55 protein-coding genes are annotated in these 54217 nt (G+C 41.6%); 17 read left to right on the top strand and 38 right to left on the bottom strand.

Features of this window, described 5'->3' with window-relative positions; translation table 11 throughout:
• Positions 1-283: 283 nt before the first annotated feature.
• Positions 284-823 (top strand): gamma carbonic anhydrase family protein, encoded by a 540-nt coding sequence (locus AC4E96_RS01370; RefSeq protein ID WP_490254674.1) that lies wholly within the window; start codon positions 284-286, stop codon positions 821-823.
• A gap of 31 nt (positions 824-854) precedes the next feature.
• Here the strand turns inward: AC4E96_RS01370 and aroE are convergent, their stop codons facing one another.
• Positions 855-1676 (bottom strand): shikimate dehydrogenase, encoded by an 822-nt coding sequence (gene aroE / locus AC4E96_RS01365; RefSeq protein ID WP_490254673.1) that lies wholly within the window; start codon positions 1674-1676, stop codon positions 855-857.
• Positions 1677-1693: 17 nt separating this feature from the next.
• Here aroE and AC4E96_RS01360 point away from each other — a divergent pair, with 17 nt between their 5' ends.
• Positions 1694-2155 (top strand): group II truncated hemoglobin, encoded by a 462-nt coding sequence (locus tag AC4E96_RS01360; protein ID WP_490254672.1) that lies wholly within the window; start codon positions 1694-1696, stop codon positions 2153-2155.
• Here AC4E96_RS01360 and hemF read toward each other — a convergent pair whose 3' ends face one another.
• From hemF to AC4E96_RS01330, 6 genes are all read right to left on the bottom strand, one after another.
• The gene (gene hemF, locus AC4E96_RS01355) at positions 2156-3079 is read right to left on the bottom strand and encodes an oxygen-dependent coproporphyrinogen oxidase (RefSeq protein WP_490254671.1); all 924 of its coding nucleotides are present in this window, start codon (positions 3077-3079) and stop codon (positions 2156-2158) included.
• Complete coding sequence (gene tsaC / locus AC4E96_RS01350; protein WP_490254670.1) at positions 3079-3681, bottom strand: L-threonylcarbamoyladenylate synthase type 1 TsaC; 603 nt, start codon at positions 3679-3681, stop codon at positions 3079-3081. The genes hemF and tsaC overlap by 1 nt, the downstream gene beginning before the upstream one ends.
• Before the next feature lie 62 nt (positions 3682-3743).
• A complete protein-coding gene (locus AC4E96_RS01345; RefSeq protein ID WP_488032987.1) occupies positions 3744-4280 on the bottom strand; it encodes a DNA topoisomerase family protein in 537 nt (178 codons plus the stop codon).
• A 117-nt stretch (positions 4281-4397) separates the two neighbouring features.
• Positions 4398-4871 carry a DUF494 family protein gene (locus tag AC4E96_RS01340; protein ID WP_488032988.1) on the bottom strand — a complete coding sequence of 158 codons (474 nt, stop codon included), beginning with the start codon at positions 4869-4871 and terminating at the stop codon, positions 4398-4400.
• 15 nt (positions 4872-4886) lie between these two features.
• Entirely contained in the window at positions 4887-6176 is a 1290-nt protein-coding gene (gene dprA, locus AC4E96_RS01335; protein WP_490254669.1) for a DNA-processing protein DprA, read from the bottom strand.
• Positions 6177-6200: 24 nt separating this feature from the next.
• A complete protein-coding gene (locus tag AC4E96_RS01330; protein WP_490254668.1) occupies positions 6201-7334 on the bottom strand; it encodes a LysM peptidoglycan-binding domain-containing protein in 1134 nt (377 codons plus the stop codon).
• A 109-nt stretch (positions 7335-7443) separates the two neighbouring features.
• Here AC4E96_RS01330 and def point away from each other — a divergent pair, with 109 nt between their 5' ends.
• The 4 genes from def to trkA are packed head-to-tail and all read left to right on the top strand — an operon-like array spanning position 7444 to position 11693.
• On the top strand, positions 7444-7953 hold the full coding sequence (gene def, locus AC4E96_RS01325; RefSeq protein WP_488032991.1) for a peptide deformylase: 510 nt from the start codon (positions 7444-7446) through the stop codon (positions 7951-7953).
• 39 nt (positions 7954-7992) lie between these two features.
• Entirely contained in the window at positions 7993-8946 is a 954-nt protein-coding gene (fmt, locus tag AC4E96_RS01320; protein ID WP_490254667.1) for a methionyl-tRNA formyltransferase, read from the top strand.
• Positions 8943-10289, top strand: a complete 1347-nt coding sequence (gene rsmB, locus AC4E96_RS01315; protein WP_488032993.1) for a 16S rRNA (cytosine(967)-C(5))-methyltransferase RsmB — start codon at positions 8943-8945, stop codon at positions 10287-10289. The genes fmt and rsmB overlap by 4 nt, the downstream gene beginning before the upstream one ends.
• Before the next feature lie 27 nt (positions 10290-10316).
• On the top strand, positions 10317-11693 hold the full coding sequence (trkA, locus tag AC4E96_RS01310; protein ID WP_488032994.1) for a Trk system potassium transporter TrkA: 1377 nt from the start codon (positions 10317-10319) through the stop codon (positions 11691-11693).
• Positions 11694-11701: 8 nt separating this feature from the next.
• Here the strand turns inward: trkA and AC4E96_RS01305 are convergent, their stop codons facing one another.
• The 6 genes from AC4E96_RS01305 to AC4E96_RS01280 all read right to left on the bottom strand — a co-directional run bounded on the left by AC4E96_RS01305 (position 11702) and on the right by AC4E96_RS01280 (position 21521).
• Entirely contained in the window at positions 11702-13813 is a 2112-nt protein-coding gene (locus tag AC4E96_RS01305; RefSeq protein ID WP_490254666.1) for a glycoside hydrolase family 97 protein, read from the bottom strand.
• A gap of 120 nt (positions 13814-13933) precedes the next feature.
• Positions 13934-16363, bottom strand: a complete 2430-nt coding sequence (locus AC4E96_RS01300; RefSeq protein ID WP_490254665.1) for a GNAT family N-acetyltransferase — start codon at positions 16361-16363, stop codon at positions 13934-13936.
• Between the two features lie 9 nt (positions 16364-16372).
• Entirely contained in the window at positions 16373-18730 is a 2358-nt protein-coding gene (gene uvrD, locus AC4E96_RS01295; protein WP_490254664.1) for a DNA helicase II, read from the bottom strand.
• Between the two features lie 42 nt (positions 18731-18772).
• The gene (locus AC4E96_RS01290) at positions 18773-19492 is read right to left on the bottom strand and encodes an HAD-IA family hydrolase (protein ID WP_490254663.1); all 720 of its coding nucleotides are present in this window, start codon (positions 19490-19492) and stop codon (positions 18773-18775) included.
• A gap of 83 nt (positions 19493-19575) precedes the next feature.
• Positions 19576-20787 carry a GGDEF domain-containing protein gene (locus AC4E96_RS01285; RefSeq protein WP_490254662.1) on the bottom strand — a complete coding sequence of 404 codons (1212 nt, stop codon included), beginning with the start codon at positions 20785-20787 and terminating at the stop codon, positions 19576-19578.
• Between the two features lie 68 nt (positions 20788-20855).
• Complete coding sequence (locus AC4E96_RS01280) at positions 20856-21521, bottom strand: HD domain-containing protein (protein ID WP_490254661.1); 666 nt, start codon at positions 21519-21521, stop codon at positions 20856-20858.
• Between the two features lie 150 nt (positions 21522-21671).
• Between AC4E96_RS01280 and glpE the strand changes: the two genes are divergently transcribed.
• Positions 21672-21995, top strand: coding sequence for a thiosulfate sulfurtransferase GlpE (glpE, locus tag AC4E96_RS01275; protein WP_488033001.1), 324 nt, complete (start codon positions 21672-21674; stop codon positions 21993-21995).
• A 22-nt stretch (positions 21996-22017) separates the two neighbouring features.
• Positions 22018-22836, top strand: coding sequence for a rhomboid family intramembrane serine protease GlpG (gene glpG, locus AC4E96_RS01270; RefSeq protein WP_490254660.1), 819 nt, complete (start codon positions 22018-22020; stop codon positions 22834-22836).
• A 113-nt stretch (positions 22837-22949) separates the two neighbouring features.
• Here glpG and AC4E96_RS01265 read toward each other — a convergent pair whose 3' ends face one another.
• On the bottom strand, positions 22950-23339 hold the full coding sequence (locus AC4E96_RS01265; RefSeq protein ID WP_488033003.1) for a flagellar basal body-associated protein FliL: 390 nt from the start codon (positions 23337-23339) through the stop codon (positions 22950-22952).
• A 135-nt stretch (positions 23340-23474) separates the two neighbouring features.
• Here AC4E96_RS01265 and AC4E96_RS01260 point away from each other — a divergent pair, with 135 nt between their 5' ends.
• Genes AC4E96_RS01260 through AC4E96_RS01250 form a run of 3 tightly spaced genes read left to right on the top strand, consistent with a single transcriptional unit; the run spans position 23475 to position 25834 of the window.
• Complete coding sequence (locus AC4E96_RS01260; RefSeq protein ID WP_490254659.1) at positions 23475-24029, top strand: chorismate--pyruvate lyase family protein; 555 nt, start codon at positions 23475-23477, stop codon at positions 24027-24029.
• 19 nt (positions 24030-24048) lie between these two features.
• Positions 24049-24918 (top strand): 4-hydroxybenzoate octaprenyltransferase, encoded by an 870-nt coding sequence (gene ubiA / locus AC4E96_RS01255; RefSeq protein ID WP_488033005.1) that lies wholly within the window; start codon positions 24049-24051, stop codon positions 24916-24918.
• A 7-nt stretch (positions 24919-24925) separates the two neighbouring features.
• A complete protein-coding gene (locus tag AC4E96_RS01250; RefSeq protein WP_490254658.1) occupies positions 24926-25834 on the top strand; it encodes an AEC family transporter in 909 nt (302 codons plus the stop codon).
• Positions 25835-25942: 108 nt separating this feature from the next.
• Here AC4E96_RS01250 and AC4E96_RS01245 read toward each other — a convergent pair whose 3' ends face one another.
• The 24 genes from AC4E96_RS01245 to rpmH form a co-directional block, all read right to left on the bottom strand.
• A complete protein-coding gene (locus AC4E96_RS01245; protein ID WP_488033007.1) occupies positions 25943-26470 on the bottom strand; it encodes a methylated-DNA--[protein]-cysteine S-methyltransferase in 528 nt (175 codons plus the stop codon).
• Positions 26467-27861, bottom strand: a complete 1395-nt coding sequence (locus AC4E96_RS01240; protein ID WP_490254657.1) for a DNA-3-methyladenine glycosylase 2 family protein — start codon at positions 27859-27861, stop codon at positions 26467-26469. The genes AC4E96_RS01245 and AC4E96_RS01240 overlap by 4 nt, the downstream gene beginning before the upstream one ends.
• Positions 27862-28048: 187 nt before the next feature.
• A complete protein-coding gene (locus AC4E96_RS01235; RefSeq protein ID WP_490254656.1) occupies positions 28049-28405 on the bottom strand; it encodes an MGMT family protein in 357 nt (118 codons plus the stop codon).
• A gap of 77 nt (positions 28406-28482) precedes the next feature.
• Positions 28483-28683 (bottom strand): DUF3283 family protein, encoded by a 201-nt coding sequence (locus tag AC4E96_RS01230; RefSeq protein WP_488033010.1) that lies wholly within the window; start codon positions 28681-28683, stop codon positions 28483-28485.
• 84 nt (positions 28684-28767) lie between these two features.
• Complete coding sequence (locus AC4E96_RS01225) at positions 28768-29094, bottom strand: MaoP family protein (protein ID WP_488033011.1); 327 nt, start codon at positions 29092-29094, stop codon at positions 28768-28770.
• A 192-nt stretch (positions 29095-29286) separates the two neighbouring features.
• Positions 29287-29706: a F0F1 ATP synthase subunit epsilon gene (locus AC4E96_RS01220; protein WP_488033012.1), complete on the bottom strand. Its 420-nt coding sequence runs from the start codon at positions 29704-29706 to the stop codon at positions 29287-29289.
• Positions 29707-29729: 23 nt separating this feature from the next.
• Positions 29730-31109 (bottom strand): F0F1 ATP synthase subunit beta, encoded by a 1380-nt coding sequence (gene atpD / locus AC4E96_RS01215; RefSeq protein WP_488033013.1) that lies wholly within the window; start codon positions 31107-31109, stop codon positions 29730-29732.
• 28 nt (positions 31110-31137) lie between these two features.
• Positions 31138-31998, bottom strand: coding sequence for a F0F1 ATP synthase subunit gamma (gene atpG / locus AC4E96_RS01210; RefSeq protein WP_488033014.1), 861 nt, complete (start codon positions 31996-31998; stop codon positions 31138-31140).
• Between the two features lie 65 nt (positions 31999-32063).
• Entirely contained in the window at positions 32064-33605 is a 1542-nt protein-coding gene (gene atpA / locus AC4E96_RS01205) for a F0F1 ATP synthase subunit alpha (RefSeq protein WP_488033015.1), read from the bottom strand.
• Positions 33606-33619: 14 nt separating this feature from the next.
• Positions 33620-34153 carry a F0F1 ATP synthase subunit delta gene (atpH, locus tag AC4E96_RS01200; RefSeq protein WP_490254655.1) on the bottom strand — a complete coding sequence of 178 codons (534 nt, stop codon included), beginning with the start codon at positions 34151-34153 and terminating at the stop codon, positions 33620-33622.
• 17 nt (positions 34154-34170) lie between these two features.
• Positions 34171-34641, bottom strand: coding sequence for a F0F1 ATP synthase subunit B (gene atpF, locus AC4E96_RS01195; protein ID WP_488033017.1), 471 nt, complete (start codon positions 34639-34641; stop codon positions 34171-34173).
• A gap of 42 nt (positions 34642-34683) precedes the next feature.
• A complete protein-coding gene (gene atpE / locus AC4E96_RS01190; protein ID WP_010561330.1) occupies positions 34684-34917 on the bottom strand; it encodes a F0F1 ATP synthase subunit C in 234 nt (77 codons plus the stop codon).
• 48 nt (positions 34918-34965) lie between these two features.
• Positions 34966-35820 carry a F0F1 ATP synthase subunit A gene (gene atpB, locus AC4E96_RS01185; protein WP_488033018.1) on the bottom strand — a complete coding sequence of 285 codons (855 nt, stop codon included), beginning with the start codon at positions 35818-35820 and terminating at the stop codon, positions 34966-34968.
• A 27-nt stretch (positions 35821-35847) separates the two neighbouring features.
• Positions 35848-36219: an ATP synthase subunit I gene (locus AC4E96_RS01180; protein ID WP_488033019.1), complete on the bottom strand. Its 372-nt coding sequence runs from the start codon at positions 36217-36219 to the stop codon at positions 35848-35850.
• Between the two features lie 463 nt (positions 36220-36682).
• Positions 36683-37582: a ParB/RepB/Spo0J family partition protein gene (locus AC4E96_RS01175; RefSeq protein WP_488033020.1), complete on the bottom strand. Its 900-nt coding sequence runs from the start codon at positions 37580-37582 to the stop codon at positions 36683-36685.
• Between the two features lie 32 nt (positions 37583-37614).
• Positions 37615-38397 carry a ParA family protein gene (locus tag AC4E96_RS01170; protein WP_488033021.1) on the bottom strand — a complete coding sequence of 261 codons (783 nt, stop codon included), beginning with the start codon at positions 38395-38397 and terminating at the stop codon, positions 37615-37617.
• Between the two features lie 25 nt (positions 38398-38422).
• On the bottom strand, positions 38423-39055 hold the full coding sequence (gene rsmG / locus AC4E96_RS01165; RefSeq protein ID WP_488033022.1) for a 16S rRNA (guanine(527)-N(7))-methyltransferase RsmG: 633 nt from the start codon (positions 39053-39055) through the stop codon (positions 38423-38425).
• A gap of 79 nt (positions 39056-39134) precedes the next feature.
• Positions 39135-41024 (bottom strand): tRNA uridine-5-carboxymethylaminomethyl(34) synthesis enzyme MnmG, encoded by a 1890-nt coding sequence (gene mnmG / locus AC4E96_RS01160; RefSeq protein ID WP_488033023.1) that lies wholly within the window; start codon positions 41022-41024, stop codon positions 39135-39137.
• Between the two features lie 562 nt (positions 41025-41586).
• Positions 41587-42024, bottom strand: a complete 438-nt coding sequence (locus tag AC4E96_RS01155) for a flavodoxin domain-containing protein (RefSeq protein WP_490254654.1) — start codon at positions 42022-42024, stop codon at positions 41587-41589.
• Positions 42025-42037: 13 nt separating this feature from the next.
• Positions 42038-43429: a tRNA uridine-5-carboxymethylaminomethyl(34) synthesis GTPase MnmE gene (gene mnmE / locus AC4E96_RS01150; protein ID WP_490254653.1), complete on the bottom strand. Its 1392-nt coding sequence runs from the start codon at positions 43427-43429 to the stop codon at positions 42038-42040.
• Between the two features lie 116 nt (positions 43430-43545).
• Complete coding sequence (gene yidC, locus AC4E96_RS01145; protein WP_490254652.1) at positions 43546-45192, bottom strand: membrane protein insertase YidC; 1647 nt, start codon at positions 45190-45192, stop codon at positions 43546-43548.
• Between the two features lie 5 nt (positions 45193-45197).
• Positions 45198-45461 carry a membrane protein insertion efficiency factor YidD gene (gene yidD / locus AC4E96_RS01140; protein ID WP_488033027.1) on the bottom strand — a complete coding sequence of 88 codons (264 nt, stop codon included), beginning with the start codon at positions 45459-45461 and terminating at the stop codon, positions 45198-45200.
• The gene (rnpA, locus tag AC4E96_RS01135) at positions 45416-45784 is read right to left on the bottom strand and encodes a ribonuclease P protein component (RefSeq protein WP_488033055.1); all 369 of its coding nucleotides are present in this window, start codon (positions 45782-45784) and stop codon (positions 45416-45418) included. Before rnpA ends, yidD begins: the two co-directional genes overlap by 46 nt.
• Positions 45785-45788: 4 nt before the next feature.
• On the bottom strand, positions 45789-45923 hold the full coding sequence (gene rpmH / locus AC4E96_RS01130; RefSeq protein WP_208830699.1) for a 50S ribosomal protein L34: 135 nt from the start codon (positions 45921-45923) through the stop codon (positions 45789-45791).
• Positions 45924-46521: 598 nt separating this feature from the next.
• Between rpmH and dnaA the strand changes: the two genes are divergently transcribed.
• The 6 genes from dnaA to AC4E96_RS01100 all read left to right on the top strand — a co-directional run.
• On the top strand, positions 46522-47931 hold the full coding sequence (gene dnaA, locus AC4E96_RS01125) for a chromosomal replication initiator protein DnaA (RefSeq protein ID WP_490254651.1): 1410 nt from the start codon (positions 46522-46524) through the stop codon (positions 47929-47931).
• Positions 47932-47945: 14 nt separating this feature from the next.
• Entirely contained in the window at positions 47946-49049 is a 1104-nt protein-coding gene (gene dnaN, locus AC4E96_RS01120) for a DNA polymerase III subunit beta (RefSeq protein WP_488033029.1), read from the top strand.
• A gap of 12 nt (positions 49050-49061) precedes the next feature.
• Positions 49062-50192, top strand: coding sequence for a DNA replication/repair protein RecF (gene recF, locus AC4E96_RS01115; RefSeq protein WP_488033030.1), 1131 nt, complete (start codon positions 49062-49064; stop codon positions 50190-50192).
• Positions 50183-52627 (top strand): DNA topoisomerase (ATP-hydrolyzing) subunit B, encoded by a 2445-nt coding sequence (gene gyrB, locus AC4E96_RS01110; RefSeq protein ID WP_488033031.1) that lies wholly within the window; start codon positions 50183-50185, stop codon positions 52625-52627. Before recF ends, gyrB begins: the two co-directional genes overlap by 10 nt.
• 115 nt (positions 52628-52742) lie before the next feature.
• Positions 52743-53657, top strand: coding sequence for a glycine--tRNA ligase subunit alpha (gene glyQ, locus AC4E96_RS01105; RefSeq protein WP_488033032.1), 915 nt, complete (start codon positions 52743-52745; stop codon positions 53655-53657).
• Positions 53658-53666: 9 nt separating this feature from the next.
• The coding region (locus AC4E96_RS01100; protein ID WP_490254650.1) for a glycine--tRNA ligase subunit beta at positions 53667-54217 on the top strand (551 nt) is incomplete at its 3' end.

Here is a 54217-nt window from a genome sequence, read left to right as displayed (position 1 = left end):
GCGCATTCTACACTGCGACTTGTTGTTGTCAACGTTTTTCTTAATCTTTTTTGAAGATTTGAAATCGTTTAGAATCTCAACCAAACTACTCAAAGCATTGCTTTTTGCTGTTTGATGTCTCCCTGACAACGAGGACGCATTATAGGGAGGTTATTTTTATTCGCAAGCACTTTTATCAAAAAGTTTATTGTTTGGTTATAAATGCTACAAACCGCATAAGTATTGGCTTGTTTGTATAAAAAGTGTGATATTTGAGGCCTAGAGATCGATATTTGGAGAAACTATGAAAAATCTAAAGTCTTATAAAGGTGTAAAGCCGACACTGGGTAAAGGCGTTTATGTGGAAGAGAGTGCCGTTCTTTATGGCGACATTCATTTGGCTGATGATGTAAGCATTTGGCCTTTAGTTGCTGCGCGTGGTGATGTTAATAAAATATCCATTGGCGCACGTACCAATATACAAGACGGTAGTATTCTTCACGTCACTCGTAAATCAGAATCGAACCCCAACGGGTTCCCATTAATAATAGGCGAAGATGTTACCGTTGGCCACAAAGCGATGTTACATGGCTGTCAGTTAGGTGACCGTATATTAGTTGGCATGGCAGCTGTCGTAATGGATGGTGTCGTAGTAGAAGATGATGTCATTATTGGTGCCGGTTCAGTTGTTCCACCAAATAAGGTATTACGCTCTGGCTATCTATATGTAGGTAACCCTGCAAAAGAAGCAAGGCCACTTAAAGATGCGGAGAGAAAGTTTTTAACCGTGTCCGCTCATAATTACGTCAAACTAAAAGACGAATACTTGGAAGAACACGGTTAGGTCAGCTTTGTTCTTTATATAGAAAGCGGTGTTACAACATCGCTCTCAATTCCTGCCTTAATATTGTCGTATCGGGACGCACTTCATGGGTGATCTTAAAAGCCTCTGCAGCTTGTTCTATTAACATACCCAATCCATCTATAGCTTTGACATTTTCATAACAATGTTTTGCATGTTTTAGGAATAGGGTGTCTTCTTTGCTGTAAAACATGTCATAAACGCAATCGGCATTGATGAGTAATTGCTCCGGTATTCCCGGCAGTACACCATTTAACGAACTAGACGTTGCATTAATAATAATGTCGAAATGTGCTTCAAGCTCCAACCCAGGAATTGCACTTATTACTGAAGTAGGAGCGTGTTCTTTTACTTCTTCTACTATTTGATTTGCTTTGTGAATGGTTCTATTGGTAATTACTAATGACTTGGGGCTTTGTGCTAATAAAGAAGGAATACAACCTCGAGTTGCGCCGCCAGCTCCAATCACTAACACTCTTTTATTTTCGATTTGAACATTATGGTACAACAAATCCTGCACTAGGCCTTCACCATCAGTATTATCACCAAACGTTTTACCATCTTTAAAAATAAGTGTATTCACCGCTTTAGATAACATCGCTCTTGAACTGACTTCATCACAATACTCAAAAGCACGCTCTTTAAAAGGTAATGTCACATTAGCTCCACTAGTTTTAGCAGCTACTAATTCATCTAAATCCGACTCGAACGCATCTAATTCACAATGTTTGAGGTCATATTCAATTTTGATCCCAAACTGTTCTGCAAATTGTTTGTGTATAATAGGGGACTTAGAGTGTGCTATTGGGTTTCCAATGACATAAAACTGTTTCATACGAATTGAGCCATTACATGTTAAAGCAAATTAAAGAAAGGGTGCTAGGCAAGCGTACCACTGAAAATACAAAAGCCAAATACCAATCCCATTTGAGTCCGACGACTACGCCATATGAAAGGATGGGGGAAGAAAAGGTACTGCAACTAGCTAATACCTTTTACGACGTAATGGAACAAAACTCAAAAGCTAAAGAGCTTCTGGATATTCACCCACAACCATTAACGGCTATTAGGCAAAAGTTTTATGAATTTTTGAGCGGTTGGTTAGGCGGACCAAACCTTTTCATGGAAAAATATGGTCACCCTCGGCTTCGAATGCGCCACATGCCGTTTTCAATTGACAATAAAATGTATGAACAATGGATGTTTTGTATGGAACAGGCGCTGGATAAAGTACTAAGTGATGATCCTGTGTTAAAAGCGGATTTGCGAGTCAAATTTGATCAACTCGCACAACACATGATTAATCAGCCTTAATTACTTGTTTAAACCTAAATAGTCCTGTGGCTTTAGATATCGCTCGTATAATTTAGCTTCTAAAGTTCCAGGTTCTGGTTGATACTGGTACTCCCAGCGCACTAACGGTGGCATCGACATCAAAATAGACTCAGTTCGGCCACCGGTTTGTAGTCCAAATAAGGTGCCTCTGTCATATACCAAGTTGAATTCGACATATCGCCCACGTCGATATAACTGGAATTCTCTTTGTGCCTCACTATATGTATCATTTTTGCGTCGCTCAACAATAGGTCGGTACGCTTCAATAAAGCCACTGCCTACAGCCTTAGTAAATTCAAAAGAACGCTCAAAGCCCCACTGATTCAAATCATCAAAGAATAAGCCACCAACACCACGCGTTTCATTTCTGTGTTTAATAAAGAAGTAGTCATCGCACCAATCTTTATATTTTGGATAAACGTCTTCACCAAATGGCTTACACAAATCAAAAGCTGTCTGATGCCAGCTTACAACATCTTCTTCTTGAGGATAATAAGGTGTTAAATCAAAACCACCACCAAACCACCACACAGGTTCGGCCCCTTCTTTTTCAGCGATGAAAAAGCGGACATTGGCGTGTGTCGTTGGTATATGTGGATTTTTTGGGTGGATCACTAATGAAACACCACAAGCATTAAAGCTGCGACCTTGTAATTCTGGACGGTGAGCCGTTGCAGATGCAGGCATGTTTTCACCATAAACATGGGAAAAGTTAACGCCAGCTTGTTCGAATATATGACCTTCCTTTAAAACTCGACTGCGACCGCCACCACCCTCGGCACGATCCCATTCTTCTTGCTCAAAAGCCTTGCCATCCAGCTGGGTTAACGCATCACAAATGTTGTCTTGTAATGCCATGAAAAATGCTTTGGCTTGTTCTAACATCTTATGTTCTTGCAACATTAGCTCCTAAATATTTCACCAGTAATAGAATGTTTAATAACGGAAGGTTTAGTATTCCCACCTAACGCTTCATCAACGTAAAACGCGACCTTGTCTCCAAATACCTCTTTTGCTTCTTCGAGCTTCTCACATACCGGCGTACCTGTAATGTTGGCACTTGTAGAAACGATAGGTTTATTAAATGCCTTACACATTCTTTGGATTGTAGGGTGATCACTAACTCGAATCGCAATAAAGTCGCTTCCTCCTGTTACCCACTTAGGAGCAGTGGATTTAGCTGGTAACAACCATGTTACAGGGCCTGGCCATGAAGAAAAGATTTCAGCTCTTTTTTCAATTGGCACCGCCTCATAGTCAAAATAGTCGGTGCACTGAGAAACATTTTGAGCCACCAAAATCAGTCCTTTTTCCACAGGTCGCTGTTTGGCCTCTAATAGCTTAAGTACTGCTTCTTCGTTGTCAGGATCACATCCTATTCCCCAAACAGCTTCTGTTGGGTATACAACAAGTTCACCACGTGATAATGCCTCTATTTCATTTTTTGGAGGTTGATGTAAATCAAGATTTGCGGCATTAGACTGGTCAAGGGTTTGGTTTGTCATTGTTTTCTCATTCAATCTATATTTCAATATTGCTATGTATGCTCAGATAAAAAGTCTAGCTTTTAATCACAGACTTCAGAGTAATCGCACTCCGAATTTCCACATTTCAACTTATCGCCAGATTCTATTAAAAATTCGAAGTGACAGGAAGGGCAAGGCTTGGCAACAGGTCGCTCATTAATTAAGTAGTCACACTTAGGGTATTGGTCGCAAGCATAGAATGTCTTACCTTTTTTACCCGACTTCTGATGCAACTCTCCTTTTTTACAAACCGGACATTGAACAGGCTCATAATCCTCATCATCTGTTTCTTTAACAATAAAATGACACTCGGGGTAATTCATGCAGCCAATAAACATACCAAATTTCCCTGATTTAACTGCCAGATCACCTTCACACTCTGGACAGCAAACATCGTCAAGTATTTTCATGACCGCAACTTCGGCTTTTGCTTTTAGTGGCTTGATATAATCGCAAGAAGGATAGGTCGAACACCCCCAAAACGGGCCTGTTTTACTGGACTTGATTTGTAACTCTGAGCCGCACTTGGGGCAGTCAGGTTTTTGGTCTGTATTGGCTAGCGGCTCGTCGGAAGTCATTTGTTCCTAGAATTTGGGATATAAAGAAGTTGGAGTGGATCTTAGCCACTCCATACAGATACGCAATACTTATTTGGTGTCTTATCAAAATCTAAGGATTGAATACTTTTTGCAAGATCAATGGATGAAGCCAGATGGTTCATCAAAGACTAAATTTTCCATTTGCTCAAAGGCAGCTTCTTTTCCTGGCACATTAAATAGCACCATAAGCACGACCCATTTAAGGTCTTCTAAACCTATCCCTGTCTCTTCTAATTCCATAACGCGGTCTATGACCATTTCTCTAGTAGCAACATCTAAAAGATTAATCTGCTCTAAGAACAACAAGAAGCCTCGGCACTCAGTGTCTAGCTTCATCATTTCGTGCTGTGTATACACACGAGTGGTAAGGTCTGTTTGACCAATAATGAAAGGAGCGATGTCATTAGATTGCAGATCTGCTAGGTCTTCCAACCACATCAACGCTTTGTAAATATCGTCTTCATGAAAACCCGCTTTTTTGAGTTCTTTGGTTAACTCACCTTCATCAACCCAAAGCTCGGCGTTATCATTGACGATGTTTTCGAACAGGTACAAAAGGATATCAAACATAACAGGCCCCTTTGTTTATTTATTATTAGAGTTGGTTGCGACTCTACAATAGCCACCAGGTACTGCGGCTACTAGACCCTGAATTTCCAAATCTAACAGCTCAATTAAAACCTTTTCCATTGGCAAATTAGACCGCTGTGATATGACATCAACAGGCGTAGTGTCATAATCAACATTAGCTAACAAATTCGACTCTGCCAACACTTTTTTTACGACTTGAGGTGGGTTTTTGATCACCTCGGAGTAGTCTTCTAAGATATCGGCAGCACAGGTAATCAGTTTAGCACCTTGTTGAATTAACTCATGACACCCCGCCGAAACTGCATTAAAGATATTACCCGGAACGGCAAACACGTCTCGCCCCTCTTCGATGGCATGTTGCGCTGTAATTAAACTGCCACTTCTCGTTGCAGCCTCTACCACAACCGTACCCAATGAAAGCCCAGCGATAACTCGATTTCGCCTTGGAAAATTATATTGCTGTGGTTTTTCATTTGGTAAAAACTCACTAAGTATTAAGCCGTTCGATTCTTCAATCTGCTGTGCTAATCGTGCATGGCGTTTGGGATAAAGGTGCTGATGGCCACTCCCCATAACCGCTATGGTGCCCGTATTGTGAAAAGTACCTGCCAACCCTGCAGTAACTGCATTTACCGTCGCTTGGTGAGAAATCGCATCAATTCCCAAGGCTAAGCCTGAAGTAATACTAAACCCATTATGCACAAGTTCCTCGACTAAATGACGAGTCACTTGGCTTCCATAAGCCGTTGGGGTTCTCGAGCCCACAAATGCAATTTGAGCGGATTGGAGTAATTCGATATTGCCTTTGCCAAATAGCATGATAGGCGGTCGGCTCGTTTGTTTTAGGTGAGTAGGGTATTCATCAGATTCTATTGAGATCAGATGTATATTGTTTTCTCGTAAATATTCGAGTTGACCTGCAGCAACATTCCTGTAGTTCGCAAGAAAACTTTGTTGCTTTTCGCTTAATAGAGGTCGCTTTATTTGAGCCGTATTTTCTGATTCAAGTGCGAGTGTTGATCCAGCTCTGCTTTTGTCTTTTTGATCTAATACTCCCAGACTCTTTAAGTCATATACGTCTAATAAAGAGGGTAAATACGTCGAAAGCTTAGAGAGTGTCGCAATGCCAAGTTGAGGACACTGAAGCAGAGTTAACCACTTTAGAGCTTCGTCTTCATTTGGGGATGGTTTGGGCGTTGTATTAGGTGTTGAAACTGAAGAAAGAAGAGAACCATCTAACCAAGGAGACTCAGTGTCTGGTTCTCTTATAATATTTGTATTCAATGAGCTAGCACTCCATAGGTTAACCTACGATTGTGGAGTACTAACTTGATCTCCTACGTAAACTGGGGTTGAGTTGTCTGTGATGATGCCGTAACTAACTTCCTCATAAACACGGAAAACCATTACTTGACCAACACGTTCATAAGGCATTTCATAAATGCCTTTGTCTTCATCAGACTTAAATAAGTTTTTGACCTTACCAACGAACTTCTCGTATCGCGTCGCATCTTCTTGGTATTTTGGACCTAAGCCTTGGTCAACCACCGTCGGAGATTTACGGTTAACACGCAAGATATGACCTGGCTCAACAGCGTCACTCTTACCTTTGTTTAATACCACTACGCCATATTTTGAAACACCAGCTAGATCAGACGGCGTTGCAATAATCAGTCCTTCAAGATCACTCTCAATCGGTCTCATTCGAAAGAATGCGGGTAAATCCTGACCTTCACGTATTGGCTTAACGACATCACCAGCACGTACTTCTTGTTTTGCCGTTACTATTCTGATCTTACCTGGTACGCCATTATCTGGATCGCCAGAGCTGATCAAGTCAGCCACCGCTACCAATACTGCTTCGTGACCCAAACTTTCTTCTGTTTCCGGATCTATGTATTGTTTACCTTTGCGATAAATTGCAAATTTACGCTCGGCTTTCAAATCACCTTTAATATAGAGTAGGTCTCCAGGAATTGCTCTTTTGACCGTGCGATCTGTACCCAATACATAAGGAAGTCCATCTAAAGACTCTTCATCGAGAGCTTGTTCATAACTTAAAAAAGGTTCGACAACGTGTAATGGGAGAAGTGGAATAGGCTCATCTCTTTTGTAGCTAACACGCTTCTGTGGAGAAAGCTTTAACGAGCGTTTGCCTAACACCAACTGAGGTTTACCTTCTGCATCATAAACCAATTTAATGTTATCGCCAGGGTAGATGAGGTGTGGGTTTTTGATCTGAGGATTGAATTTCCATAGCTTAGGCCACAACCAAGGATCGTTTAAATAAAGACTCGAAATATCCCACAACGTATCTCCCTTTTTTACGACATAACTTTTCGGCGCGTCTTCGCGAATAGTTAGTGTGTCAGCAAATGCGGAAGTTACATATAGTGAACTAATTACAAGCGTAAAAGTAATAAAGCTAATTAGTGCACGCATTCCCTTATTTCCTATTATTATTATTTGCAACATGTTGTTCTGTTAATAGTGAATCTAAACAGTTAAAATTACAAGCTAATCATGTTAAATGGCAAGGCATAGAAGAATTATGGCAATTTTAGACGTAGTTCGTTTTCCAGACGAACGCCTTCGCACTGTTGCGAAGCCAATTGAAGAAGTAAATGACGAAATAAAACAACTCGTAGACGACATGTTTGAAACCATGTATGACGAGAACGGAGTAGGGCTTGCGGCCACTCAAGTTGATCGTCACGTACGCTTATTTGTTACTGATTGTGGTGATGAAGAACGCGAACCTCACGTATTCATCAACCCAGAAATCATTAAAAAAGAAGGGTCAATGATCAACGAAGAAGGGTGTTTATCTGTCCCTCATTGTTACGCAAAAGTTGAGCGTGGCGAAAAAGTCACCGTTCGTGCACTTGATAGAGAAGGGAACACCTTTGAGCTTGAAGCTGAAGGTTTGTTAGCGATTTGTATCCAGCACGAAAATGATCACTTAGACGGCAAGCTGTTTGTTGATTATTTATCACCATTAAAACGTGAGCGTATTAAGAAAAAACTGGCCAAAGAAGCGCGATTAGCCGCTAAACAGTAATTTCATTAATACAGATACACATCAACACCAAGGAATATCATGTCAGCGACACCGTTAAAAATTATCTTTGCAGGTACACCAGAGTTTGCAGCCAAACACTTAGAGCATTTGATTGCTAAAAACTTTGACGTTATAGCCTGTTACACGCAACCAGACAGACCAGCAGGTCGAGGCAAAAAGCTTCAACCAAGTGCGGTTAAGTCAGTCGCGATCGAACACGATATTCCTGTTTATCAGCCCGCTTCACTAAAAAATGAAGAAGCTCAGCAAGAGCTTGAAGCTCTTGGTGCTGACTTAATGATTGTTGTTGCTTACGGGTTAATCCTACCTAAAGTCGTGCTTGATATGCCGACTCATGGTTGTATCAATGTACACGGTTCGATTTTACCGAAATGGCGTGGTGCCGCGCCAATTCAACGCTCGGTATTAACGGGTGACGCTGAAACGGGCGTGACTATTATGCAAATGGACGTTGGTTTAGATACGGGTGATATGTTGCACATCGAGACCTGTCCCATCACAGGTGAAGATACGAGTGGCTCTGTGTATGAAAAGCTTCAAGAAATTGGTCCTATTGCACTGGTAAAAACCGTTGAAGATATTGCAGCTGGCAACATCAACCCACAGCCTCAAAACGATGAAGATGCCACCTACGCTCATAAGTTAACCAAAGAAGAAGCTGAGATTAATTGGCAAGACAGCGCCGAACAAATCGAGCGAAATATTCGTGGTTATCAACCTTGGCCAGTTGCTACCGTGCAATTAGCCGGTAATAAAGTAAAAGTTTGGCAAAGCACCGTTATTGACAGCGACGACTCGAATATCGAGCCTGGTACGATTATCAGTGCTGATAAAGCCGGCCTTATCGTTGCAACATCTAAAGGTCAGATCAACATTACTCAGCTGCAGCCACCAGGTAAAAAACCAATGTCTATTGGTGATTTTGTGAATGGCAGAAGCGACTGGGTTACGCCAGGTACGGTACTAAAATGAAAACTGTCAATGTCAGAGCCAAAGCCGCAGAAGTTATTTTAGCGGTTTTGGATAAAGGTCAATCTTTGTCGGACGCCTTGCCAAAAGCCCAACAAAGTTTGCCAGCAAAAGACCACGCTCTGTTACAAGAGATGTGCTTTGGCGCTATTCGTTACTTTCCAAAATATGACGCAATAACGAACCAGCTTTTAGCCAAAAAGATGAAGGCTAAACAACGTGTTTTTCACCATTTGATCATTGTTGGCTTGTATCAACTTGATCAGATGCGTATTCCTGAACACGCTGCTGTTGGTGAAACGGTACAAGGTGCGGTAAGCCTTAAAGCGCCTGGTATGAAAGGGTTGATCAATGGCTGCTTACGTAATTTCATGCGTAATAAAGAAGCCATTTTCAAAAAAATAAAAAATGACGTGACCGAGTTCTGTCACCCAACTTGGTTTATCAAGCGACTTCAAAGTGCATACCCACAAGAGTGGCAAGCAATACTGGCTAACAACCTAAAACGTTCGCCAATGTGGTTGCGAGTCCATACCAAAAACTGTTCGGTAGATGCATTCACGGCTGCGTTGACTGAGGCTAACATTGCCTTTATTCAGCCAATGCCAAACCTGCAAAGTATCTTGCTTGAGCGTCCAATGCCAGTCGAAAAGATCCCAGGCTTTGAACAAGGGTGGTTTGCGGTTCAGGATGGTGCGGCCCAGCAAGCAGGCTGGTTGTTAGAGCCACAAGACAACGAATTAGTCTTGGATGCGTGCGCAGCCCCAGGTGGCAAGACACTGCATATTCTTGATGTTGCTGATGCTCAAGTTGTGGCAGCAGATATTGATCAGACCCGATTAGACCGAGTCCAAGAAAACCTTACGCGTTTGAACGCCAAGGCCCATCTTATTTGTGGTGACTTAACTCAACCCTCAACGGTTCATGACGGACTGAAAAAGTTAGGTTTAAGTAACGATCCTGAAGCAACACCAGCCTTCGATCGTATTTTATTAGATGCGCCTTGTTCAGCGACCGGTGTTATTCGTCGTCACCCTGACATTAAGTGGCTTCGCCGCTCGGAAGACATAGACAACTTGGCTCACGTTCAACAAGAAATTTTGCATAGCCTTTGGGCTCAGCTAAAGCCTGGCGGAACATTGTTGTACGCGACATGTTCTATTTTGCCATCAGAGAATAAAGATCTGATGTTGACGTTTTTAGCAGAACAAGAGGACGCAGAACTGAATTTAATTACACATCCATATAACACCAATGAAACAGCCGAAAATCCGGGCTGGCAAATTCTTCCGGGTGAGCATAATATGGATGGGTTTTATTATTGCCGGATCAAAAAACAACAATAAATACGATAAGTTGGCGAATTAACTACTATGAAAATAATTATCTTAGGTGCAGGACAAGTTGGTGCGACATTAGCAGAGAACTTGTCGGGTGAAGAAAACGACATTACGCTCGTTGATATCGACCCAGAACCGTTAAATGCCCTTCAAGATAAATATGACCTAAATGTAGTAGTCGGCCATTGTTCGCACCCTGATATTTTGCGTCAAGCTGGTGCGGATGATGCGCAAATGCTCATTGCCGTTACCCGAAGTGACGAAGTTAATATGATGGCATGTCAGGTTGCTTATAGTATTTTTAATACGCCTACTAAAATTGCTCGTATCCGTTCTCAAGAATACCTTCAATACCGAGAACAACTATTTCAAAACAGTGACTTACCTGTTGACGAATACATTGCTCCGGAACAACTTGTTACCAAATACATCAGTCGCTTGATAGATTACCCAGGTGCATTGCAGGTCTTGGAATTTGCCAACGGCATCGTGTCACTTGTAGCTGTTAAAGCCTATTACGGCGGCAAACTGGTAGGTTATGCGATCTCTCACTTAAAAGAGAGCATGCCTGAACTCGAAACACGTGTTGCGGCGATTTACCGTAAAGGCCAACCGATAAAACCGCTTGGTTCAACGGTCATCGAGGCCGATGATGAAGTGTTTTTCGTCGCTGCTACAAAGCATATTCGCCGCGTGATGGAAGAGCTACAAAAACTCGAAGACTCTTACAAGCGAATCACTATTGTTGGTGGTGGTAATATCGGCTGTGGTCTTGCCAAAGCGCTAGAAAAACAATATCGAGTCAAGCTTATCGAACTTGATCCAAAACGCGCAGAAAGTATTAGCCAATTACTTGAACACACAACCGTCTTTGCTGGTGATGCATCGGACCAAGAATTGTTAATTGAAGAGCAAATTGATCAAACGGATGTATTTATTGCGGTTACCAATGACGATGAAGCGAATATCATGTCAGCGATGTTGGCGAAGCGTTTAGGCGCGCAAAAAACCATGGTACTGATTCAGCGAAGTGCCTACATTGAACTGGTTCAAGGTAAAGATGTCGATATTGCGATTTCACCGCAACAAGCCACTATTTCAGCCTTGCTGACTCATGTTCGTCGTGGTGATATTTCAAATGTATATTCATTGCGCCGTGGCGCTGCCGAAGCGATTGACGTTATTGCTCGTGGTGATAACAAAACATCAAAAGTAGTAGGCCGAACCGTTGAAGAGCTCAACCTACCACCACAAACCACCATCGGTGCTATCGTTCGTAACAATGAAGTGATCATTGCTCACGATAATACGGTGATAGAAACCGATGACCACGTGATTTTATTCCTAGTCGATAAAAAGCACATTTCTGAAGTAGAAAAACTATTCCAAGTCACTGCGCTTTATTTCTAATCGACCAATTATTTAGCTAACGCTTTAAAACGAATGGCAGTACCACCAGACTCTGCCATTTTTAATGTCAGAACGTCTTTGGCTGTCACAGTTTTTGTCTCGATAACATAGTCATAAGGATTCGTTTCCCATTGAGCGTTGTCACCATCGCGATAGATTTGCGCTTCATATTGCTTATTTGCATCTAGGAAGTTCAATTCTACCTCAACCTGGCGTGCATCTTCGTTAGTGATTGCACCTAAGAACCAATCGTCTTTTGAATAACGGTCCGTGCCTTTAGCTTTACGTGCAATAACAACGTAGTCGCCTACCTCACCCGCTAAAGCGACACTTTCGGTCCAGTCAGTAGGGACATCAATAATAAACTGAAACGCGTCTTTTTTAGCAAGGTAGTTCTCCGGTAAATCGGCCGCCATTTGAATTGGACTGTACAGAACAACATAGCTTGCTAACTGTTTTACTAAGGTCGTTTGAGGACGGTTTTTATCCGCTTCTAAACCATTAAAGCCCATATCAAAAATACCTGGCGTAAAGTCCATAGGACCAGACAGCATTCTTGTGAAAGCTAACATTGGAATGTGCGATGGCGGATTTGGCGGGTTACCCCAAGCGTTAAACTCTTGGCCTCGAGCACCTTCTCGTGCAATCCAGTTTGGGTACGTACGGCGCAGACCTGTATCTTTTACTGGCTCGTGAGTATTAATACTGATCTTACGCTTAGCCGCTTCAGTGATGTTATGTAAGTACTCATTAACCATGAACTGTCCGTCATGCCATTCTTTTCTTACAATCCCTTTTTCATCAATACGCTTAATATTGCCGCCGTCCGCAACGTAACCCGTTTTGATTTGCTCGACACCCATTGATTCATATAAATCGAGTGCGTCTTGCATTTGATTGCGATAGTTAGTGACATTACCTGAAGTTTCATGATGACCAATAAGCTTCACGCCTCGCTCTTTTCCATATTCAGATAAAGCCTTGATATCAAAATCAGGGTAACTTTCAGTAAAACTAAATACATCGCCATTAAAGAACCAGTTACCATCCCAACCGATATTCCAGCCTTCAACTAGTACGCCATCAAAGCCATACTCAGCTGCAAAGTCCATGAAGCGCTTGGTGTTTTCCGTCGTAGCACCGTGCTTTTCACCGCTTCCCCACGTCGACTTATTGATGTGCATTTCCCACCAAATACCGACGTATTTACCCGGTTTAACCCAAGAAACATCACCTAATTTGTTAGGCTCATTTAGGTTTAGGATCAAGTCAGAGTTGATAAGTCCAGCGGCATTGTTTGCGATTTGAATGGTACGCCATGAAGACTGCAGGCCATTTTTAGATTTGACTGCAACACCATCCGACCAAGGCGTTAAGTCAGCAACGTATTTACCGGTGCGACGTTGGTTAAGCGTCATAGCCGCATAGTCCGTCAGCGCCGCTTCGTGAATACTTACGTGCGTGCCTTCAGGCAGTTTAAACGTAGCTGGAGTGTGAATGTGAGCCGCTTCTGGTAGTGGTGTTTCGTTGTAAACATATTCATAACGGTTCCAGCCGCGTGCCGGAATCCAGTAAGCCGTTGTATCGCTCGCATTAGCAATCGTGAATTCGGTTGATTCTTTGACTAGCTCGACTGATTCAAAACCCGGTTGATTTGGAACCGTGTATCGAAAACCCAAACCATCATTAAACACTTTAAATTCGAGGCGATAATGCGCGTTAAGTGTTTCTGGTTGTGCTGAGAATACCGACTCAATCCAGCTAGAATCTTGCTGGTGGTTCACCAACTGGTCATTACCTACAGTGATAGTCACCGCATTATGGTGATCGCGTACCGTTTGACGCTCACCCCAAGGCTGTTGCCAAGTACTGTCATTACTAGACGTCTTGGAATCTGTGATCTTAAAACCTTCAGTGAACGGTGCTTGTTCTTTAAAAACTAAGCCTAACAGTGAAGGTTCAATCACAGGTTTATTTTGGTAGTACACTCGATATTCGAGTTGCGAATTATCATCATTTACTTCAACAACGATTTTGCCGTCCGGTGATGTCACCTTTACGGTTTCTGCATAAAGTCCACTACTTAGCAGAACGAGCAGGGAAGCTGGTATCCAACGCATGATTGATCCTATTGTATTTATTGATTTTATAGTTGCTCAATTAGAATATAAGGACGGGGTTTGTGCGGATAGTAAAGAGCGTATATTACATACGTATTCAAGTTACAAAACAAATCTCTTCTAGAGCGTCGCTAATAGCAATTGGGCTTCGGCGCGCATTTTTTGAATCAGTTGTTTTTCACCGCTCAATTGAAATCTTTCGATGAGCTTTTTATTCGTTAAACCTTGGACAAATTTACCACGTAAAAAACGCATTGACTCAATTGCTGAGGAATTAAGGCCTTTGTCGTTGAAAGGTCTATCGGGAGGAGAAATTTGTAAAAGTGCCCAAGAAAATGCCAACACACAACTATCTACACTTCGAAAATGAAATGCAAAGGCTTCTATGTCTAAAAGACTTTGTTCCTCTGTCCAAGATTGAAATTCAGCGTCTTGCTTATTGGCGTCACCAGGTGAACTACCTATCCTACTAGATGATAAGGATTGAACCCGCTTTAACTCTTCTTGATCAACAGTTAATAGCTCGACAATGTCCTCATGTATAGATTGGGCTCGAAGAGTTAACCCTATTTCTGCGTTTAAAGTCTGCTTAAAGCGCTTATTCCAGCGACTTAGGTCTAAAACGGATCGATAGTTCTGGTTACTTTTATTTTGGCTTTGATCTTTTTGTTCCGAATTTGTCTGATCGATAGGTAAAACAGGTTTCAACATTAATACGCTCACATCCCCAGTGGACGTTTCCGGACGTAACCCTAAGCGCACAGGAACAAAACTGTTGTCTGCCCAAAAACTCAAAAGCGGCTCACTTATGCCAAAACTTGTTGCTAAAAAGTCTATGCCTTTCGACTGAGCAGATAAATAAATATGTCCTAGAAGTTTTGAACCTAGCCCTTGCCCTTGCAGTTCTGGGTGGACAGCGATTCTCACTACTCGAGCATAGCGATAGCGATGAGCCGACTTGTAACCACAATGTGCAACGAGAGACTGGGGAGCTAAGTGCCCTCGAGGACGGCGTCGGCCTTGCCAAATCTGCTCTCCAAGCTCGTCCGGTAACCTACCTTCTATAGATATCATTGCGGTTGCGATAACAATAGGCTTGTTTGGCTCATCTTTACTTTGGGTTGTGACGACAAGTGTTTTGATGTCCGGTGCATCAAGCATGGCGCGAAGATCACTGGGTGTTGTTTGATAATGCGCTTGAATCAGCAGGGCGAATACTTCTTTCATTAAGCCACTATCAAGCATCGAAGTTGAGTCCAACTCTAAGAAGTTCAGATGAGGCTTTCCCTCTGACCAATCTACGTTTTTTACATTCGACAGGTTTGCATTTAGCAGCAAGGCTTCATTAGTCCACTGCTCCAGGCCATCACCTTCAGACCAACGAATCGGTTGATGCATAGAGACTTCTTGATAACTAATATCAGTGTTAGTTTCGGCTTTCGATTTTAAAAACGGCTTAAGCTTATATTCAAATCCACGGCCTGTACCTTCATATCCATGAACCGTCGTCGCCAATACCAATTTTGATGTCCGATTTGAAGCTGCTTTTACAATAGAAAGTGGAAAAGAAGCAGCTTCGTCGATGACTATTAAGTCAAATTTTTCTGATGATTGACTGCCTTTTGAAACATCGTTTAAACAATCGGAATCAGGTGCAAGTCGAACCAAGTGGTCGATGTACGAGGTAATATCGTCGTCAATGACACCGCTTTTTGCTAACTCTTTTAGTCTGTTTTTATAGTGTTTAGTTAAAACGTTGAGCGATGTTGCATTTGCACAGACCACAGCTACTTTAAACTCTTTTGCTATATTACTTGCTGTAAAATCAGCCAATGTCATACCTAATAAGGCCGATTTTCCGCGGCCTCTATCAGCAGTGAGGACCGTAATGCTTTGGTCCTGGCTCAACTGTTTTCTAAGCTTGGTACTAGCATTTGCTTGATCAGCTGTTAAATAGCGATGATTCTGTGTATTAAGCGAGCTTTTAGTATTACTTGTCAGGTGGAGAACGTCGCCACGTTTTTGTAGCTCTAGTTTGGTTGAAGAAGCCGAGAGTTCATAATGAAATACCCCTTCAGCCTGCTTCATCGAACGAATAAAGTATAGCAGGGTAGCATGACCCATATCCGTCTCTGTGTAAGGGTAAGAGGCAATACGTTGAGCTTCCGGATCAGGTTGATTTAGCCAAGTTTTATCATCAGGAGTAATTAGAATCAGTGCACCACCAAGCTTGATGGTTCCAGACAAGGCTCCTATCGCTTCTAAATTTAGACCTTGATGCAAATCGATGATAACGACATCATATTCTTCACCCAAATAGGTTTTATATTTTTTAAGTCGCCACTCATTCTTTCGTGTATCGCTTTGATCAACAAGGGACTCTGGTAGGGTGAACCAAGCCACATTAAGACTTTCCGGCTTGGCTTTTTCAAGTGCAGATAATTGACGTGTTATTACCTCAGACGAACGCTTTGGTTCGCCTGATATTCTTATAACACCTCGTTGTTGTCGGGCGCTTAGGCATTCAAAAACCGCTAGAAGCGACGCCATAATAAAAGTTTAGATCGCCGTTAACTTGGCATAAGTCGTAACTAACCACTTGGCGCCAAATTGATCAAAGTTAACTTGAATACGTGCGTTATCCCCATCGCCTTCACAGTTTAATACCGTACCTTCACCAAACTTCGCATGAGAAACACGTTGTCCCAGTGAAAAAGCCGAACCGCTGAACTTAACATGACTGGCCGTTTTAGAAGACATACCACCGCGACTACCGCTCGACATTCCAGAGCCATACCCCGTAGAACTACCATAACTGCTGCTCGAGCTTTTGTAACCACTATTCGCATTGCCATAACCTTGTTGATAAGACGGTTGGCGCGCTGATGATGTCAGTTTAATTTGGTATAAACATTCTTCTGGTATTTCAGAGATAAATCTTGAAGGTCGGTGGTGATGCTCTTGACCATACATACGCCTGGTTTCTGCATGGGTAATAAATAGTCTTTGTCTTGCTCGAGTCATACCAACATAAGCTAAACGGCGTTCTTCCTCTAAACGGTCTGGCGCATCAGCACTTTGTTGACTAGGGAACATACCTTCTTCAACACCAACTAAAAATACCAGTGGGAATTCTAGACCTTTGGCACTGTGAAGCGTCATTAATTGGACCGCATCTTCATAGTCGTCAGCTTGTGACTCACCAGATTCTAATGACGCGTGAGACAAGAATGCAGAAAGAATAGGCATTTCTTCCATATTTTCATCAGGCTCGTATTGCTTACAAGCAGTGACCAATTCCTCTAAGTTTTCTACTCGAGTTTGGCCTTTTTCACCTTTTTCAGCTTGATACATGGCCTTTAGACCAGAGCTTTGAATCGCTTGGTCCGCTTGTTCGTGAAGTGGTAAATCAGTCAAGTCAGACTCAAGTTTATCAATCAGTTCAACGAACTTATTGAGTGACCCTAAAGCTCTTGCCGATAAGCGCTGCTCTGAAACCAAACGACCACTTGCTTGCCATAACGTAATGCTCTGACTTCGCGCTGCATCTCGAATAGTTTGTAATGTTTTATCCCCGATACCTCTTGCCGGAGTATTGATAACACGCTCAAATGCAGCGTCATCATCACGATTAGCAATCAAACGTAGATACGCTAATGCATCTTTGATTTCTTGGCGTTCGAAGAATCGCAAACCACCATAAATTCGGTATTTTAGACCGGCCTGTAATAACGCTTCTTCTAGTACACGAGACTGGGCATTGTTACGATACAAAATAGCCGCATCGTTCAGGCTCCCGCCATCTTCTTGCCACTTTTTAATATTACCAACAACAAAACGCGCTTCTTCCAATTCGTTGAAAGAAGAATATACCGCAATCGGATCACCTTCTTTGCCCTCGGTCCACAAATCTTTTCCTAAGCGGTCGCTATTGTTCGAAATGACTGCATTGGCTGCTTTTAGGATATTTGCGGTTGAACGATAGTTTTGCTCGAGTCTCACGGTCTGAACATCTTCAAAATCCTTTTGGAAATTGTGAATGTTTTCCACTCTAGCACCACGCCAACCATAAATTGACTGATCGTCATCACCAACAATCATCACGTAAGAAGCAGGCGCTTCATCAGCAATGCCACCAGCATGACCGCCCGATATAAGTTGAATCCAAGCATATTGAATACTGTTAGTATCTTGAAACTCGTCCACCAGAATATGTCTAAATCGTTTGCGATAATGAGCTAAGATATCATCGTTCGAAGCCAACACTTCGTGGCTGCGTAATAAGATTTCTGCAAAATCGACAAGGCCAGCTCGGTCACAGGCTTGTTGATACGCCTCATAAACCTTAAGCATCATTTGCTCGGTAGGATCAAAGGTATCAATGTGCTTTGGACGAAGACCCTCGTCCTTTTTGCCATTGATGTACCACATGATTTGTTTAGGTGGAAAACGCTTTTCGTCTATGTTTAAGCTTTTTAGAAGACGACGGATCAGGCGATGTTGATCGTCAGAGTCTATAACCTGAAAACTCTCTGGTAACTTAGCTTCGCGAAAATGAGTACGCAAAAATCGATGTGCTAAGCCATGGAAGGTACCTATCCACATACCGTGATTACTAAATTGTGAACCAACCGTACCTTGCCCCATCAAAGACTCGAGGCGATGACGCATTTCGGTTGCGGCTTTATTGGTAAACGTAACCGCCATTATAGAATAAGGTGAAACGTGTAACGCCTTTATCAAATATCCAATTCGACTAATCAGTACTTTTGTTTTACCCGAACCCGCGCCAGCAAGAACCAACATATTTTGAGGAGGAGCCGTAACGGCTTCGTGTTGACGGTCATTAAGCTCATTTAATTTTAATGATGCAGCGCCGTGTAAATCAGGTTCCTGGTTTGGAATATAAACATCCATTATGTTGCTGGGCCTTAAACTGGATAAAAAAACAGGGTTTGATTATAGCAGTTGTAGCAGATCATCCAAGTCTGAATATTCTGCCGTTGGCAAAGCAGCTTTGGCTGGCATAGCTTGTTGGGCTGAATTAAACCAAAGGTGCGGGCAATTTGCGTTTTGCGCTGCACCTACATCGGTTGAAACGTTATCACCAATATGCAGTAATTCTGAAGGCAAGATACCTAAATCGGTTGCAGCCATTTGCAACATATCAGGGAAAGGTTTCATCCTATTACCCAACTCACCTGCGCGGTAATAACCAACAAAATAAGGTGTAAGTCCGAGTCGAGTAATATCAACGTTGCCATTAGTCACCGCCACCAGGGGCAACTTTTGTTTAAGCTGTCCTAGAATATCGAACACCCTTGGTTCGAGTTCAAAGTTCGAGCGCTCTTCATAAAACGCGTTAAAGCCTGCTTCTACAAGCTCATCTATCAGAGCAGAATCAGCGGTATGACTGGCCAGTCCCAACCTGATCACTTCTTTGCGCCACAGAGTAACGTCGTGTTTTACTTCAGGGTTCGCCTTTAACACTTTCCACTTTAATGACAACCAAGGCTCAATTCCTGCGACTTTAATACTTGGTATTGCCTGACTCAGTACTTCAAATTGAGCCTCTTCAGCGGCTTTTATGACTTCATCGTTTACATACAACGTATCATCGAGGTCAAAACTAAGCGCTTTAATTGAAGATGTAAGAGATTTGTAGAATTTAATTGCCAAAAGAAGTACCCATTATTTGTGTTAATCAAACTGTCGTTTCATTGTACAAAGAATCGAAGAGAAAAGATCTTAGTAAAGCAATTTTAATGAGGAATAGATTTAACACAATTACGACCAGACTTTTTAGCGTTATACATGGCCTGATCAGCGCGTTTTAGCAGTTTTCTGGTATCTTCATTGGGTTGATATTGAACGACACCAAAACTGGCAGTAACTTTAAGCGCTTTTGATTGCCAAGCAATCGCATGATTGTTTAGCGCTTCTCGCAACGACTCCGCTAATACTAATGCCTCTTCGTTATCACAATCGGGTAATAAAATAGCAAACTCTTCACCACCTAATCGGCCAAAGATATCAGACTCACGAAGCCTATCTTTGATTAAACAGGTAACATCGATTAAAACCTTATCACCTGTATCATGACCAAACTGATCATTAATATGTTTAAACAAATCAATATCAAAATTTATCAGGCTTAGGTTACAGTGTTGACGAGCAGCCCTTTTTATTTCACGTTGAAGATGTTCCATAAAACTACGTCTGTTATCGATTCCTGTTAACGGATCAGTCATCGCCAAACGTTTTAACTCCAGCTCCAGGCGCTCTCTACGAAACACTTCTTCTCGAAGCTCTTTATTATCCGTATCACGTTCTTTTTTATTGGCCCAATACTTACGAAAATTACGGTGTATCGTCAACGCAATAGATACCCCAAAGCCATTAGCCAACCCCAAAAACATCAATGCAAAGCCAATTCGTCCATGGCTTACATGCCGTTCTGCAAACAAAAACACCAATGTCATTAGTACAATAATGCCAGCACTAAACAACTGCTGTTCAAATCGTAAGGGCACATAGATATAAATCAATAAACAGGTGAAAACACTGGCCATAGTCACTTCTAGAAGCGTCACCGGTTGCACAATCCAGTGACTGTAACCATAAAAGGCAAAATATAAATTGGCAGTAAACCAGAGACCGTAAATTGCTAAAGCTCGATTAAGGGCGCCAATTTTAAAAATACGGTTGACGTAAGCAAAGCACATAAAACCAACAACCGGCATTATGACTTTTTGACTTATCGCTAAATAGAAGTAGAAACTCGATGTATATTCGACGTGGAAGTCGACAATAATAAAAGCACTTAAAAACAAAGAAAGAATGACAAAAGCACGGGCAATCGACAAGTGGTCTTGAGCAAAGCGCTCAATGAGATACTGCTTTTCAGTAGCAGAGTTTTTAAAAAAGGGAAGCCAGCGCCTGAGGCGAAAGTCTCCAACGACCCATGAGCTCATAATAATCGTCCTTATTATATGGATTAACTATAGCCCATAATCAATAAAAGGAGACCTTTTGTGGCAAACTAGCTTATTTCTGTACCTAATTGTTTTAAATATGTATTCATAAAGGAAACACGCTCATTAGCCATTGCTTTAGCGGTGTCTGTTTTTAAGGTCTCGGCGGTTTTAAATAGTTTTTCAAAAAAATGATCGACCGCTGCGAGTTTACTGTCAGGTAGGCGCTCATTACAAAACGGGTCTTCCGTGTGATAAAGGGCGCTACCCAACTTACCTGACACCGTAAAACAACGCGCAATCCCGACCGCACCAAGCCCATCTAATCGGTCAGCGTCCTGCACGACCTTTGCCTCCAAACTACGAGTGTTGATATTAGCACTGTAACTGTGTGCCTCAACCGCATGATAAACCCCATCTAACTTCTCTTTAGGAAACTCAATGCCTGATAAAAACTCCACCGCTAATTGCGCCGCAAAACCACTGGCTTTTTTATTATCTGGGTGGTTTTTGGGAAACGTCACGCAGTCATGTAACCAAGCCGAGGCAGTGACTATCCATAAGTCAGCGTCCTCAGCAATGGCGATTCGTTTGGCGTTTTTGACCACTCGTTTTATGTGGTTAATGTCATGTGCACTGTCATGAACAGGCTGTGAACGCATAAATTTTTCACATTCTTGCTCTAATAGGTCAATGCTCTTAGTTTCTGCCGATGGGGATTTCAATGCGTTCATTTGGTCTCTATAATAAGTTCATCAAAATTCTTAAATACACAAGCGTCGCGCCAAGTCGTATTTTTCACGAACCAAGTTTATCAAAAAACGACTTGTGTAACGGTCTTTTCTTTCTGTTACTTTATGCAAAGGGCGCTCATAGGAAACAATATGTCGACTTTTAAACGCATCAGTATCGTTGATGCTAAACAACTCATTGATCAAAACAAAGCCGCTATCGCCGATATTCGCGATGAACAATCTTTTGCTAGTGGTCATGTTGCGGGGGCTTTCCATCTAACTAATGGCACTCTAAACCAATTTTGTCAGCAAGTTGACTATGAACAAACCGTACTTGTGTTTTGTTATCACGGACACAGCTCACAAGGCGCTGCGCAATACCTAGTTGAACAAGGTTTTGATGACGTATACAGCGTTGATGGTGGATTTGAGATGTGGCGCCAAAACTTTGAATTCGTAACGGAATCAGAATAAAAATAACAATACGGACACCTCAATGGAATCAATCGGCCAGTTACCGAATTTAAGAGCGACGCAAGCGTTTACGGATTATTTAAAAACGCAAAACATAAGTTTTGATGTTCAAGTTATAAATGATTCTGGCCAAGAGCACTTTTCTATTTGGGTTGAGCCGAATGATTACGACATCGCACACGCTTTGTTTATACAGTTTGTCCAAAATCCTCATGATGCCCGATTTTTAAGTGCCTCGTGGGAAGTAAATCAACCAACCCAGACTTCGTCATCACTTGGGATTGGTCAGATTTATAAAAGTGTCGGCCCGCTCACTCGTTGGTTAACTTTGCTTTGTATTGGTATTTTTGCCGCTTCGTACTTTGGCTTTTATCGAGAGATTTTTGGCGCTCTTCACTTTTCTTTCAACCTTTCTGAACCATACCGCTTAGTCACTCCCGCTATCATGCACTTAAGTATGCTGCACATAGCTTTTAACATCGCTTGGTGGTGGTACCTAGGCGGAAAAGTAGAGAAAGTATTGGGTAGTACTATTTTAATGGCGCTATTCTTACTTAGTGCAGCGACATCAAATGCGCTTCAGGCCATTTTGGAAAGTGCAAACTTTGCGGGACTGTCAGGGGTGAATTATGCACTCGCCGGGTTTGCCTGGGCTTGTGGGGTCTTTCATCAATCCAAAAAACTATACTTACCAAATAATTTATTTATGTTTTTGCTAGTTTGGATGATCATTGGCTTTTTCGATGTGTTACCTATCAGTATGGCCAATTGGGCTCACTTAGGTGGTCTAATCGCTGGTATCAGTTTGAGTTTTGTCTTAGTTAAAAAAGACAAGGCATAAAAAAGCTCGAAGCCTGTATAAAACTTCGAGCAATTATTCTCTAATACTTTTAATTATTAGCAGCATTCATACACATATCGACTAGAGACAATGTTTAAACGCGTCGTCTCATGCTAATGGTATAAGTACTTGGTAAAGATTAAGTCTTTGATCAACGGCTGTCCCGTCTCTTTTTCCATTAGCTCTTGCAGTTTTTCGAGGATTAAGGTGCGAATTTCTTCGCGTCCCGTCATCGACTTTACTTTTTGTTCTGGTTGTCTGATCAAAATATCAATCATAGCGTCACGTAGTAGAGGGCTATGATGCTCAATGACAGGCACGTTTTGTACGTTTTCAATCATCAGTTCAGCGGTAATACGCACAAACCCAATACGTCGCTTGTTACTAATATAGTTAGTGATAATGTCCGGTTCAAAACCGTAATAGCCTACATTTTTCTCAGCCGCTTGTGTGTTAAACGCAAACATAGCCATCGACAATAATAAGGCGATAAATAAACGCATTAATTTAGGATCCTTCGCATAACTTCTTTGTTGATGTTAATTCTAGTGAATTTAATAAGTTCTACCACCTTTTATTTTGAGCAACAGGGTTAATTTTTGATACCATACGAACTCATTTTGTAAGAGGCGAATGGTTTGTTTCCAATACAATTACCAACAGATTGGCAGTTAGCCAGACAACACGAGACATTAAAGCTCGACCCAGTATTAAATGATTGGGTATGTTGTGAAAGCTCCTTGACCGTACGCATAAAAGAACTAGGTGTCAGTTTTTCTGTTGAAGTCCTCCAACAGTCATATGAAAGCCTCTCAGCTAGTCTACAAAATTCTCTTAACACAACTGATAATGAGGCATTAGTGAGAGAGGTTGTTCTCAAACAAGGAAATGTGCCCTTGGTTTATGCCCAAACGGTAATGCCTATTTCAACCGTAAAAGGAACAGAGAAGCGCTTAGCCGAGCTAGGTAATCAATCCTTGGGCCAAGTGTTATTTCAAAGTAAACAAGCGGTACGTGGTGACATAGAGTGCACTGAGGTATCACCGACTAGTGAGCTGGGTCGCTTTATAACTCAAGAACTACAACAACCTTTTCACTCACCTGTTTTTATTCGTCGCTCATTGTTTACTCTCAATGATTACCCTTTGCTCGTGAACGAATGTTTTTTACCGTCACTCCTTAACGACAACTAACAAGTTAAAAGTACCTTTAATGAAAAAATGGCAATTGTCTCTTTCTAATTACTCAAGTTACCACCAGCTAATGAGGATGGATAAACCTATTGGTATCTATCTATTATTGTGGCCAACCTTGTGGGCATTATGGGTGGCGTCTTACGGTATCCCTCACTGGCACTACTTAGTAGTGTTTTGTTTGGGAGTTGTGGTGATGCGTGCTGCTGGTTGTGTAATCAATGACTATGCGGACAGAGAGTTTGATGGCCATGTAAAAAGGACAAACCAAAGACCAATTCCCGCAGGTAAAGCGACGGCGACAGAAGCTTTACAGCTGTTCTTTGTGTTAATAGCCATTGCTTTCGGTTTGGTTTTAACATTGGATTTAAACGTTATCATATTATCAATTGGTGGTGTGTTACTCGCTACTTGTTACCCATTTATGAAGCGCTATACCCACTTTCCTCAAGTTGTCCTCGGGGCTGCATTTAGTTGGGCAATTCCAATGGCCTTTATGGCGGTACAAGCTGATCTACCGTTAGAAATGATTCTTTTGTATTTAGCAAACCTTTGTTGGACTGTTGCTTATGACACACTTTATGCCATGGTCGATAGAGAGGACGACTTAAAAATAGGCGTCAAATCTACCGCGATTGCCTTTGGTAAAAACGATGTGTTGATGGTCATGATTCTACAAATGATGACTCTATATTTACTATGGCAAGCCAAGTTACTGTTGAGCTGGCAGTGGCCTATGGTGACAGCATTAGTAATCGCTGGGTTATTATTTTTAAGACAATGGTGGCAAGTCCAGGATCGCAATCCTGAAAAATGCTTTAAAGCGTTTTTAGATAATCACTATGTCGGTTTAGTGATTTTCATTGGCCTTGTTGTCGAGTATTGGTAACTAGCTAATGGATCTACAAACCCTATCTATCATTATTCCGTTGGCACTAATATGTGTAATGGGGTTTGCCAGTGTTCGATTTTCTCTATTTCAGCAAGCTCAAATCAATGCCGTTTCTACCCTTTGTTTCAGTGTTTTAATTCCGCTCTTTTTATTTAAAAGTACATCACAAGCTGATCTAACCGCAGCGCTTTCATTGGAATGGTTTGTTTCTTTTTATGGCGCAATATTATTTATGTTTGCGCTCGTTTTTATCATCGCTAGAAAAACACAGTCAACCAGGTCTTCCGCCACAGCAGCCGTTTTCAGTTTAGACGCGACTTACAGTAATACCGTATTGGTCGCCATTCCTGTTTTGGTCGGTCTATTAGGGGAAGCGGCGGCAGGCCAAGCGTTTGTATTGATCGCATTTCACAGTGCTATTTTATTTACCTTAGTTGAGCTTTTTGTAAATAAGGTGAAGTGGCAAACAATCCTGTCGAGCTTAAAGAACCCAATTGTCATGAGTATCGCAGCTGGCCTTTTATTTAACTTTTCAGGACTTACTCTACCCGAGTTATTACTTGCGCCAATTGCTCAACTAGGCCAAGCGGCCATCCCTTTGGCGCTATTTTGCCTAGGCGCGTCAATGCATTTTCTCCCAATTAGAGGGAACCGTAGATCAGCCATTATATTAAGTACAGTGAAGCTAGTTGTACTGCCTTTCATTACCTATTCAATAGGTACAATGATGGGCCTCAATAAAGAAGCCTTGTTGATCATCGTGCTACTAACTGCAAGTCCAACTGGGGTGAACGCTTTCATTGTGGCGACGAAACACAGAGTAGAAGAGGGCATCAGTGCAACGACAGTTGTCTTGTCGACCGTGGCGAGTGTCATCACGATCTCGCTATGGACAGAGTTTCTTTTGACGTAGATAGCGATTTCGTACTATTTAATAGTTTGCACTAAATCGCACATCTTAATTAAGTAGACAAAGTAAGCAAAGCTTTTTAGTCCTACCTTTTTTCTGTAAGCGGCACAATTAAGACTTACTATGTTGTTGCTCTAACTCTATTAGTTTCGCTTTAATATCCAAGCCACCAGCGTACCCAGTCAATGTTCCATTCGCACCAATGACGCGATGACACGGGATAATAACAGCTAAAGGGTTTTTACCATTAGCTGCGCCAACAGCTCTTACCGCTTTTGGCCGGTTTATATGTTTTGCTAGTTGACCATAGCTCCATGTCGTTCCCGCGGGAATCTGGGTTAGTGCTTGCCATACTTGTTTTTGAAATTCGGTACCATAGTCACTTTGATATTGAAGAACCTTTTCAAAGTCATACGCTTCACCTTTAAAGTAAGCTTTTAATTGGCGCTCAGTTTCAATCAAAATTGGATGGTTTGAGGTATTATTTGGATCAGTGAGCTTCTGAGTCTCCATAAACTCAACATACCAGATCACCGGTGTATCTAAATCTAAGTTAACGCCAACCTCAACCGGCCCGGCAGGAGATTCAAACCAACGAGTTTCGAGCTTATTTGGCATAGGTTGATTTACTACACTCATAACATGCTCCACATATTAAACGTCAGATAAGTGCGCCAAGGGGCTGCATTATCTGGGTTAAGATTTGGGAAAATATCCATCGCCTTTTTCACACCTAAGTCGGTATCAAGCCAAATGTCCGTATCACCTAATCCACGCATTTTAGCGTATTCAACCGTCCAAGGTCCTATACCTTTGAGATCAAGCCATTGCTCTGGTGATGCGTTCGGATTATCCATCACAAACTTTGCCAAGTTGGATAACGACGTCTTACGACTTTGCGGCATTTTTAAAAAGTTAAAACGGCTTTTCGCCATTTTTTCTGGCGTTGGAAACCAACGGTACTCTTCGCCGTCTATAGTTTTACTTTCGCCCAACACTTCGACAAGAGTGTTTAGTAAATTCGTCGCCGCTTTGACTGACACTTGCTGACCAAGAATTGCCCGAACACCGGCTTCAAACAAACTCCAACTTCCAGGGATCCGCAAGCCATTTATAACATTGTGCTCTGGTAGACCGGTAGCGAGCAAACCGGCATAGATGACTCCAGTGTTTGCATTTAGATCAAGGACTTGCCGAATTCGTTGAGTGACTTGATATAGATACTTACTGTCTGATACTTCTATACTGACATTAAAGCCTTGCTTATCTGGACGATGAACCGCATTAAACCACCCTGTCACCGTTTCAAGTTGGTCGTTGTCGGGCGCCTCAAACGACATCCTGAAGGTTCGCCCGTAACTACTATTTCCAAGCCGTTCAATTCCAGCCATAAGCCGAAACTCGACAAAGTCATGCCACCTTTGCCACTCATAAGGCGGCTGGTAACTGAGTTGTAATCGTATAGGTTGACTGCTAACCGGTAACTTTCGAACTTCCGATGGGGTTTTGGTCGTGATGTTTTTAAAAGCATCATTGAAGCGTCTAACATTATTAAACCCACAAGCAAGCGCAATATCTTGAATGGGTAAATGTGTTTGATGTAATAAGGATTTAGCAAACAAGACTTGCTGGTGAAGTACATAGTGTTTTGGTGACACTCCAAGCTTATCGACAAAAAGTTTACGTAGGTATCGATCAGTAATACCCAGTCGTTCACTAAGTTCACTTAACTTTAAACCGTGAAAGCCTTGTTCATGAATGATATTCAGTGCTCGTTGGACGGTCGTATCTACGCCGTTCCAAGCTGGAGAAAACGGCGCGGATTCTGGGCGACAACGAAGACAGGGACGATACCCTGAAACTAAGGCTTCATTGGCCGTCTGATAGTATTCCACATTTTGTTCTTTTGGCGGTGTTGCTGGGCAAATGGGACGACAGAATATACCCGTCGTCTTTACCGCAATATAAAAAACACCATCAAATCTGGGATCTCTCGATAGTCTAGCCTGTTGATACGCTTCAAAATCCATAATTATCCCTTTTTATCTACCATATCGAGTGTAAACCAAAATCGGATTAATTCTAGATGAAAGCGGAACTGAAGGTAAATTGACTGTTCAATGCTTAGCGAGTGAGATAAAAAAAGAGTAGACTGCAGATGTTATCTTGGTAGGAATAAAAAGAGTGGTGCAACAGTTGATAATTGAGTGATTCAGATTATGCGTCCAATCTAAAAAGAATCTCATCAAGACTTGGTCGCCACTCATATTGCTTTAAAGAGACACGTCGACCTTTGACCATCACCCCTTCATCCATTAAGCATGCCCGTTGAGTTTCAAATTCATCACTACCGGGTGCAAAAGCGATTTCACCTGAACTTCTTAGAACTCGATACCAAGGCACTGGAGAGCCATCAACACCATCAGAAGGGACAAACCCCAAACATTTTCCAACTAGGCGTGCTCGACCAGGAAGACCAGCCAAATCGGCAATTGCACCATAACTACTGACTTTACCTGCGGGTATAGCTTGTACTGTTCGCCAAATGTTTAGATGTGTGAGCTTTGTGTCCATAGCTTTTTCTTTTACGACTTAAACAAAAAAGAAGTTCCATGTGGAACTTCTCTTATTAATTTAGTGGGTTATGAGTTTTATACTGTTTTAAAGTACTCATACCTTTGCATCAAGTGCTCTTGTAACTGAGCATCTTCAAAATGCTGGTGGATGTATTTTATGATCTCGGGACGGCTCATCAATCCACGCTTTTCTTTATAAGCCCAAAACGACGCCATCAAATCGTGTTGAATAGCATCTTGCTCATGTTGCGGCTTAATTGCGATATTGTGACTCATCGTCTCTTCTCTATTTGCCTATTTTTAATTAGGGTAAGTTTACTGATTTAGTGAGTTAATTTAAATAACAAACACACTACTATGTCAATCTTGCTCAACATTGCTATCATCGATTATAGAATGTGACGATAGGAATATTTTCTCAGACTTCGAGCTTATGGCCATTCTGTACTTTCGCCACGTTTTAACCGCAAAACTCTGGCTATCAATTTGATTTGTTATTGCATGTTGAAAGTGGATTTCATCCTCGTTCACAGGCTCAGTTGTTTTGTTTTCTAAAGCCAAAAGAGTATGACCATAAGTCTCTAAATAATCTGCCTCTTTGACAGTAAACATACCACTTCGGCGAAAACCGTGCGGAAAATTGTGATCATCAAAAAAATTGTATTTACCAACACTGATATTTTCCATACTAATCCCAACCTCATTTAATTAATGCTCTTTTTTTATAGTCGAATTATTAGAAATGTGTGGATTTTTTTATGAAGTTTTTAAGACACTTTTTTGAGGCATAAAAAAACCCAGCACAAGCTGGGTTTTTATTACGGAAGATGTGATGTAAAACCTTGAAAAGGTCACACACCCAATTCATCTATACGCTTATTAGCCTTTACGAATTTGCTGGATAATGCGTAACTGTGCGATAGCTTCTGATAGTTTAATAGCAGCTTGCGCGTAATCTAGGTCTGCACCTGGATTTGCTAGCGCTTCTTCAGCTTCTTTTTGAGCCGCTAAAGCTGCATTTTCATCTAAGTCATCTGCACGTACTGCGACATCCGCTAACACTGATACATGACCAGGTTGAACTTCTAAAATGCCGCCAGCAACGTAGAATACGTGTTCTTCACCGTGCTGTTTAACTACGCGTACCATGCCAGGTTTAATGGCAGTAAGTAAAGGCGCGTGACCTGGGTAAATACCCAAATCACCTTCACTACCTGACACCTGTAACGTTTCAACACGACCAGAGAATAACTTCTCTTCTGCGCTTACTACGTCAAGGTGGACAGTCATTGCAGCCATTTTACGCTCCTAATTAAGCTTTATTATTTTGACTTTTCTAAAGCTTCTTCAACCGAGCCAACCATGTAGAACGCTTGTTCTGGTAGGTGGTCGTATTCGCCGTTTAAGATACCTTTAAAGCCAGTAATTGTGTCTTTAAGAGATACATATTTACCAGGTGCACCAGTAAATACTTCTGCAACGAAGAATGGTTGAGATAAGAAACGCTCAATCTTACGAGCACGAGATACAGTTTGCTTATCTTCTTCAGAAAGCTCGTCCATACCTAGGATCGCAATGATGTCTTTTAACTCTTTGTAACGCTGTAGTACTGTTTGTACACCACGTGCAACGTCATAGTGCTCTTGACCGATAACTAATGGGTCAAGCTGACGTGAAGTAGAGTCTAGTGGATCGATCGCTGGGTAAATACCTTTTGATGCGATATCACGAGATAGTACAACTGTCGCGTCTAAGTGAGCGAACGTAGTAGCTGGTGATGGGTCAGTCAAGTCATCCGCAGGTACGTATACCGCTTGGATTGAAGTGATTGAACCAGTCTTAGTTGAAGTAATACGCTCCTGAAGTACACCCATCTCTTCAGCTAGTGTAGGCTGGTAACCTACCGCTGATGGCATACGACCTAGAAGTGCTGATACTTCTGTACCCGCTAGTGTGTAACGGTAGATGTTATCTACGAAGAAAAGTACGTCACGACCTTCGTCACGGAACTTCTCAGCCATAGTTAGACCCGTTAATGCTACGCGTAAACGGTTTCCTGGTGGCTCGTTCATCTGACCGTAAACTAGAGATACTTTATCTAGTACGTTTGATTCGTTCATTTCATGGTAGAAATCGTTACCCTCACGAGTACGCTCACCAACACCTGCGAATACTGAGTAACCGCTGTGCTCGATTGCGATGTTACGGATAAGTTCCATCATGTTTACGGTTTTACCAACACCGGCACCACCGAATAGACCAACTTTACCACCTTTAGCGAACGGACATACAAGGTCGATAACCTTGATACCAGTTTCTAGTAGTTCAGTTGCACTTGATTGTTCTTCGTAAGAAGGCGCTTCACGGTGAATCGTGTAACGTTCTTCTTCACCAATAGGACCCGCTTCATCGATTGGGTTACCTAATACGTCCATGATACGGCCTAGTGTAGCTGTACCAACTGGAACTTCGATACCTTTACCAGTACCTTCAACTTGCGCACCACGTGCTAAACCGTCAGTAGTACCTAGTGCGATTGCGCGTACTACGCCACCGCCTAACTGCTGCTGAACTTCTAACGTAAGACCAGCTAGGTCACCGTTAGTCACTTTGATAGCGTCATATACCGCAGGTACTGCATCTTGTGGAAACTCTACGTCCACAACCGCGCCAATGATCTGTACGACCTTACCTTGACTCATGACAATTCCTCTAAATTTGTTTTTAAACCTAAACCGCCGCAGAACCAGCACATATCTCAGAAATTTCCTGAGTGATGGCTGCCTGACGTGCCTTGTTGTATATCAATTGTAATTCGTCGATTAAACCACCTGCGTTATCAGTTGCGGCTTTCATCGCAACCATACGCGCAGCTTGTTCTGACGCAGCGTTTTCTACAACACCTTGATATACCTGAGATTCAATGTAACGAACCAATAAAGTTTCCATTAAAACTTCTGGGCTTGGCTCGTAAATGTAATCCCAACCATGGCTGCTCAGTTCTTCCTCTGCTTTTGGTAAAGGTAATAACTGATCGATCGTTGGCTCTTGTGTCATTGTGTTTACGAATTTGTTGTACACAACAAACAAGCGGTCGATTTTGCCTTCACTGTATGCGTCTAACATAACGCGTACAGAACCTACAACGTCTGATACAGACGGTGCATCACCTAAGCCTGATTTGGCTGCCAGTACTTGGCCTCCAAAACGGTTAAAGAAGCCGACTGCTTTACTACCGATGGCAGCAAAGTCTACTTCTACACCAGCTTCAACGTACTTTTGTACGTCTTTTGCAACAGCTTTGAACTCATTTGCGTTCAAGCCACCACAAAGGCCTCGGTCAGACGAAATCACCACATAGCCCACACGTTTAACCTCGCGCTCTTCCAAGTATGGATGGCGGTATTCAAGGTTACCCTGTGCTAAATGACCAATCACTTTACGCATTGTTTCCGCATATGGACGGCTTAACGCCATACGGTCTTGAGCTCTCTTCATTTTAGAGGCCGCAACCATTTCCATTGCGCTGGTGATCTTCTGAGTATTCTTAATACTCCCGATCTTACCTTTAATCTCTTTTGCGCCGGACATGTGATTTCTCCGATTAACTATTAACGAAGGCGAGCAACTCTAGACGAACTACTCACCTAACCAAATTACCAAGTTTGAGTTGCTTTGAATTTCTCAATGCCTTCTTTCAAACTAGCTTCAATTTCGCCGTTAAAGCCACCGGTAGCATTCACATTGCTCATCAAGTCAGCGTATTCGCTGTTCATGAAAGAAATTAACGCTGCTTCAAAGTCTAGAACTTTAGAAACTTCGATGTCTTTCAAGTAGCCTTTTTCAGCTGCGAACAATGAAACACCCATGTCAGCGATAGACATTGGCGCGTATTGCTTCTGCTTCATTAATTCAGTTACGCGCTCACCGTGTTCTAATTGTTCACGAGTTGCGTCATCAAGGTCTGATGCAAACTGAGAGAATGCCGCTAATTCACGGTATTGAGCAAGTGCTAGACGGATACCACCACCTAGTTTCTTGATAATCTTAGTCTGAGCTGCACCACCAACACGTGATACCGAGATACCAGCGTTTACAGCTGGACGGATACCTGCGTTGAACATATCTGACTCAAGGAAGATCTGACCGTCAGTAATCGAGATTACGTTTGTCGGTACGAACGCAGATACGTCACCTGCTTGAGTTTCAATGATTGGAAGTGCTGTTAAAGAACCAGTTTTACCAGTCACTTTACCTTCAGTGTACTTCTCTACGTATGCTTCGTTTACACGAGCAGCACGCTCTAGTAGACGTGAGTGAAGGTAGAATACGTCACCTGGGTATGCTTCACGACCAGGAGGACGTTTAAGAAGCAATGAAATTTGACGGTATGCAACAGCTTGCTTAGAAAGGTCATCATATACGATAAGTGAGTCTTGACCGTTGTCACGGAAGTATTCACCCATAGTACAACCTGAGAAAGGTGCTAAGTATTGTAGCGCCGCAGACTCAGATGCTGATGCAGCAACGATGATAGTGTTTTCTAATGCACCGTGCTCTTCTAACTTACGTACAACGTTCGCGATAGTTGACGCTTTTTGACCAATAGCAACGTACACACACTTAATGCCAGAATCTTTCTGGTTGATGATAGCGTCGATTGCTAGAGCTGTTTTACCTGTTTGACGGTCACCGATGATAAGCTCACGCTGACCACGACCAACTGGGATCATGGCATCAACAGACTTATAACCAGTTTGAACTGGCTCGTCTACTGATTGACGTTCGATTACACCTGGTGCAATTTTCTCAACTGGTTCGAAACCAGCTGCGTCGATTGGACCTTTACCATCGATTGGCTCACCTAGTGTGTTTACAACACGACCAAGTAGAGCGTCACCAACTGGAACCTCTAAAATACGGCCAGTTGATTTTACTTTTGTACCTTCTTGTAGGTCCGCATATGGACCCATAACTACTGCACCTACAGAGTCACGCTCTAGGTTAAGTGCGATAGCATAGCGACTGCCAGGAAGTTCGATCATTTCACCTTGCATACAATCTGCAAGGCCATGGATGCGAATGATACCGTCTGTTACAGAAACGATAGTACCTTCGTTACGAGCTTCGCTGACAACGTCGAACTGTTCAATTCTTTTCTTGATTAGTTCGGCGATTTCAGTTGAGTTAAGTTGCATGCTCAAATCCCCAATTACGATTGCAAAGTTGTTGATAGACGTTCTAGTTTTCCGCGTACAGTGGCATCAATAACAGTATCACCTGCCTTGATTAACGCTCCACCTACAACGGCGCTATCTACTTTGCAATTCAGCTTAATTTTGCGTGCTAGACGTTTTTCAAGCGAAGCAACTAAATTAGTTTGCTGCGCTTCGCTCATTTCAGTTGCGGCAGTTACTTCTACCTCAATCTCGTTTTCATACTGTGCTTTAAGTTCTGAGAACATTTCTGCAACAGCAGGAAGAGCGTTTAAACGTCCATTCTCAGCCAAGACCTTAATAAAGTTTTGGCCGTTTTCATTCAGTTGTTCACCACATACTTTGATAAAAATATCAGAGATAGTTTCTGGTGAATAAGAGCCAGACAACAAAGTGTGAATGTCTTCGTTCTTTGCAACTTCCGCTGCAAACGCCAACATATCAGCCCACTGTGTAATAGTCTGGCTTTCAACTGCGAAATCAAACGCAGCTTTAGCGTAAGGACGAGCGATAGTAGTCATATCAGACATGTGCTCTTTCCTTCTACTTAAAGTTCTGCAACAAGTTTGTCTAAGATCTCGCTGTGAGCTGACGAATCAATCTCACGTTCTAAGATCTTTTCAGCACCAGTCATAGCTAGTACTGCAACTTGTTTGCGCAAATCTTCTTTAACACGATTGCGCTCTGCTTCGATTTCAGCGTTGCCTTGAGCAATGATTTTCTCACGCTCTTCGTGGCCTTTTTGAGTTTCCTCGTCCACGATTAGCGCTGCACGCTTTTTAGCTTGCTCGATAATTTCAGCCGCCTGAACCTTAGCTTCTTTAAGCTGGTCTGACGCCTTAGATTGAGCAAGTTCTAGGTCTTTTTCTGCACGTTCAGTAGCAGCAAGACCATCAGCAATTTTATTTTGACGAGCTTCAATTGCGCCGTTTAGCGGAGGCCAAACGTATTTCATACAAAATAGTACGAAAACTGCAAATGCAATTAACTCACCAATAAGAGTGGCAGTTAAGTTCACGACCGCTCCTCCTTAAAATAGTTAGTTGTTCAAAAATTACGATTAAAGTACGAACAACAACACCATTGCGATACCTACACCGATCATCGCTACCGCATCGATAAGACCAGCAAGGATGAACATTTTAACTTGTAGTGAAGGTGCTAGTTCAGGTTGACGTGCACACGCCTCTAAGAATTTGCCACCCATGTTACCAAAGCCGATTGCAGTACCGATTGCGCCGAAGCCGATTAATAGTGCTACTGCGATGTATTTAAGGCCTATCATTAGTTCCATTTTTATCTCCAAAATGTAAAGTTTAAGTTTATAAAGTTAAGTTAAAAATTAGTGGTTATCAGAACTTGCCATACTTAGATAAACAATCGTTAGCATCATAAATACGAATGCTTGAAGAACGATTACTAAGATATGGAACACAGCCCAAATAAAGTGTAACGGTAGTTGCATAAGACCGACTGCACCGATCAAGATGAAGATCAGCTCACCTGCGTACAAGTTACCGAAAAGACGTAATGCCAACGAGAACGGCTTAGCAATTAATGCGATTGTTTCTAATAACAAGTTACATGGAATTAGGAACAACATGCCGATTTTGTTTTTCGTTGAGAAAGGGTGAAGAGTAAGTTCAGCGATGAACCCTTTAACACCTTTAATCTTGATTGAGTAACCAATCATCAAGAAGAACACGCCTAATGCTAATGCGGCCGTCATGTTGATGTCAGTTGTAGGTACAATCTTCATGTAAACGTCATGAGAATCCATGCCGAAGAAGGTTGAACCGATGAAACCTGCGAATGCTGGTAAAAAGTCAACTGGGATTAAGTCCATTAGGTTCATTAAGAAAACCCAAACGAAGATAGTCAATGCCAGCGGCGCAATAAGTGCGCTTCTACCATGGAACGTATCGCGTACGTTGTCGCCAACAAATTCAACAACCATCTCGATGAAACACTGGAATTTACCAGGTACACCCGTTGTCGCATTGTTAGCTGCTCTGCGGAAGATCCACAGGAATAAAATACCTAAGCCTATTGACCAGGCTAGGGTATCGATATGCCATGTCCAGAAACCACTATCGGCGCATGCTTTATTGAAGGCTAGACCGGCGTCGGTCGAACACATCTTCGCATTCGTCAAGTGGTGCTGAATATGACTCGATAGAGTTAACTCTTCAGCCATCGTTTATTTCCCAAAAGTTTAAAGTTATTAAAAGAAAAACGTTTGTAAAAACTGAGCGACTTTTAAAGTGAAAAAACCGACTAATAGCGCCGGTAGTACTACCGGAAAGGTTTTTAACACGATTATGAAAAGTAAGCCGGTCAGCATCATTTTCATGGTTTCACCTCTATACATAGACGCAGCAACCATTTTGATTTGCTGAGCGCCAGAGAAGCGAAACGCATATATTGTAAATACAAAAACAGGAAGTACATCTAGCATCGCACCTGTAAAAAACGACAGGCCATGCGGTACTTCCCAAATAATTCCTACTAAAATTGACAATAAAACCGCCAGCACAAACTTGAAACCAACAAACTTAAACGCTGCTTTTCTATGCTGTTTTGTTGGGTGCTGCACCAAAAGTCAATTTTCCTAAAAATATCGCTCTTAAAAGGAGCTTTTGTTACTGCCTATACTGTAAGGAGATGTTCATAAATTACACACACATCACAGCAAGGTAAAAATCAGGCGAAATTATACGTTTAAATCTCGCATTTGCAAGTATATGACAGGTTAATAGGGGGCTTCTTGAATAGAGTGTTAGGCGTTGGCTTTGTAATAAAACTTCAAAAAATTTTCTAATGTTCTATATGGCTGATTTAAATAGGATATTTATCATAAAAGTTAGTTATTTTATTACTGTTTTGAAAGCATGAGTGCCAAAAGTTCGTTACAGAAAGCAGAGTAATTTTTATTTCTTAATCCAATCCCAAGTTTAATAGCGGGCATAATTAGCAGAGGGATTGATTTAAAAACAAAAAAGCCACTTTTCAGTGGCCATTTTTAATATCAAATTAAATCTTTTTAATCGCTGAACGAATCAATCGTCACTGGGCGTTAAATGCGCGATAATTCCATCTAGCTCATCGAGGGAAGAATACGAAATCACCATTTTACCTTTACCCTTGCGATTGTAGCTAATGTCGACTTTGGCCCCCAAACGCTCAACTAACTGTTGTTCCAACAGTTTTACGTCAGGGTCTTTTTCTGCGACCTTTTTCTCAACTTGTTCTTGGGTCAAGCTATTCACTAACTTTTCTGTATCACGAACAGTGAGCTCTTTAGCCACAACCTTACGTGCAGCCATCACCTGTTCATCACCCGCTAATGCTAATAAAACTTTTGCATGACCAAACTCTAAGTCGCCATGCTCCATTAACGTTTTTACATCATCTTCAAGTTTGTTTAGGCGTAAGTAGTTTGTCACGGATGTACGCGACTTACCTACGGCATCGGCCACTTCTTGATGTGTTAATTCAAACTCGTCTTGTAGGCGTTGAAGCGCAATCGCCTCTTCCATTGCATTTAGATCTTCACGCTGAATATTTTCGATCAATGCAATGGCGACGGCCGCTTCATCCGGTACGTCTTTTATTAGACAGGGCACCATGTCTAATTGTGCAATTTGCGACGCACGCCAGCGTCTTTCACCCGCAATGATCTCGTATTTGTCTTCTCCAATTGGACGAACCACGATTGGCTGAATGATCCCTTGGTTTTTGATTGATGCAGCTAATTCGTCTAGCGCATCAGGCGACATATCTTTACGAGGCTGGTATTTACCAGGAGCCAATTGCTCTACCGGCAAATTTACTAAGTTTTTCTTTTCCGCAGTTTGGATTTCAGTTGATGTTTCAGCTGATTCATTTGGTTGCTGGTTAGCTTGCGTCGCTAACAATGCATCCAATCCTCTACCTAGACCACGTTTACGGGGAGACATAATTTTCCTTTACACTACTTAACGGTGCGCAGTTACGCTGCGTTATTATTTTTGTCAGAACGGCGAAGCATTTCTCCAGCAAGCGCAAGATACGCTTTGGCGCCTGAAGAAGACTTGTCATAATACATGACTGGCGAACCAAAGCTTGGCGCTTCAGCTAACCGAACATTTCGAGGAATGACCGTTCGATATACTTTATCGCCAAAATGATGTTTTAATTGCTCTGAAACATCATTGGCTAATCGGTTTCTCGGATCGTACATAGTACGGAGAATACCTTCAATTTTTAAATTAGGATTGACGATACTAGCGAGCTGACTAATTGTATCCATCAAAGCCGTTAAACCTTCAAGAGCGTAGTACTCACATTGCATTGGCACAATGACGGAGTCTGCTGCGGCCATTGCATTGACAGTCAACATATTAAGGCTTGGTGGGCAATCAATGAAAATAAAGTCATATTGATCCTGAACTTTAGCCAGAGCCGTTTTTAAACGGAGCTCTCGACCAAACATTTCCATCATTTTGACTTCCGCAGCAGTAACATCTCCGTTTGCCGCAACGACATGATAACCACCAGTCGTGTCTGTTTGGACAACTTGCTCGAATGGCGTATCTTCAACTAAAAGATCGTAGGCGCTAAATTCAACATCATATTTGTCGACACCCGATCCCATCGTTGCATTTCCTTGAGGATCAAGATCGATTAACAATACTTTGCGTTTGGTCGCCGCCATCGACGCGGCCAAATTAACCGCCGATGTTGTTTTACCAACACCACCTTTTTGATTGGCTATTGCTATTATTTTTGCCACGTTTCTGTTAATCCCTCTGAATCAATTATTGTGTCTTGCTTAACACAACCAAATGACGCTCACCTTCTAATTCAGGCACTGATAATTTAATTATTTCTTCAACTTTAACAAAATTCGGTAAACCTTCAATTTCTTCTTCATCAAGCTGACCTTTTAGAGCAAAAAAGCGACCATCTGGGGCAACTAGGTGATGAGACCAGTTAACCATATCTGAAATTGACGCAAATGCACGACTTAACACGCCCGCGTATTGACCATGATGATCTTCAACACGACTTTGAATCGGTGTCACGTTATTAATTTTTAATTCATGATTAACTTGGGTAATGAAGCGAATACGTTTTCCTAATGAATCCAACAAGCTGAATTCCAAATCTGGGTTTGAAATTGCTAGCGGCATCCCTGGTAGCCCTGGCCCAGTACCAACATCGATAAATTTGCCATTAGAACACGGTGTTTTTTGTAAGTATGGACTTACTACCAAGCTATCAACAATATGCTTTATTAACATTTGTTGAGGATCACGAACGGACGTTAAATTATAAGCCTTGTTCCATTTATCGAGTCTTTCGACATATCCAATCAGCAAATCAAGTTGAGATTCGCTCAAAGAGAGATCCGTTTGGTTAACTAGGTTTACAAGCTTATTTTTTAACATGGTGATTTTCTGTGACTAGATTCAAAAATAGAAGTATAGCGAGCAAAGCCCGCCATACCTAGTGAATAATGCGAAGATGTTATGCAGACTTACGAAGCGCGCCGTGTTTTTTTAAATAAACAAGGATCATTGAGATCGCAGCAGGTGTTATACCCGAAATTCGAGCAGCTTGGCCCACTGTTGTCGGACGCGCATCTTCAAGCTTGGCGACGACTTCGTTAGACAAACCACTAATAGAACCGTAATCAAACTCTTTAGGGATTTGAGTATTTTCGTGTTTTTGCTGTTTAGCAATCTCTTGTAGTTGGCGATCAATGTAACCTTGGTATTTGATTTGGATCTCAACTTGTTCAGCTGCTTGCTGATTCGGGTTGGCTGGTCCAACACCTTCAATGTTCATCAAGTCGTTATATCGAACTTCCGGGCGACGAACTAAATCTTCTAAACTCGCTTCACGAGTGATCGGCGCTTTGAGCAATTCGTTAACTTGATCAACTGAAGGGTGATCTTTGTGGATCCAGTTCGATTTTAAACGCTCTTTCTCAACGGCAATTTGTTCGATTTTTTCATTGAATACACGCCATCTTTCATCACAAACCAAACCTAACTCTCTGCCTTTCTCTGTAAGGCGTAAGTCAGCATTGTCCTCGCGTAACAATAAGCGATATTCAGCACGTGACGTAAACATACGGTATGGTTCTTTTGTACCTAGAGTCGCAAGATCATCAATCAATACGCCAATGTACGCTTGATCACGACTCGGTGACCAGGCCTCTTTGTCTTGAACTTGTAATGCCGCATTCATACCAGCAATCAAGCCTTGCGCACCAGCTTCTTCATAGCCAGTTGTTCCATTGATTTGACCAGCAAAGAACAGACCATCAATGAACTTAGTTTCCAGGGTTTGTTTTAGATCTCTTGGATCAAAATAATCATACTCAATCGCGTATCCAGGGCGCGTTATATGGGCGTTTTCAAAGCCAGCAATTGAATGTACAAGCTCAAGTTGTACATCAAATGGTAAGCTCGTAGAAATACCATTTGGATATACTTCATGAGTTGTTAAACCTTCTGGTTCAACAAAAATCTGGTGACGGTCTTTGTCAGCAAAACGAACCACTTTGTCTTCGATTGAAGGGCAATAGCGAGGACCAATGCCTTCAATTTCACCAGAATACATTGGGGAACGATCTAAACCACCTCGGATCACATCGTGTGTCTTTTCGTTGGTATAAGTGATGTAACAAGGAATCTGTTGTGGGTGACAACCATCTTTGCTTATGTATGAAAAGTGTGGAGTCGGAGTATCACCTGGTTGTGCTTGCATGACTGAAAAGTCTATCGTTCTTGCATCAATACGAGGTGGAGTACCTGTTTTAAGGCGATCTACACGAAATGGTAACTCACGTAATCGATCGGCCAACGCGATAGACGGAGGATCGCCTGCACGGCCTCCTGAGTGGTTTTCTAGCCCGATATGTATCTTGCCACCTAAAAATGTACCTACGGTCAATACGACTGCTTTGGCTTTGAATTTGAGGCCCATTTGAGTCACAACACCAACCACACGATCATTTTCTACGATCAGATCGTCACATGATTGCTGAAATATTTTTAAGTTAGGTTGATTTTCCAACATCGTGCGAATTGCTGCACGATATAACTGGCGGTCTGCCTGCGCTCTGGTAGCACGTACTGCAGGCCCTTTTGATGAATTAAGCGTTCTGAACTGTATGCCTCCAGCATCTGCTGCTAACGCCATTGCACCGCCTAGTGCATCGATCTCTTTTACGAGATGGCCCTTGCCAATTCCACCAATCGCTGGGTTACATGACATTTGGCCAAGTGTATCGACGTTATGAGTTAGTAAAAGGGTATTTTGGCCCATACGTGCAGACGCTAACGCAGCTTCGGTTCCTGCGTGTCCACCACCAACAACTATGACATCAAATTGTTCAGAAAAGATCATGATTACCTCGATACATCAAAAAAGGATCCTCAAAAAAGGGCGCGTATTCTATCTTGGTTTACGTAGGATTTAAACGGTTATTTTTTATTCATTCGGGTCTATCTACTCAAGGTGATCAGATCACTAATTAAATATAAGATCTATTTAAAGATCTTTTATTTTTATTACTATTAGCTTTTGAATTTCTGTTAGTAAGTTAATTTTTCTTAATGTTTTTAGGATCTTCTACGGATCATTACTTGTGATCTAGCTTGGATCTAAATCCGTTAACCTTGGGGATATATAGCGATCTTATCCACATTCAAAATCACGTCAAAACTTATGCTTTGGATATTATCAGTTAGATCAAACGATCTTAACGATCTTATTCACAGGGGCTGATACTTTGTAATACCTCTGTGTGAACATTGTGTATAACTAACTTATAAGATGTGATCTGGTGATATGATGGTCATATTGATTAGAGGATTGTGGATTGATCGGATCTAAAAGTTTTTTATTTAGATCCTGATCTTGATCGGTTTAATAAGTAATTTTTGGTAAAAGATCGCTAAATACGGTATTAAAACTTGTCTAACATTGTATTCAACTGAGGAATAATAAGGTCTTCAGGTAGCTCATCTGACATTGCATCAACGAGAATTGGGTTGCTTAATGGCTCAGATTTAGTGTTGATAAGCGCCTCACTTAGATCTTTTGCTGCCTTGCAATAAGTATCATAGCTCGAGTCTCCCAGACCTATTACTAGGTGTTTTATGTGGCTTAAGTCCGACGCATTGATGATCTTTTCATGTATCGATTTGAGGTTGTCTGGGATCTCTCCTGCACCATGAGTGGAGGTACAAATCACCCATGTTTGAGGTGTTTGAGTGTCTAATTGAGTGGCTCTGAGGTCATCGATTACTGTTGTTTCGTGGCCGTGTTGAGTCAAAAGCTCATTGATTTCATCAGCAACATACTCTGCAGTACCTGTTTCTGTGCCTATAAAAATAGTGATCATACTGTTTTGTTCCTTACTTACCGATACAAAATGAGCTGAAAATACGACCTAAAAGATCATCCGAACTAAATTCACCAGTGATTTCGTTTAGATGCTGTTGGGCGATTCTGAGTTCTTCAGCAAGCGTTTCTCCAGCAATGAATGAATGGAGCTGTTCCTTACCTTGTAGTAAGTGACTATATGCATTGTCTAAGGCATCTAGGTGGCGTCTACGAGCCATAAAAGCACCTTCGCTGTTGCCTTCAAAGCCCATCGCTGTTTTGAGATGTTGTCTTAACTCTTCAACACCTATTTTTTGTTGGGCTGAAATAGAGATGACAGGGAAGTCATTTGAGACTTGTGTTTGGCTTTCGGTTTCATTGATAAGATCAATTTTGTTGCGAACGATGGTCAGCGGCATAGAGTCCGGTAAACGCTCCATAAACTCTGGCCAAATTTCCATTGGATCTATAACGCTATCTGAGCCTTTGTGTTCCGTTGCATCGACCATTAACAAAACTTTATCGGCTTCTACGATCTCTTTCCAGGCGCGTTCGATACCTATTTGTTCAACCGTATCTGGACTCTCTCTAAGTCCAGCTGTGTCGATAATATGTAAAGGCATACCATCGATGTGAATGTGTTCTTTTAAAACGTCTCTAGTGGTTCCTGCTATATCTGTGACGATAGCAGAGTCCTTACCAGATAATGCATTTAACAAAGATGACTTTCCTGCATTAGGACGGCCCGCGATAACGACGCGCATACCTTCACGCATGATGGCGCCTTGTTGAGCCTGTTTCTTAACGGTTTCGAGTGAGTCAATGATGTGATCAAGATCGCCCGCTACTTTACCGTCGGATAAGAAGTCTATTTCTTCATCCGGAAAATCTATCGCGGCTTCGACATAGATTCTTAGTTGTATCATTAATTCGACTAACGCGTGAATTTTGTTGGAGAACTCACCTTGCAATGATTGCAGAGCGGATTTGGCCGCTTGTTCAGAGGTACTTTCTATTAAGTCGGCAATCGCTTCGGCTTGCGCCAAATCTATTTTATCGTTTAAGAATGCACGTTCACTAAATTCACCCGCACGCGCCATTCGAATCCCATCGATTTTAGTGATCTCTTTAAGAAGTAAATCAATAACAACTGGGCCACCATGACCTTGAAACTCAACAACATCTTCACCGGTAAATGAATTTGGGCCTTTAAAAAATAATACAATTCCTTGATCCAGAATTGAGCTATCTAAGCCTTTAAAAGTCAAATAATCGGCATATCGTGGTTTTGGACATTTACCTGCAATGGTCTCTGCGACTTGCTTAGATAGTGGGCCAGAAACTCGAATGATACCAACGCCACCTTTGCCAGGTGCAGTGGCTTGGGCAACAATAGTGTCGACGTTGTCGAAAGGGTTACTCATAGTAAATCTCTAAATTTTAGATAGAAAAAAGGCGACTCAAGGTCGCCTTTTATTGTACTTCATTTTATCGTGTTTTTGCTTAATTCATTAATTTAGCAATCCACTCAAATGGTCCGTTATTTTTTAGCTGCCGCTTTTTTATCAATGTTTTTGTAAATAACCAACATTTGAATCAATGAAATGATGTTTGATACCAACCAGTATAGAACCAGACCCGCTGGGAACCATAAGAAGAATACTGAGAAGATAACCGGCATCCATAACATCATTTTTTGCTGCATTGGATCTGCCGACGGCGTTGGTGATAACTTCTGCATTAACCACATCGACGCACCAAATAGAATAGGTAGGATAAAGTATGGGTCTTTTGCAGATAAGTCTGTAATCCATAGTCCAAACGGAGCGTGACGTAACTCAACACTTTCTAGGAATACCCAGTACAAAGCTAATAGGATTGGCATTTGTAGTAAAAGTGGTAAACAGCCGCCCATTGGGTTTACTTTTTCCTTGCGGTAAAGTTCCATGGTTGCTTGGCCCATTTTCTGACGGTCGTCGCCATAACGAGCTTTTAATTGTTCCATCTTAGGTGCAAGGGCACGCATCTTAGCCATTGATTCATATTGTTTCTTGGTCAACGGATACATCAACATTTTAACCACGATAGTGATCATGATGATGGCAATACCCCAGTTACCAACTACACCGTAGATTGCAGATAAGCCGCTAAATAAGATTTGGCTGATAAAGAATAGGAAACCGTAATCAACAGTCAGGTCTAAAGTGTGGTGAATCGAATCAAGTTCTTCTTGATTTTTCGGACCAGCAAATAATGTAGCAGAGATAGTCTCTGTGGTACCTGGTTGAACTACTACGGCTGGAGATTTCACGCCGATTATTGCAGAACTGCCATTGTTAACAGAGCGAGAGTAAATGTTGTTCTGAATGTCTTGAGAAGGCACCCATGCACTAACGAAATAGTGCTCGATCATAGCTATCCAACCACCTTTGGTGTTTTCGTTTAGCTTGTCTTCGCTCATGTCTTCAAAGTCGTGTTTTTCATAAGACGTATCTGCCGTTGAATAAACACTGCCGCGGTACGTTGGCATCATCATGCTGCTTTCAGCATCTGTGACTTCTTGCTTTAACTGGAAGAAAGGGACAACTTGTGCGGCTTTGTCCGAGGTGTTTTGTAATTCAAATTTCACTTCAGCTGAGTGTAGGCCACGCGTGAACGTGTAGATTTTTTTTACGATTAGGCCATTATCAGCTTGGAACGTAAGAGGAACAGATAATTTTTCACCTTCCAAAACCCACTCTTCTTGTTCAGCGCGATACAAAGGACGACCTTCAGCCGCTGCATCTGGACCTTGAGGTCCAACTAAACCTGACATTGCAACGTATGCAGGGTCCTGTTTTAGTAAGTGAAACTTTTCTTCAGATAGGTGAGTTTCGTCATACTTTAATAATGTAGCCGAAACTAAATCACCACCTTTAGGATCAATAAGAACCTCAAGTGTATCTGTAGTTACTTTAATTAAGTTGGTATTAGCTGGAGCTTGTGGCTCAACTAACGCAACAGAATCTGCTGCAGGCAAATCCGCTTGTGGGTTGGTATTTGCGTTTGGTAGGCCAGACTCACTTTGAGTAACGGTTTGAGTTACTTCTTGAGGCGCTGGCGTATTGTAATCGACCTGCCATTGTTGGAATAGCAAAAAGCTAACCAAGGCTAAACCAATAACTAAGAACGAACGTTGCGATTCCATAGCGCTTATTTCTCTTCTTTATCTTTGTTTGATGTTGAGGCAGGAACGGGATCGAACCCACCTTCGCTAAAAGGGTGGCATTTTAGAATACGTTTGACACTTAACCAAGAACCTTTTGCAGATCCATGTTGATCAATTGCTTGAATAGTATACTCGGAACAACTTGGGTGAAACCGGCATTTAGCTGGAAACCAAGGGCTTATCAATATTTGATAGCCACGAACTATTTTTTTAAGGACGACTCGCAACGGTGAGCGATTTTTTTCCATAACTTGTTTAGCTGCTTGTTGAGTTTTTCGTTATCTACATTACCAATGCCATCTCGGGCAAGTACCACTATATCAATATTTGGCAGGTTATGTTGATTTAAACGGAAACTTTCTCGAGTTATGCGTTTGATTCGGTTGCGACCAGGTGCCGTTTTTTCTTTTTTCTTAGCGACAATTAAACCCAAACGAGGATGTGTTAGGTCATTATATTTTGCTAATAAGGTGAAGTGATCTGAAACAGCTTTGACAGGCTTGTCAAAAATGCGGGAAAAATGCGAGGGAGTTACAAGACGTAACTCCCTTGGAAAAGTGAAGTTATCCACTTTATTATGCAGAAAGAGACTTACGTCCTTTTGCACGACGACGTGCTAGAACAGCACGACCGTTTTTAGTTGCCATACGAGCACGGAAACCGTGAGTACGCTTACGTTTTAGAACGCTAGGTTGAAATGTACGTTTCATATTAAATCCATCCGATCGGTTATTACTACTAATTATCCCGCAGGTCGCGACCCCTGCAGGGCCCCAAAAAAGGACGCCGAATGATATAGATTGATCCTAAAATAGTCAATTAAATTGATCTATTAATTTCAAATGAAAATACATATCCACAAACGAAGTTAAAATAAACAGCTTTATGTGGATAAATTTGAAGTTATTAAGGCATATATTTTATTGGGAGGTTAATGGATTAAACTTGTAAAGCCGTGGGTCGGAATTTTTGCAAACGGGCCAATTGGGGGGCGTGATATTTTTGCCGTGGGTGAGAGACGCAAATGTAAAAAACATCAGCTGACTTTACTTCTAAAGCCTTATAATTATTGATTCTAACCAAATGGCCTAACCGTCTCTAGGGAGTCTAAATGTTACCGATTAAAATACGAAACAACAGAATTGTAATCCGTTAAATTTTGGTTAAGTCACGCAACTTGAATTTTATTAAATTTATTCTATTTTTGGACGGCTGTGACGGTTGAGTTTGTGGATAATTATAAGGCATAATAGCTGGTGCATTATTGTGTGCTAATAATTATAACCGGACATCATAATAGGATATTAAGTGTATCAATCTCTTTGGCAGCATTGCCTACAGGTTTTGGAGCAAGAACTGTCTTCTCAGCAGTTTAATATGTGGATTCGACCACTCCAGCTTCATAGTTCAGATCAATTGATCACCCTTTATGCCCCAAACCGCTTTGTATTGGATTGGGTAAGAGATAAATATATGAACCGCATTAGTGAATTGTTGGTTCAGTTTAGTGATGGTAACCCTGCGCCGAGAGTTAACTTCGATGTTGGCTCTAAAATGAATACTCAGCCTCAAGTTATTAGTCACGCGGCTGAAACCAGCAATGTAACGCCAAGTGCTAATACAAGTCATTCTGCACCGTCATCCAACTTTTCTTCTCAGCCTAAACATGCTGCGCCGGTTAAACCAAAGGCTGTATTCAAGTCTAACATTAACGATTCGTATACTTTTGATAGTTTTGTTGAAGGTAACAGTAACCAACTAGCTCGAGCAGCTGCGATGCAAGTTGCTGACAATCCAGGTGGCGCTTATAACCCATTGTTTTTATACGGTGGTACCGGACTTGGTAAAACTCACTTATTGCACGCAGTTGGTAACGGGATCATTGAGAACAAGAAAGACGCAAAAGTTGTATACATGCACTCAGAGCGTTTTGTTCAAGACATGGTTAAGGCATTACAGAATAATGCCATTGAAGAATTTAAAAGATATTACCGAAGCTTAGATGCACTTTTAATTGATGATATTCAGTTTTTTGCGAAAAAAGATCGTTCACAAGAAGAGTTTTTTCATACCTTTAATGCGTTGCTAGAGGGTAATAAGCAGATCATTTTGACGTCGGATCGTTATCCTAAAGAAATAGATGGCGTAGAAGATCGATTAAAGAGTCGTTTTGGCTGGGGTCTAAATGTTCCTATCGAGCCGCCGGAGTTAGAAACTCGAGTCGCGATTTTGATGAAAAAAGCGCACCAAAGTAAGGTTAAGCTTCCAGAAGAAGTTGCCTTTTTTATCGCTAAACGTTTGCGTTCAAATGTACGTGAATTAGAAGGCGCGCTTAACCGCGTAATAGCCAACGCTAATTTCACAGGCCGACCAATTACTATCGATTTTGTAAAAGAAGCGTTAAGAGATCTGTTGGCACTTCAAGACAAATTGGTCACGATAGATAATATTCAGAAAACCGTTGCTGAATATTTTAAAATTAGAGTTGCTGATATTTTATCTAAACGTCGTAGTCGTTCAGTTGCGCGTCCACGACAGATTGCTATGTCATTAGCAAAAGAGCTCACCAATCATAGCTTACCAGAAATAGGTGATGCATTTGGTGGTCGCGACCATACGACGGTATTACACGCCTGTCGTAAAATAAAAGAATTAAAAGAAGAAAGTCACGAAATTAAAGAAGACGTGCAAAATCTAATGCGTATTTTGTCGTCATAGTGGGGAATGGATAAATGCATTTCATAATTAGTAAAGACGCGCTATTAAAACCATTAACTATGGTCTCTGGAGCGATAGAAAGAAAACATACGTTACCTATTTTATCGAATGTATTAATTGAGACTTCTTTAGATTCTGTACGCTTTACAGGTACAGATATGGAAGTTGAGTTGGTTGCGTCAACAACACCAGACAATGTCATTCAAGCGGGGGCGATTACCGTTCCGGCTAAAAAGTTATTTGATATTTGCCGTTCTCTACCAGGTGACTCTGAAATTGAGTTAAAAGTAGAAGGCCACGCGGCAATCGTTCGTGCAGGAAAGAGCCGCTTTAGTTTGTCTACATTGCCAGCAAGTGACTATCCAAACTTAGAAGAGTGGCAATCAGAAGAGAACATATCATTACAACGCCATACATTACGCGCGCTGATTGAGCGTATCTATTTCTCTATGGCAAACCAAGACGTGCGCTATTATCTCAACGGCATGTCATTTGAATTGGAGTCTGATGTTATAAGAACGGTGGCTACAGATGGCCATAGGCTCGCCTTAGCACAGCAACCAATCAGTCACGGTGTTCAGCAACAAAAGCAAGTTATTGTTCCTCGTAAGGCTGTTTTAGAAATATTAAGACTGGTAGAAGACAACGACGTTGAACTCGAGCTTCATTTAGGTAACAACCACATTCGTATCATTGATAAAGACTTTGTTTTTACAAGTAAGTTGGTTGATGGGCGTTTTCCGGATTATCGTCGAGTATTACCACAAGGCGGTGATAAGACAATCGTTGCTGATAAGAATATGTTAAAAGACGTATTCCAACGGGTTAGTATTTTATCTAATGAAAAGTTCAAAGGTGTCCGTCTTAATTTAAGTTCTGGTGAATTGCTGGTTTCTGCAAACAACCCAGAGCAAGAACAAGCCGAAGAAACTGCATTGGTCGATTACACCGGTGGTGATTTAGAGATTGGTTTTAACGTTTCTTATATTATTGATGTTCTAAATAACATTACGACAGACACAGTTAAAATTATGCTAGCTGATGCAAACAGCAGTGCGTTAATTGAAGGGTATGATGATGGCTCAAGCCTATACGTAGTTATGCCTATGAAGCTGTAGAGTTAACGGTTTATGTTAGTTAGGAAAGTCAACGTTGTTGGGTTTCGAAACATAAAATCTGCCAGCATAGAAACAGACCAATCGGTAAATGTGTTTTATGGACAAAACGGCAGTGGTAAAACAAGTTTATTAGAGGCTTTGTTTTATTTAAGTAGAGCAAAGTCTTTTAGAACAAATAAAAAGGGTACACTTCTTAACGTAGATGATAAGTACCTAGCGGTAGCCGTTAAGATTAATCAATCTGAAAAAGAGCATAGTCTTGGATTAGATCTAGATAAATCTGGTCAATCGCGATTAAAACTCGATGGTGATTTGTTAAAAAAGTTGTCAGAAGGAAGTCGTTTGTTTCCTGTGCAGCTCATTACCCCAGAGAGTTTTGATGTATTTTTTGGTAGTCCAAAAGCACGAAGAAGCTTTTTAGATTTTGGGTTGTTCCACGTGGAACAAAATTATCAAATCATTTGGACTCGTTATCAAAAAGCGCAAAAACAAATTAACGCGTTATTACGAAGCGGTCACGCAGCACCAAAAGAACTGATATTTTGGTATCGCGGGCTTATAGCGGCGTCGATTGAAGTTGAGAACTTTCGTTCGCGGTTTGTAGAAGAGGTGTTACAGCCACAATTAACAAACATAATCGAGCATTTAGGTGAAAGTAGTAGAACATCATTATTAGAAAGTTTGACATTAAACTATCGTACTAAGCAATTTGATGGCGACGTTCATAATGATCAAGATATCGAACGCCAGATTTTAAAAGACAAACGATACAAACAAGTTGGTTTTGGACCTAGCAAAGCTGATTTGCAATTTGTCCAAGGTGGCACAGACATGACGTCAATGTTATCTAGAGGACAAAGTAAAATGTTGTTTTATTTGTTAGAAGTAGCAATTGTCAAAATTGTTAAAAAATTAGCAAATAAGAATATGTTGTTACTCATTGATGATTTACCTTCAGAGGTAGATGAGGTAACGCGTGATACTATGCTGAAATTGCTTATGCAATCTCAGGCACAAATTTTCGTTACAGGGATAGAAAGTAAAATCGCAATGGAATTTAGAAAACACACAAATTCTGTGAATGTGTTCCACGTGGAACATGGAACAATTAATCCAGAGAATATGGAGCAGTTATGTCCGTAGAAAATGAATATGGTTCGTCGAGTATCAAAGTCTTAAAAGGCCTTGATGCAGTTCGTAAACGTCCAGGAATGTATATTGGTGATACTGATGACGGGTCAGGTCTACACCATATGGTCTTCGAAATCCTAGATAATTCAATCGACGAAGCGTTGGCTGGTCACTGTAGTGACATCGTAGTTAAGATCCATTTAGATGGTTCGGTATCTGTACGAGACAATGGACGAGGTATTCCTACTGAAATTCACCCAGAAGAAGGGGTTTCAGCAGCGGAAGTTATCATGACAGTACTACACGCCGGTGGTAAGTTTGGTGGTGATGACTCTGGTTATAAAGTTTCTGGTGGTCTTCATGGTGTAGGTGTTTCAGTTGTAAACGCACTGAGTGATAAACTAGTTTTAACTATTCGTCGTGATGGCAAATTACATGAACAGGAATACCATTTAGGTGAGCCAGTAGCGCCACTAGCCGTAGTAGGTGAAGCAACAGAAAGCGGTACTGAAGTTCGTTTCTGGCCAAGCGCTGAAATATTCTCTGACATTACGTTCCACTTTGATATTTTAGTTAAGCGTATTCGTGAACTTTCTTTCCTTAACTCTGGTGTTTCAATTCGAATTGAAGATGAAAGAGATGAAGAAAAGAAAGAACACTTCTTCTTCGAAGGTGGTATTAAAGCGTTCGTTGAATATCTAAATCAAAACAAATCGCCTGTTAATGAAGAAATCTTTTACTTCTCATTGGAGAAAGATGACGGCATTGTTGTTGAAGTTGCGATGCAGTGGAATGACTCTTATAAAGAGCACATCTTATGTTTCACTAACAATATCCCGCAGCGTGATGGCGGTACACATCTAAGTGGTTTTCGTGGTGCATTAACTCGTACGTTAAACAACTACATGTCTGCTGAAGGCCTAAATAAAGGTAAAGGTAAAAATGCCGTTGATGTTTCGGCCAGTGGTGATGATGCCCGAGAAGGTTTAACAGCAGTTATTTCTGTTAAAGTACCTGATCCTAAATTCTCATCTCAAACAAAAGACAAACTTGTTTCTTCAGAAGTAAAACCTGCGGTTGAACAAGCAATGGGTGAGAAGCTAAACGACTATCTAATGGAAAACCCATCGATTGCTAAGAACATCATTATGAAGATCGTTGACGCTGCTAGGGCGCGTGAAGCCGCTCGTAAAGCACGTGAAATGACTCGTCGTAAAGGTGCATTAGATATTGCCGGACTTCCAGGTAAGTTAGCGGATTGTCAGGAAAAAGATCCAGCACTTTCAGAACTATACATAGTGGAGGGTGACTCAGCTGGCGGTTCCGCTAAGCAGGGTCGAAATCGTAAGAACCAAGCCATCTTGCCTCTGAAAGGTAAAATCTTAAACGTTGAGAAAGCACGTTTTGATAAAATGATTTCTTCTGCTGAAGTTGGCACACTAATCACTGCTTTAGGTTGTGGTATTGGTCGTGACGAATACGACCCAGAAAAATTGAGATATCACAACATCATCATCATGACCGATGCCGACGTCGATGGTTCACACATCCGTACATTATTATTAACTTTCTTCTATAGACAAATGCCTGAGCTTATTGAACGTGGTTATATCTACATCGCTCAGCCACCACTATATAAAGTTAAGAAAGGCAAACAAGAACGTTATATCAAAGATGACGAAACGTTAGTTGAGTACTTAACTACATTGGCATTAGACGGTGCGACGCTACACGTTAACACTGATGCGCCTTCAATTAATGGTGGCGAACTTGAGAAATTAATCGCTCAATATCACAAAGCTGACTCGGCAATTACTCGCCTGAAGAAGAAGATAAATACCGAAATTTTACGTAACTTAATGTTCTTTAAACCACTTGAGTCGTCACTATTGTCAGACCAAAATGGTATTACAGAATGGTTAGAGTCATTTGTAAAACAGCTTAATGAAAAAGAAACAGAAAGCGTAATTTACACACCGATTATTAATCACGATGATGAGCGTAATCTTTGGATTCCAGTTATTCGTGTTCGCCAACACGGTGTAGATAGAGACTTTACGTTAAACAAAGATTTTATCGATTCAAAAGAGTTTAAAGATATTAGCTCTGTAGGCGACATTAACTTAAATCTTCTTGAAGATACGGCTTATGTAAGTCGTGGTGAAAAACGCTTCCCGGTGGACGATTTCGGAAAAGCCGTAGAATGGCTAATGAAAGAATCTAAGCGTGGCTTATACATACAGCGATACAAAGGTCTTGGTGAAATGAACCCAGATCAACTTTGGGAAACGACAATGGACCCAGAGTCACGTCGTATGCTGCAAGTAACGATTGAAGATGCAATAGGTTGTGATCAGTTGTTCACAACACTAATGGGTGATCATGTTGAGCCGCGTCGTGCGTTCATCGACCAAAACGCACTTAAAGTTGCAAACCTTGACGTATAACTTGTTTTAGTTATAAAAGGATAAGGAAGCCTAGTCGTTTTTTAACTACTAGGCTTTGTTTGTTTAAGACACGTTTATTAAACGAATTTAAAATATTAATTGGTAACCAATCGCCATGAGTAAAAAAAACATTCAAACCTTTCAGGGTTTAATCTTAGCCTTACAGGAATACTGGGCTAAACAGGGCTGTGTCATCATTCAACCATTAGATATGGCTGTTGGTGCAGGTACATTCCACCCAATGACGTTTTTACGTTCATTAGGTCCAGAGCCAATGAGTTCGGCATACGTACAGCCTTGTCGTCGTCCTACTGACGGTCGTTATGGTGAAAACCCAAACCGTCTTCAACATTATTACCAGTTCCAGGTTATGTTGAAGCCATCACCAGACAATATTCAAGAGTTATACCTTGGTTCATTAGAAGAATTAGGTATCGATACTTTAGTCCATGATATCCGCTTCGTAGAAGACAATTGGGAATCACCAACACTAGGTGCTTGGGGTCTAGGTTGGGAAGTATGGTTAAACGGCATGGAAGTAACTCAGTTCACTTACTTCCAACAAGTAGGTGGCTTAGAGTGTAAACCAGTTACCGGTGAAATTACTTATGGTTTAGAGCGTTTAGCAATGTACCTTCAAGGCGTAGATAGTATCTACGACTTAGTTTGGACTGATGGCCCAATGGGTAAGGTTACTTATGGTGACGTTTTTCATCAAAACGAAGTTGAACAATCTAAGTACAACTTTGAACACGCTGCCGTCGACGTGTTATTCAAAGAGTTTGATGATGCAGAGAAAGCAAGTGAACTGCTAATTGCGGAAGGACTACCTTTACCTGCATACGAACAAGTGATGAAAGCTTCTCATGCATTTAACATGTTAGATGCGCGTCACGCAATTTCGGTAACAGAACGCCAGCGCTATATTTTACGTGTTCGAGCGTTATCAAAAGCAGTAGCACAAGCTTATTACGATGCTCGTGAAGAGCTTGGTTTTCCACTGTGTAAATCAGCCGATTCATCAAAGTAGGACGTGAAGATGAGAAATAATTTTGTTGTTGAATTGGGTACAGAAGAGTTACCTCCAAAAGCACTAAAGAAATTAGCGCTTAGTTTTAAAGAAGGCTTTGAAGCTCAATTAAAAGCGGCGTCTTTGTCATTTGAATCAATTGAATGGTTTGCTGCGCCTCGTCGTCTAGCGTTGAAGGTAAACGAACTAGAGTTTCAACAAGCGGACAAGGTTGTCGAAAAGCGCGGCCCTGCAATTGCAGCCGCGTTCGACGCAGAAGGGCAACCGACTAAAGCGGCAATGGGCTGGGCTCGAGGTTGTGGTATTGACGTTGCTGATGCAGACAGACTTAAAACAGAAAAAGGCGAATGGCTATTACACAAAGCCAACGTCCCAGGAAAGTCACTTGATGAGTTGTTGTCTGGCTTTTTAGCCGCGACATTAAAACAACTACCAATTCCTAAGCCGATGCGTTGGGGTTCGTCAGACGTTGAGTTTATCCGTCCGGTACATACGTTAATCGCTTTATACGGCGATAAGGTCGTCGATGCTGAAGTCTTAGGCCTTAAATCATCTAATCA

It is taken from the genome of Psychrosphaera sp. (assembly GCF_982872775.1).
Note: the sequence above shows the minus strand (reverse complement) of the source record. Positions and strands in the feature narration are given on the sequence as shown.

What these genes read in the sequence shown, in the direction of transcription:
- AC4E96_RS01370 (WP_490254674.1), top strand. Translation starts at nt 284, where the DNA reads ATGAAAAATCTAAAGTCTTATAAAGGTGTAAAGCCGACACTGGGTAAA.
- aroE (WP_490254673.1), bottom strand. Translation starts at nt 1,676, where the DNA reads ATGAAACAGTTTTATGTCATTGGAAACCCAATAGCACACTCTAAGTCC.
- AC4E96_RS01360 (WP_490254672.1), top strand. Translation starts at nt 1,694, where the DNA reads ATGTTAAAGCAAATTAAAGAAAGGGTGCTAGGCAAGCGTACCACTGAA.
- hemF (WP_490254671.1), bottom strand. Translation starts at nt 3,079, where the DNA reads ATGTTGCAAGAACATAAGATGTTAGAACAAGCCAAAGCATTTTTCATG.
- tsaC (WP_490254670.1), bottom strand. Translation starts at nt 3,681, where the DNA reads ATGACAAACCAAACCCTTGACCAGTCTAATGCCGCAAATCTTGATTTA.
- AC4E96_RS01345 (WP_488032987.1), bottom strand. Translation starts at nt 4,280, where the DNA reads ATGACTTCCGACGAGCCGCTAGCCAATACAGACCAAAAACCTGACTGC.
- AC4E96_RS01340 (WP_488032988.1), bottom strand. Translation starts at nt 4,871, where the DNA reads ATGTTTGATATCCTTTTGTACCTGTTCGAAAACATCGTCAATGATAAC.
- AC4E96_RS01330 (WP_490254668.1), bottom strand. Translation starts at nt 7,334, where the DNA reads ATGCGTGCACTAATTAGCTTTATTACTTTTACGCTTGTAATTAGTTCA.
- def (WP_488032991.1), top strand. Translation starts at nt 7,444, where the DNA reads ATGGCAATTTTAGACGTAGTTCGTTTTCCAGACGAACGCCTTCGCACT.
- fmt (WP_490254667.1), top strand. Translation starts at nt 7,993, where the DNA reads ATGTCAGCGACACCGTTAAAAATTATCTTTGCAGGTACACCAGAGTTT.
- rsmB (WP_488032993.1), top strand. Translation starts at nt 8,943, where the DNA reads ATGAAAACTGTCAATGTCAGAGCCAAAGCCGCAGAAGTTATTTTAGCG.
- trkA (WP_488032994.1), top strand. Translation starts at nt 10,317, where the DNA reads ATGAAAATAATTATCTTAGGTGCAGGACAAGTTGGTGCGACATTAGCA.
- AC4E96_RS01305 (WP_490254666.1), bottom strand. Translation starts at nt 13,813, where the DNA reads ATGCGTTGGATACCAGCTTCCCTGCTCGTTCTGCTAAGTAGTGGACTT.
- AC4E96_RS01300 (WP_490254665.1), bottom strand. Translation starts at nt 16,363, where the DNA reads ATGGCGTCGCTTCTAGCGGTTTTTGAATGCCTAAGCGCCCGACAACAA.
- uvrD (WP_490254664.1), bottom strand. Translation starts at nt 18,730, where the DNA reads ATGGATGTTTATATTCCAAACCAGGAACCTGATTTACACGGCGCTGCA.
- AC4E96_RS01285 (WP_490254662.1), bottom strand. Translation starts at nt 20,787, where the DNA reads ATGAGCTCATGGGTCGTTGGAGACTTTCGCCTCAGGCGCTGGCTTCCC.
- AC4E96_RS01280 (WP_490254661.1), bottom strand. Translation starts at nt 21,521, where the DNA reads ATGAACGCATTGAAATCCCCATCGGCAGAAACTAAGAGCATTGACCTA.
- glpE (WP_488033001.1), top strand. Translation starts at nt 21,672, where the DNA reads ATGTCGACTTTTAAACGCATCAGTATCGTTGATGCTAAACAACTCATT.
- glpG (WP_490254660.1), top strand. Translation starts at nt 22,018, where the DNA reads ATGGAATCAATCGGCCAGTTACCGAATTTAAGAGCGACGCAAGCGTTT.
- AC4E96_RS01265 (WP_488033003.1), bottom strand. Translation starts at nt 23,339, where the DNA reads ATGCGTTTATTTATCGCCTTATTATTGTCGATGGCTATGTTTGCGTTT.
- ubiA (WP_488033005.1), top strand. Translation starts at nt 24,049, where the DNA reads ATGAAAAAATGGCAATTGTCTCTTTCTAATTACTCAAGTTACCACCAG.
- AC4E96_RS01250 (WP_490254658.1), top strand. Translation starts at nt 24,926, where the DNA reads ATGGATCTACAAACCCTATCTATCATTATTCCGTTGGCACTAATATGT.
- AC4E96_RS01245 (WP_488033007.1), bottom strand. Translation starts at nt 26,470, where the DNA reads ATGAGTGTAGTAAATCAACCTATGCCAAATAAGCTCGAAACTCGTTGG.
- AC4E96_RS01240 (WP_490254657.1), bottom strand. Translation starts at nt 27,861, where the DNA reads ATGGATTTTGAAGCGTATCAACAGGCTAGACTATCGAGAGATCCCAGA.
- AC4E96_RS01235 (WP_490254656.1), bottom strand. Translation starts at nt 28,405, where the DNA reads ATGGACACAAAGCTCACACATCTAAACATTTGGCGAACAGTACAAGCT.
- AC4E96_RS01230 (WP_488033010.1), bottom strand. Translation starts at nt 28,683, where the DNA reads ATGAGTCACAATATCGCAATTAAGCCGCAACATGAGCAAGATGCTATT.
- AC4E96_RS01225 (WP_488033011.1), bottom strand. Translation starts at nt 29,094, where the DNA reads ATGGAAAATATCAGTGTTGGTAAATACAATTTTTTTGATGATCACAAT.
- AC4E96_RS01220 (WP_488033012.1), bottom strand. Translation starts at nt 29,706, where the DNA reads ATGGCTGCAATGACTGTCCACCTTGACGTAGTAAGCGCAGAAGAGAAG.
- atpD (WP_488033013.1), bottom strand. Translation starts at nt 31,109, where the DNA reads ATGAGTCAAGGTAAGGTCGTACAGATCATTGGCGCGGTTGTGGACGTA.
- atpG (WP_488033014.1), bottom strand. Translation starts at nt 31,998, where the DNA reads ATGTCCGGCGCAAAAGAGATTAAAGGTAAGATCGGGAGTATTAAGAAT.
- atpA (WP_488033015.1), bottom strand. Translation starts at nt 33,605, where the DNA reads ATGCAACTTAACTCAACTGAAATCGCCGAACTAATCAAGAAAAGAATT.
- atpH (WP_490254655.1), bottom strand. Translation starts at nt 34,153, where the DNA reads ATGTCTGATATGACTACTATCGCTCGTCCTTACGCTAAAGCTGCGTTT.
- atpE (WP_010561330.1), bottom strand. Translation starts at nt 34,917, where the DNA reads ATGGAACTAATGATAGGCCTTAAATACATCGCAGTAGCACTATTAATC.
- atpB (WP_488033018.1), bottom strand. Translation starts at nt 35,820, where the DNA reads ATGGCTGAAGAGTTAACTCTATCGAGTCATATTCAGCACCACTTGACG.
- AC4E96_RS01175 (WP_488033020.1), bottom strand. Translation starts at nt 37,582, where the DNA reads ATGTCTCCCCGTAAACGTGGTCTAGGTAGAGGATTGGATGCATTGTTA.
- rsmG (WP_488033022.1), bottom strand. Translation starts at nt 39,055, where the DNA reads ATGTTAAAAAATAAGCTTGTAAACCTAGTTAACCAAACGGATCTCTCT.
- mnmG (WP_488033023.1), bottom strand. Translation starts at nt 41,024, where the DNA reads ATGATCTTTTCTGAACAATTTGATGTCATAGTTGTTGGTGGTGGACAC.
- AC4E96_RS01155 (WP_490254654.1), bottom strand. Translation starts at nt 42,024, where the DNA reads ATGATCACTATTTTTATAGGCACAGAAACAGGTACTGCAGAGTATGTT.
- mnmE (WP_490254653.1), bottom strand. Translation starts at nt 43,429, where the DNA reads ATGAGTAACCCTTTCGACAACGTCGACACTATTGTTGCCCAAGCCACT.
- yidC (WP_490254652.1), bottom strand. Translation starts at nt 45,192, where the DNA reads ATGGAATCGCAACGTTCGTTCTTAGTTATTGGTTTAGCCTTGGTTAGC.
- yidD (WP_488033027.1), bottom strand. Translation starts at nt 45,461, where the DNA reads ATGGAAAAAAATCGCTCACCGTTGCGAGTCGTCCTTAAAAAAATAGTT.
- rpmH (WP_208830699.1), bottom strand. Translation starts at nt 45,923, where the DNA reads ATGAAACGTACATTTCAACCTAGCGTTCTAAAACGTAAGCGTACTCAC.
- dnaN (WP_488033029.1), top strand. Translation starts at nt 47,946, where the DNA reads ATGCATTTCATAATTAGTAAAGACGCGCTATTAAAACCATTAACTATG.
- recF (WP_488033030.1), top strand. Translation starts at nt 49,062, where the DNA reads ATGTTAGTTAGGAAAGTCAACGTTGTTGGGTTTCGAAACATAAAATCT.
- gyrB (WP_488033031.1), top strand. Translation starts at nt 50,183, where the DNA reads ATGTCCGTAGAAAATGAATATGGTTCGTCGAGTATCAAAGTCTTAAAA.
- glyQ (WP_488033032.1), top strand. Translation starts at nt 52,743, where the DNA reads ATGAGTAAAAAAAACATTCAAACCTTTCAGGGTTTAATCTTAGCCTTA.